A 56,838-nucleotide genomic window follows, 5' to 3' on the forward strand; every position below is an offset into this window, starting at 1 on the left:
CATCTCATTTATGGTTAATTTAATGGCTGGATTAATTGCCTATACCTTTCAGACTAAAAAGCCGAGTATAAAAGTGACTCGGCTTTAATACTTATGCAGATCTGAGGTTAGTTAAGTATGTAATTCGATGTTGCTAAGGCGAAGTTTTCTGATGAAGTGCTTCTAAATCGATAAATAATAACGTGATTAACAATCAAAAAAGCCCGCGTAAATGATTCGCTATTTAAGCGAGTCAGTATAAGTATGTCACATTTTTTCTATGCTATAACTGGACAAAGAAAAACCACAACCTACAATAGCGCGACTCGCACACTAGAGGTTAAAAAGCATATGCCTGTAATTCAAATAGATACTTCACAATACGACGAACAACTTGCTGAAAAAGAACAACGTATCAGCCAACAATTCGCGCAGTTTAACGCGCCAAAATTAGAAGTATTTGCGTCTAAAGCAAAAAATTACAGACAACGTGCAGAGTTTCGTGTGTGGCATGAAGGTGAAGATTTGTTTCACATTATGTTTGACCCTGAAACTAAAGAGAAAATCAGAGTTGATCAGTTTGATCCTGCAGCACCATTAATTTGTAAATTAATGCCACGTTTGTTAGATCTGCTAAAGCCGAATGAAATTTTACGTCGTAAACTCTTCCAAATTGATTATTTGTCGACACTAAGCGGACAAATTCTTGTTAGCTTGATATATCACAAGCAACTTGATGACGAATGGGTAAACGAGACTAATAAGCTAAAGGCGTTGCTAAAAGAAGAGTTTGATATCGATTTTATTGGCCGAGCTCGCAAGCAAAAAATTGTGCTTGGTGAAGAATATGTCATTGAAAAGCTGAATGTAGATAATCGTGAACTTGTTTATCAGCAAGTTGAAAATAGCTTTACTCAGCCAAACGCCAAGCTAAACGAGCAAATGCTCGAATGGGCAATTGATGTCTCAAAACCTCTAAATAATGATCTACTTGAACTTTATTGTGGTAACGGTAACTTTTCAATTGCGTTAGCGCCAAGCTTTAATCGCGTACTCGCCACCGAAATTTCCAAATCTTCGGTTAAGTCCGCACAATTTAATATTGCCGAAAACAAAATCGACAACCTCGATATAATCCGTATGTCGAGTGAAGAGTTCACTATGGCAATGAATGGTGAAAAAGAGTTTTCCCGCTTAAACGGTATCGACCTTAAAAGTTACAACTGTCAAAGTATTTTAGTCGATCCGCCACGTGCAGGTTTAGATAAAGACACCACTGATTTAGTGCAAGGGTATGACAACATTATCTATATTTCATGTAACCCAGATACGCTGGAAAGAGATCTACAACAACTAACTGAAACTCATAACATCGCGCGTTTTGCGATTTTTGATCAGTTCCCGTATACCCATCATATCGAGTCCGGCGTATTTCTAACGCGCAAGTAAAACATTCATCATAAAAAAGCAGCTATTTAGCTGCTTTTTTTTCTTTGGTATAGCTTGATGCCCCTTTAGCAATATAACGCAATTGCCAAATAATACGCTCGGTAAGTTGCTCACGCTGTGGCTTGGTGAGATCAAGCGCTTCAGCGCCTGCGTTAAATACTAACGTAACCATTGCTTCTGCTTGAATATACGCGTGATTAGTATCACAACCAGTCTCATTTTCTAAATAATGTGCGAGTTCAAGAATAAAGTGTTTAATTTCACGAGCAACTGCCGCCCTGAAAGCTTTTGATGTACCCGAACGCTCTCGCAATAATAAACGGAACTGGTTACTCGACTCATCAATAAACTCCATAAACGTCAACACAGATATATTGATAATACTGCCACCACTTTCAATACGACGACGAGCCTGACGCATCAATTGACGCAACATCAAGCCTGCTTCATCAACCAAGGTTAACCCAAGTTCATTCATATCTTTAAAGTGGCGATAAAAAGACGTAGGTGCTATTCCCGCTTCGCGTGCGACCTCACGTAAACTTAGATTAGAAAAGCTATGCTCAGCACTCAGCTGGTTAAAAGCCGCTGCAATTAAAGCCTGTCTTGTCTTTTCTTTTTGTTGTGCGCGAATACCCGACATACGTCCCCCATCTAATTTGCACGCAGTTTACCACAGAAAAAATATTTATGAATTTTGTCGAATTCACTTGATAAAAAGGCCATATAAAACTATTTTAGCGTACAAGTGTACGCTGAGATTTTTAAGAATGAAAAAACCACCTATTATTTGGCTTAATACCCTCTTTTTTACCATCACCTTTTTAGCTGCTGTCACCATCGTGCCTTGGTACGGTCTAGCATATGGCTACAGTAGCGCAAACTGGATCGCATTTATTGCATGTATGTTTTATTGCGGTTTATCAATTACTGCCGGTTATCACCGTTTATGGGCGCACAAAACTTATGAAACCCATCCCGTGATTGAGTTTATTTTTGCCATCGGCGGTGCGTTCTCAATTCAAAACAGCGCGTTACATTGGAGTTCAGATCACCGCTTACATCATGGCAAAGTTGATGACGCTGATCACGACCCTTATGCTGCGACTCGTGGATTTTGGTACAGCCACATCGGTTGGATGCTGCGCGAATATCAAGCACATAGATACAACGACTACTCAAACTGCCGAGATTTACAAAAAAATCGTATTGTGATGTGGCAACATAAACATTATTTGGCGCTTACCCTTATTACCAACGTTGGTATTCCACTAGTGCTTGGTCTGATGTTTGGCAATGTATGGGGAATGTTACTTCTTGCGGGTTTATTACGTTTAGTACTGAGCCAACACTTCACCTTTTTCATAAATTCGCTGGCACATATTTGGGGTTCTCGCCCGTATACTGAATCAAATACCGCCCGCGACAATGGTTTTTTAGCGTTATTCACATACGGTGAGGGATACCACAACTTCCATCATATTTTCGCATCTGATTACCGCAATGGTATCCGATGGTGGCATTACGATCCTACAAAATGGCTGATAAAATCACTGTCATTTTTGGGATTAGCCTCAAAGTTACGCAAAACACCGCAAGAGCGAATTGAACGTGCAAAAGCGGCAACTTTAATGGAAAAAACCAAACGTACCTTGCTTGAAAAGCAAGACAGTCATGTGCAATTAGATAAACTACAGCACGAATATGAGTTGTTATTAAGTAAAATACAGCACTATTATAAAGTAAGAAAACGCTTACTAGAGATGCGCAAAAACAAAGTGATACAGCAATGTGAGCAATCACAATTGAAAAAGCAGTATAATGACATTAAAGCGTCTTTAATAAACCAACAACAAAACTGGCTGGCGTTAAACAAAGCCTTAATTAAAGGGCTCGCAATAAACTAGTTAAAGGAACACTCTGTGACAAAAAAACAAGCGACTAAAAAACAGTATGATTATGATGCCATTATAATTGGTACTGGCCCTGGTGGTGAAGGTACTGCTATGAACCTTGCGAAAAGTGGCAAGCGCGTAGCGGTTGTTGAAAAACAACCGAAAGTGGGTGGTGGTTGTGCTCACTGGGGTACAATTCCATCGAAAGCACTGCGCCACTCGGTTAGTCGCTTGATTGAGTTTAATTCAAACCCGCTGTTTAATTCACAAGCTCACAGAGAGCGCATGACCTACCCAGATATTTTAGATCATGCGAGTAACGTAATTTCAAAGCAGGTTAATTTACGCACCAGCTTTTATGATCGCAACCGCATTACGCTAATTCATGGCGAAGCGAGCTTTGTTGATAAAAATACGATTTCAATTTTAAAAGACGACGGCTCGAGCGAGTCATTATCAGCGCAAACAATTGTGATCGCGACGGGCTCTCGCCCGTATCGCCCTGCTGAAATCGACTTTAATCATAAACGCGTTTACGACAGCGATACCATTTTAGGCCTCAAGCACGACCCTCGTCATATTATTATTTATGGTGCAGGTGTAATTGGCTGTGAGTATGCTTCTATTTTTCGCGGCCTAGGCGCTAAAGTAGATCTTATAAACACCCGTGATCGCCTACTCGCTTTCCTTGATGCAGAAACATCTGATTCATTAAGTTACCACTTTTGGAATAGCGGTATTCTAATTCGCCATAACGAAGAGTTTAAAAAAGTAGAAACCCGCGATGATTGCGTCATTATGCATATGCAATCAGGTAAAAAAATGCAAGCTGACTGCCTACTATTTGCCAACGGCCGAACAGGAAACACCGACAAGCTTAACTTATCAGCAATTGGTTTAAGTTCAGATAGCCGGGGTAATTTGAAAGTAAATGAAAACTATCAAACTGAAGTCGAAAATGTATATGCAGTTGGCGATGTAATTGGTTACCCCAGCCTTGCAAGTGCGGCATTTGATCAAGGTCGAATCGCAGCAGATGCCATCACCACAGGCGAGTGTAATAAAAAACTAGTTCGTGATATTCCAAGCGGTATTTATACTATTCCAGAAATTAGTTCCGTTGGCCGCTCTGAGCAAGAACTCACCGCAGCAAAAGTACCGTATGAGGTAGGTCGCGCGCAGTTTAAGCACTTAGCTCGCGCACAAATTGCCGGTACAGAAGTTGGCAGCCTAAAAATCCTATTCCATATTGAAACAAAAGAGATTCTAGGTATTCACGTGTTTGGTGAGCGTGCCGCTGAGATCATTCACATTGGGCAAGCAGTAATGGAACAAAAAAATGGTGGCAACACCATAGAATACTTTGTTAATACGACATTTAACTACCCAACCATGGCAGAAGCTTATCGAGTAGCTGCGCTTAACGGGTTGAATCGGTTAATTAAATAAAGCAAAAAGACACTTTATGTCAGGTTTATTACAAACATTCACATAAAGTGCCGCTTTTTTAAACTAATGCTTGAGATCGTGTAAAATTATTGTAAACTTAAAAGCCTAAAAAAATAATAATAGGCTGTTAAGTATGAAAACCCCCACTCTATTACTTGCCTCAGCACTATCTTTGTTTTCTGTAAGCAGTTTTGCGGACTATTCAACTGCAAAGTATTATGAAAAACAGGGAGATGTTGAAAAATATGTGAGCGAACTAACTAAGATTGCAAAACTTGGTCATGTTAATGCGCAATACGATCTCGCAACTGCCTATTTAAATGGCCAAGGCGTCGAAAAAGATATTACCAAAGCCTATGCTTGGTACTTATTAGCTAAAGATTTTGGCCACCCACAAGCGAAAGACAAATATCGCGAATTGCGTAAGCAAGTACCTTCGCGCCGTGAAGCAAAAGAAGCATATATCGACTTAAAAGATAGCTTTGGTAAAAAGCTTCATGATTCACGCTATGCGCCTATTTCAAAGCATACCAATTTCTTCCCTGAGCGCGCTAAATTATTAGAACGTGTAGAACCTGAAATTGATGGCAACACTCGTTCAGCGTCTAAAGCTTGGGTAACAATTGGCTATAATGTCAACGAAAGTGGGGTCGTTGAAGATAGCCGAATTCTAGCATCATTTCCAAAAGGCGTTATCGACGAAGCTGCTTTAGAAGCAGTGAAAAAATGGAAATTCGAGCCAGATGTAAGCCCAACAGGTGAACCACGTCGCGTATTTGATCTGGTTGCTTCATTTACTCTTGGTTCTGAAAATAGCAAAGTTAAACGTGAATTTGAGCGCGCACTTACTGAATACAAAACCAAGCTTGTCGAGCTTGCTGATAAAGGTAACAGTGTTGCACAAAATCGCTATGCATTAATGTTAGAACACGGTGTACTTGAAAAAGCATCAGAAAACGAACATATCGATTGGTATTACAAAGCCGCTATTAATGGCAATCATGATGCACAAATGCGCTTAATGCACTGTTTTGAAAATGGTGAAGGTTGCCAACCTGATGAAGAAAAAGCGTTTAACTGGTTACAACGTGCTTCCGAGTCTGGTAACGAACGCGCGCAATATCAACTAGCACGTATCATGTTAAATTACGGCAGCATTCATTATGATGTTGAAACCGCTGCTGAAATGCTAAAAACCGCAGCGCATAGCCAGTATTTACCAGCAATGATTGAATATTCTCGCTTACTCGCATTTTCTGACGTTGCTGAGTTACGTGACGCTCAAAGCGCAATAAAATATGCAGAGTTAGCACGTGCTGTTGATAATAATCACCCAGTACTATTATCAGTACTTGGTAGTGCGCACTCAGAACTTGGTCGTGTACAAGAAGGTCAGGTATTACTGCAACAAGCACTCAATGAAGCGAATAATCGCAGTTGGCCAGCACAAAACTACATTAAGTTAATTGAACTTAGTGAAGCCTCAATGATGGCTGACACTACATCTGACTCTTACTAAGCTTATCGGCGAGCCGAGTTGGCTCTGGTAAACGATATTTAGTGACACATTGAAGAGCAAGCTGCAAAGCTTGCTCTTTTGTTATTAAGTGACCAGGCGAAACAAAAAGCGGCTTCACCTTATCCCGTGAGCGTACGACATAACCACTCTTCTTATCATTGATCACCAGATCTGAAATCGACCCTTTAATTAACTCCGGCTCATCAAATTTACCAACCAAACAGCTTTTCGCAATACCTAGTGTCGCACATTTAAAATAACGCCTATATGACTCGCTACTCCGAGCCCTAACGGATGCGCAATACCCTGACCATCAAACATTAATACATCAGGTGAGATTTTAAGTTGCGCAAGCGCACTCAGTATTGCACCACCTTCTCGAAAGCTTAATACACCAGGAATATATGGAATTACGGTTGGGGCTTCATAAACAGTAAGCTCAACCATTTCTAGACTAGGAAAGCTGAGCACCACAATGGCAGCTCGTGTTGTTTTACCCTTGTTGGGAAATGCAACATCGATACCCGCAATGTATCACACAGGGTTTTGCATTGGTGTTAATTTAACTGTAGCAGCTAATTTTTGTTGAATTAACTTCGCGTTGGCAACGCTGCCAGGCCACGTAATAAAATCTGTAATCTCCATAAAGAAAAAAGCCTTGCTAGTGCAAGGCTCAATACATTATTTATTATGGTACTGTTTACTTAGTTCACCTACCGAGTTGATAAACACTCCAGCGTTTTCAGGGTCAACTTCTGGTGTAATACCATGGCCTAAGTTAAATACATGACCAGTTCCGTCACCATAGCCCTCTAGAATGCGCTGTACTTCTTGGCGAATACGCTCAGGCGTACCATGAAGCATTGCAGGGTCCATATTGCCCTGTAGCGCTACTTTATCCCCGATACGACGACGAGCGTCAGCAATATCAACAGTCCAATCAAGGCCAACTGCATCACAGCCTGTTGCTGCGATCGCTTCTAGGTTTAAACCGCCATTCTTAGTGAATAGAGTTACAGGTACTTTACGACCATCGTTTTCACGGATTAACCCATCTACAATTTTCTGCATGTAGGTTAATGAGAACTCTTTGTAATCACGCGGTGATAATACACCACCCCACGAATCAAAAATCATCAGCGATTGCGCACCGGCTTTAACTTGTGCGTTAAGGTAACTAATAACTGAATCAGCAAGCTTATCGAGTAGCATATGCAAAATCTCAGGCTCTGAGAAAGCCATTTTTTTAATTTTGCCAAATGTTTTACTGCTACCACCTTCAATCATATAAGTCGCAAGTGTCCAAGGCGAACCTGAGAAACCAATTAACGGTACTTCACCTTTTAATTCACGGCGAATTGTACGCACGGCATTCATCACATAGCCAAGTTCATCTTCTGGATCTGGAATAGGTAGATTAGCAACATCGGCCATTGACTGAATTGGACGTTCAAATTTAGGGCCTTCACCTGTTTCAAAGTATAAGCCTAAACCCATCGCATCAGGGATCGTCAGAATATCACTGAAAAGAATCGCTGCATCCAGTGGATAACGACGTAGTGGCTGAAGCGTTACTTCACACGCTAATTCAGCATTTTTACATAAGCTCATAAAGTCGCCAGCTTGCGCGCGTGTTGCACGGTATTCTGGTAAATAACGTCCAGCCTGACGCATCATCCATACTGGAGTTTGATCTACAGGTTGTTTAAGTAGCGCACGTAAATAGCGATCGTTCTTTAATTCACTCATGGTAGTGTAAAACCTAAAAAATAAAACTGCGCGAATTGTATCATTTAGAACGCTAACTAACTATGCGAAAGATCAAGCGCTAACGCTTTAAATGCGTAATTATTCATCTTTTTACCCTTATTTTGCTATTAAACGCCTATTTTTGAAATTTAACGTTGTTAAAATGAAAATAGTTTGTTATAAAATAGATACAAAAATAAGAGCTTGAATTAATCAAGTCAGAAAAAGTTTTATAACCACCCTATTGGGTGGTTTTTTCTTTTTATGCACATTGAAAATAAAGAACTTTTTCTAAGCACAAAATAGCATATTAAAAATCTTCTTAACTATCAGCTACTTAATCTAATTTAAATTAAATATGTTAAAAATCAGTTGACCTTTCATCAAGATTTCATTGTTATAGCTATTAGATTGAAGTAAAGGGACAAATATATGCTTACGAGATTAGAAAAAGCCAAAGAAGAATGGGGTGGAGCTCACTCGGCAATCGATAACTGGTTGCAAGAGCGTCAAGATTTACTCGTAATTTACTGTAAGCTTGCAGGTTTACCTCCCTATGAAAGAAGCGACCAAGCGCTACCGCAAAAGTCTGAAATTCTTGAGTTTTGTCAGATTCTGATGGACTATCTATCAGCAGGTCATTTTGAGATTTACGATAACTTAGTAAAAGCATGCGCTGAAAAAGGCCCAGAAAGCCTTAAACTTGCACAATCGCTTTATCCGCAAATTTCAGCATCAACTGATATAGCACTTAGCTTTAATGATGATTACGCTAACGCAAAAGAAAAAAGCTTAATGCCTAAGTTTGACGAAGACCTTTCAACATTAGGTCAAGTTCTTGAGCAACGCTTTGAACTTGAAGATGAGCTTATTGAGAATCTATACACTCATCACAGTGAATAAATGGCGCTTATTAACGCCATTTTAATTTCTGCAGATTAGCCCGAACAAACAAGTATTAAAGCTATTATCAATAAGCTTCTCAACATCCAAAATATTTGCCTGCTCGTGACTTAAATAAAGTATTGTATTAATAAGGCTTTGTTGAATATGCATTGCAATAAAGTCGGTTGGCAAAGCCACAAAGTTACCTTGCTGTTTTTGCAATTCAATATACTCAGTCAAAAAATAAAAGACACTATTCAAAACACCTTGTTTAAAGTCCACTTCAAGCCATGGACTGGCATAATAAATGGTAAAAAATGAAAACTTTTCAGGGTTATCAAGCCCCCATTTTATTGCGCTTCGCCACACACTTAATGCCTGTTCATTACTATTGATTGCATTATTTAACTGTAAACTTGCCACCAACTCCTGCTTCAGGCTTAAATACAGAGCTTCTACTAACACCTTCTTATTTTCAAAGTGATGAAATAAAGTTCCCGTCGCAACACCTGCATGTTTTGCAATGCTCGCGGTCGATGTTTCAGAGATACCTTGTGCAACAAATAGCGTTAATGCCGCGTCCAGTAAGGTTTGTTTTTTTGAGTTACCCATTTAACGTACAAACAACTTTGTGAGTAATGACTTTGCCAATCCCTTAAATTTTAAAATAAGCTTAACGCGCGGTAACCATAATGGTGTTTTTAATACTGTACGCTTATGGCAAAACGTTTCAAACCCTTCACGACCATGGTAATTACCAACGCCCGACTCGCCTATTCCACCAAATGGTGCATCATCAGCCCCCACATGCATTAAGGTATCATTAATACATACGCCGCCACTGTGTGTTTGCTGCAAAATCTGATTAATTACCAACTTGTCCTTAGACATAATATAAAGCGCCAATGGACGCGCTTTATTATTGATATAGTTTATCGCTTCGCTAAGTTCACTGTAGGTAATTACGGGCAACACAGGTCCAAATATTTCACTCTGACAGGCCAACATTTGCTCATTCACATCAATCAATAATTGTGGTGGCATAATGCGATTTTGCACGTCAATCTCATAGCCTTTAGGCGATAGCACGCGGGCACCTTTACTTTTTGCATCATCTAACAATGCTTGCAATCGTTCAAACTGCGCTAAATTGATAACGGCACCGTATTCATCATTAAACTTATCAACATCATATAAAGCAGCGAACCTTTCTAAATAAGTCTGACAAAATGCTAAATGCTGAGATTGCTCAACAAGCACGTAATCAGGCGCAACACAAATTTGACCCGCATTAACCGATTTACCAAGAAGAATCGCATCAGCCGCCTTTTCTAAATCAGAATCAGGCGTAATCACTACCGGAGATTTCCCGCCAAGCTCCAAGGTATTCGGTACTAATCGTTCGGCACACGACTTTGCCACTAAGCGCCCAACAGACGTCGAACCGGTAAAAAACACATGATCAAATGGAAGCTGAGTAAATTTTGTGGCGACCTCAGGCCCACCCTCAATAATCGTCACGCTCTCGCTTAGAGATGAAAAAATTTTACGTAATGCCTGATTAGTAAATGGCGTATACTCACTCAGTTTAACCATTACTTTGTTCCCAGCCGCCAACGCCGTTGCAATTGGCCCAATACTTAAAAATACAGGGAAATTCCAAGGCACAATTACCCCCACCACACCTTTAGGTTGTTTGTGAACATAAATAGATGATGGTGCGAGCAGCAAACCGGCACTGCGCCTTTCTGGTTTTAACCAAGTTTTTAAGTGCTTTAAAGTATAATTAAGATGCTGAACACTCGGTAATATATCCGCCATCAAACTATCAAAATCAGGACGCTTTCCATAATCTTGATTTAATGCAACTAGCAAGCTTTGCTGGTTTTCAATCAGGGCATTTTTCAAACTATTAAGCAGGGTTTTACGCTCAATTAAACTTGGCTGTTTATTCGTAAGGTATTGTTGCTTTAGTGTTGAAAATGATGCTTCAAGATCAATTGCATTTACATCTTGTTGTACTGATGCATCGACAGACTCAAGGTTAACGGGGTGTGAGGTGGATGAATTCATAAAACGTCTAAACCAAATAAAAACCGACTGATTAGTCAGTTTAATTTAGAGTAATAATTCAACAAAGGCAAATAAAAAAGCCACCCGACTTGGGTGGCTTTTTAAAACTGGTAATTAAAATTACTCAGAAGCAGCTTCTTTTTCAGCTTCAGGCTGAACTACTTTTAAAAGCTCAACTTCAAAAATTAGCGTTGAGTTTGCAGGGATCTTACCAAGGTCACGCTCGCCGTATGCAAGTTCAGAAGGGATAAAGAACTTGTACTTTGAACCTTCAGCCATAAGCTGAACACCTTCAGTCCAACCTTTAATAACGCGATTTAGTGGGAACGTAATTGGCTCACCGTGAGAGTAAGAGCTATCAAACTCAGTACCGTCAATTAGTGTACCTTTATAGTGAACTTCAACCGTATCTGTTGCTAACGGCTTCTTACCTTCACCTTCAGAAAGAACTTGATACTGAAGACCAGAATCAGTTGTTACAACGCCGTCTTTTTTGCCGTTTTCAGCTAAGAAAGCAACGCCTTGTGCTTTAACTTCTTCAGCTTTTGCTTGCGCCGCAGCTTGCTGCTTTTCAGCAACTTCAGTATTTAGTTTTGTTAGAAGCTCTTTAATTTCTTCTTCTGTTAGCTGTGATTTACCCGCTAGAGACTCTTCTAAACCAGCAATGATAAGTGCTTTATCTAGTTCAAAACCAACTTCAGTTTTACCTTCTAGATCTTTCTTAACAAACTCACCGATTGAAGCGCCAAGACCATATGCTTGTTTTTGTACTTCGGTCTCTAATTTTACTTCTGCTTTCGGTGCTTCTTTATTACATGCAGCAAGTGCAAGCACTGATGCAGCAACGAATGAAAGTTTAAATACTTTTTTCATCTTTTTCTCCGGCAAATAAAATGCCTTTTATCTACAATTATCTAAGTTAAAATTAAATGAGTTACATGATAGGCTGACAAACATCGATGTAAAACACAAATAATGACGACAAAGACGTTAACCTGAGACAACGCCGATAATTATTATCTGTAACTACCTTGTTCTCAAAACTCGTCCTAGTCTAACCTCTCACAGTCTAAGAGTTAAGGGAAATTAGATTAAAAATGAAGCCATTTAGTATAACTTTATTAATTTTTACCCTATTTACCTTAACGGCGTGCGATAACACTGATGTCGTACCGAACAATGCGCAAGAACATGCCGTGCAAGGCAGTTACGCCGCGGCCCTTAACTCCAATGGCAGCCTTGCAGTTGTCTCCTCTATCAATCATGGCATTTCAGTATGGAATTTGAATGACAATGCATTACTTTACCAATGGAGCCACCACCAAAGCGAAGACAACCTCGTTCTCGCTATAGACATTAGTGATGATAATAAGTTCGCGGTTACTGCCGATCGCACTAATTTTGCTGTCTGGAGCCTTGAAAATGGCGAGAATATCGGCTTTTGGAAAATCCAAGAATCGAGCATTCGCGATATCGCCATTAGCAATAACGGCCGTTACGTGCTTTATGGACGAGGTGACGGAAAAGTAATTCATATCGATCTAAATACCGGGCGCAGAATCGAATTTTTGGGTCACACCGAAAAAATCAACGCCGTCGATTTATCACCCAATGGCTATTACGCGCTAACAGGTGCAAATGATTACACCGCATATTTATGGGATACCCGCAGCGCACAGGTAGTTCACCGTTTTAATCATCCAAGTCGCGTCACCCAAGTAAGTTTAGATCGAGAAGGCCGCAGAGCCTTTACCGCCGACAGTAAAAAACAAGCAAGTGTATGGAACTTACAAACAGGCGAACAAATTAGTAACCTGCAATTCAGAGCACGACAAAAAGTATTTAGCGCAGTACGCTTTAGCTCTAATGCAAATCAACTACTCACAGGTTCGCCAGCACGCACCATTGCACTATGGGATGCAAACTCAGGAAAAGAGCTACAAACATGGCACGTAGCACCGCGCAAAGATTCGCGCCCAAAATCAGCAGTAGTATATGACATCGCTTTTAGCGATAATGGGCAGATTATCAGTGAAAGTTCTAACGGTTTATCTGAAACATGGCAAATGAACAAATAACCAATCTTGAAGCGCGTATTACCGAACTTGAAACAAAGGTAGCGTACCAAGATGAAACGATCGACATTTTAAACGACGAGCTAAAGCAGCATCAAATGGCGATGGCAAAAATGACCCGTCAAATTGAGTTGGTAGGTGAAAAGCTAAAAGAAATGAAGCCGTCTTCGGTCGTCGGTGAGGAGCATGAAACCCCGCCACCGCATTACTAAGTTTACATTAAGCCTGATCACTCAGGCTTAAAAACACCAATTACTTGTTCAAACTGGCGTGTTGACGCTTGAACTTGGCCTTCAGCCTGCGTCATAGTGTGGCCACATTCAACACACTCTACTTTTTCAACATCCATTTCTTTGTATAGCATCATAGTATCTTGCTTTTTACACTCTGGGCAGGTTGCGCCCGCGATAAAACGTTTTTTCTGTTTCATGGTTTTCAAATTAATCACAATGTTGATAAAGCGATTTTAACAAACAACACTGATTACTTGATATACTAGCGCAAGAAAAGTTTTCAAAAATGCTTACTAAATGATTCAAATCTCTAATCTAGAATTACTGCGTGGTGGCAAGCCACTATTAAAAAATACCAATGCAACATTATTTGCCGGCCATAAAGTAGGTCTTGTTGGCAATAATGGCTGTGGTAAATCAAGCCTGTTTGCACTTATTCGCAATGAGCTGTCACCAGATATGGGCGAATGTAGTATTCCTAAAGAGTGGCGTATTGCATCAGTAAAGCAAGAAACGCCCGGATTAGATATTTCAGCACTAGAGTATGTGCTGCAAGGTTACGAAGAGTATTACGCACTGCGAGAGCAACTTCATGTAGCCGAACACGCGAACGACGGTGCAAAACAAGCTGAACTTCACCTCGCTTTAGAAGAACTACAGGCCTATCATATTGAGGCCAAAGCAGGCGAGCTATTACATGGTTTAGGCTTTTCGCAGCAGCAAATATCTCTGCCGGTAAAATCATTTTCGGGTGGTTGGCGCATGCGCTTAAACCTTGCCCAAGCGTTATTACAAGAAGCAGATTTATTACTGCTGGATGAGCCAACCAACCACTTAGATTTAGATGCGGTTTACTGGCTAGAAAAGTTTTTGAAAACCTACCCAGGTACATTAGTGCTAATATCACACGACCGTGAATTCTTAGATGCCATTGTCGGCGAAATTTGGCACGTTTATCAGCAGCAAATTCACACTTACAAAGGTAACTACAGCCAGTTTGAGCGCATTAAGGCTGAAAAACTAGCTCAGCAGCAAAGTAACTTTGAAAAGCAACAAGAGCAAATAGCGCACTTAGAAAGCTTTATTCGCCGCTTTAAGGCCAAAGCCAGCAAAGCCAAACAAGCACAAAGTCGTGTTAAAGCACTCGAGCGAATGGAAAAACTGGCGCCAGCACATATCGACTCGCCATTTAACTTTAGTTTTAAAGAGCCACCTAGCTTACCAAACCCTCTTATTTCTTTAGAAAAAGTGAAAGCAGGCTATGGCGATGTCACCATTTTACAAGACATCAAACTAAACCTTGTTCCAGGTAGCCGCATTGCACTACTCGGTAAAAACGGCGCGGGTAAATCAACCTTAATCAAATTATTAGCAGGCGAGTTAAACGCGCAATCTGGCGAATTTGTACACCACCAAGGCTTGCGTATTGGTTACTTTGCGCAGCATCAGCTTGAATCGCTCGACCCAAGTGCATCGGCCATTTTGCATTTGCAACGTCTGGATAGCAAAGCAACAGAGCAAGAACTAAGAGACTTTCTTGGTTGCTTTGCGTTTCATGGCGACAAAGCGCTTGAGCCTGTAGCGCCATTCTCTGGTGGCGAGAAAGCGCGTTTAGTGCTGGCGTTATTGGTGTATCAAAAACCTAACATCTTGCTACTCGATGAACCAACTAACCACTTAGATCTAGAAATGCGCCATGCTCTCGTAATGGCACTGCAAGGGTTTGAAGGGGCAATGGTTACGGTATCGCACGATCGTCATTTATTAAAAAACACGTCAGATCAGTTTTATTTAGTGGATAGCCGTCAAGTAACTCAACTAGGTTACGAGATTGAAGATTACTACGCATGGCTTGCCAACAAAGACGTTGCTAAAACACCTGAAAGTGATACAGCGCCAGTTGAAAGCAAACCTAACAAGGTGCAAAACCGCAAAGAACAAAAACGCCTTGAAGCTAAATTTAGAAAACAAATGCAGCCATTAAAGCGTGAAATTGAAAAACTTGAAAAGCAGTTAGAAACAGTTAGTGATGCGCTGCAAAAAGCTGAAAGCGCGCTAGCGGACGCCAGCATCTATCAAGATGAAAATAAGACAGAACTTAATAAACAGCTAGCGGAACAGGCAAAACTTGCGCCACAGCTCAATGAGATTGAGGAAAGTCTGCTTGAAAAGCTAGAAACACTTGAACAAGAGGAAGCTGACTTTGCAGCACAATTTGCACAGTAGCAACCTCTGGCAATTTACTTTGCAGTATTACAGTAAAAGCGCGCGTAGCAACGCGCTTTTACAGCTGCAAGATAAATACGCTGCCAACATCAATTTGTGCTTACTGCTTAAATACCTCTCGCAACAAAACATAATGGTAAGCACCTCGACCATTGCCGTATTACATGCACACGTTACGGATTTTAGCCAAAACTACACACAACCGCTTCGCAAAATCCGAGCCAACTTCAAACAATCGTTGCAAACAATGAAAAATTATTCAGCATTGCGAGCCCATATGCTCAATGCCGAGCTAGAGCTTGAAAAACAAGAGCAGCAATTGCTAGTAGACGAATTTAACCGCGCAACAACAAGCGACTTATCGCCCAACTGTCCACTTAAATACTACCTAGAAAGCATTTTAGCAGTGCCAAAAACTGACCTAGATCAAACATTAACTCAACTTGCGTAACACGCGTAAATACGCGGGATAAATATTGATCTAGGTCATGATCACTATGCTCACCTTATTCTATTCTCTTTCGTGTTGACGTTAGAGGAGAAACACAATGAGCAATTTATTTAGAGACTTTTTCCAGGACCCTGTGCTCTTTTTATCATTTGGCATTTTAGGTGTTGTTATTGTTCTTTGCCTTTTCTACGTAGGCTTCTTTATTAATAAGATTAAGAACGATCAGCCTAGCGAGTCATAACCAGTTTTATAAAATTTGATAATGTGGGCTTGGGCCGGCATTTGAAAAACCCTGTTAGAATTAAGCACGACGCACTAAAGCATCAAACTAGGCAACTAGTTTGGTGCTTTATTTTTTCTAATACCAATTTGGATAATTAAGTGCTCTATTGTGAGGCAATAAAACCGCGCTGGTTGCAAGGCAATCATTTCGCTATAAAGCTGCTCTACATGAAAAACTTTAACGCGGTTAGCGATGGTTTAATGCCTCAAAATGAATAATTATAATTGAGAATTGGTATGATACACTGAGCCAATATTTTTCTTTTGTACACAGCCATGGATCAAAACTTTAAGCCAGCTTGGTGGATGACCAATCGGCACGCACAAACCATTTTACCGCGCTTTTTTCGCCCAAATCTTACTGTGGATTACAATATTGAAGAAATCACTACGCCCGATCACGACTTTCTGCAATTGATTTGGAGTTCTCAACATATTGCTGCCGACGAGAAACCGCTAGCAATTGTATTGCATGGCTTAGAAGGAAATATTGATAGCTTCTACGCTAAAGGCATGATGAAAGCACTAACGTTAGCCGGTTTTGATGTCGTGTTATTACACTTTAGAAACTGTGGACACAAAGCCAATTTGCAGGCACGCGCCTACCACTGCGGCGAAACCAGCGATCTACACTTTTTAGTTAATACACTCAAGCAACGCTTTCCAAATAAGCCGCTAATGGCTGTTGGCTTTTCACTCGGTGGCAATGTATTAACCAAATACCTAGGTGAGTATGAAGACGAATGTCAGCTAGATGCCGCAGCCGTTGTTTCTGCTCCGTTTGCCTTAGCCTCATCATGTAAAGTGATTCAAAAGAGTTGTTTTAAGCTGTATCAGAAGTACTTACTGGATAGGTTAAAAAAATCAACAGCAAGAAAACTGGATAACATTAAAGAATCAATTAATTTAACGGCAAAGCAACTAGAAAACATTTACGATTTATGGGAATTCGACAACAGAGTAACAGCGCCATTACACGGCTTTATTGATGCGGCCGATTACTACCTAAAATCAAGCGGAAAACAGTATTTAAAACGCATCACAACCCCCACTCTAGTGATTCATGCAAAAGATGACCCTATGTTGTCACAAGAAGCTATTCCGCAAAAAGAAGACGTAAGCAACGCGGTTAAACTACTGGTTTCCAAACAAGGTGGACATGTTGGCTTTATAAGCGGTAAAAACCCATTTAAGCCAATTTTTTGGCTAGAGCAGCAAGTTCCCCATTTTTTCCAGCAACAACTTTTAGGCAAATTAAAATGATCGTTCCGATTGAACAAATTGACCCAGATACTCTGACTAATTTAATTAAAGAATTTGTTCTGCGCGAAGGCACTGACTACGGTGAAGAAGAGGCAGCACTCAACTTAAAAATTGAGCAAGTGAGAGCACAGCTCAAAAGTGGCATAGCAGTGTTAGTATTTTCTGAATTACATGAAACGATTAATATTATGCCCGCTAGTGACTTTGAATCACACCCAGATTATGAATAGAAAAGGCAGCGCCTTTTCTATCTTTTAACTTTTCACTTTCTTACTCACAACTTTCGATTACCAACAGCTCACAACATTTCTATCGCGATTCTATTGCTTTACTCATCAAAGCAAGCACAATAAAGAAAACAACGACACAGAATCCACTATGAAATCTCTAATAAAAACAAGCTTAATCGCAAGTGCCATTATGGCAACGTTCACAGCAGGTGCAACCCAATACACAGCATCAGAAAAAGCAGTAAAACTCGCACAAGAGAACTTATTAATCGACACCCATATCGATGTACCTTACCGTATTTACCACAAGTGGGATGATGTCTCAAAAGCCACGGAAGGTGGTGATTTTGACTACCCAAGAGGTGTAAAAGGCGGTTTAAATGTGCCTTTCATGTCGATTTACATTCCAGCAAATCTCGAATTTGAAGGCAAAGGAAAAAGCTACCAACTAGCCAATCAATTAATTGATGGCATGGAAGCATTAGCACAACGTGCACCAGATAAATTTGCTATTGCAACTAGTACTGCCGACGTTGAGTCGCAGTTTAAGCAAGGATTAATGTCACTTGCTATGGGCATGGAAAACGGCTCGCCAATGGAAGGAGAAATGGCAAACCTTAAGCATTTCTTTGACCGTGGTGTGCGTTACATTACCCTTGCGCACTCACAAAGCAACCATATTTCTGACTCATCATATGATATTCGTCGTAAGTGGAAGGGGTTAAGCCCATTTGGTAAAGATCTAGTAAAAGAGATGAACAAAATCGGCATGCTGATTGATGTTTCGCATATTTCAGACGATGCGTTTTATCAGGTTATGGAATTATCGAAAGTGCCAGTGATTGCATCGCACTCATCACTGCGTAAATATACGCCGGGTTTTGAGCGCAATATGGATGACAAAATGCTGCTTGCTCTCAAAGAAAACGGCGGTGTTATTCAAATTAACTTTGGTTCAAGTTTTGTAACCTCTGCAGCGGGTGCTTGGGGTGATAAAATGAAAGCGGCACGTAAACAGGCCAAAGAGACTTTCGGCGAAAATAGTTCACAAGTAAAAGATTTCAGAAAAGCATACAGTGCTAAAAACCCATACCCGTTTGCAAGTTTAGAACAAGTACTGAATCATATTGACCATGTAGCAAAACTAATTGGCATTGATTATGTTGGTATTGGCTCTGACTACGACGGCGTTGGTGACTCACTACCTATCGGTTTAAAAGACGTCGCAAGCTACCCTAACCTAGTGCAAGGTTTATTAGATCGCGGCTACTCTGATAAAGATATTATTAAGTTATTAGGCGGTAATACAATGCGTGTTTGGCGCGAAGCCGAAAGCTACGCTAAAAAGCACTAAAGCTTATAAATGTTAGGCGGCAGTATGTCGCCTAACTTTCTCAGGAAGTGAACATTTTGAATAGCAACTTTGAAGCACTCTCATTAACACTGCAACAAGCTATTTTAGCAACGCTTTTGCAATGCCAGAATTGTAAACTCAACGCGCTTTTTAACCAATTGAAGCAACAAAAGCTACTGCACACCCTAGATTCAAACCCAGAGCAAAACCTGTTTAAGCAAAACTTTCTGGTAATGAATGCCCTATTCAACCTTCAACATGATGCAAAAGAGTTAGGGTATAGTTTAATTATTGAATCAATCAATATAAAGCTTGTTAAGTATCAAGAAAACCAAGTCACAAATCATAACTCTGCGCTTTCAGAGTATTATTTAAACTTTAACAATATCGCTATCTCAAACGATGAAATAAACCAGTTACTGGATAACTTTTGGCAGTACTACGCTGAACATAGCACAATAACATCAGATAATTTAACTACAGCATTTAACACGCTTGGCTTAGCTCGTGACGCTAATTTGAAACAGGTAAAGCGTGCTTGGTATAAAATCGCACTCGCATCACATCCAGATAGACAAGATAACCAGCATACTAGTGACTACATTACAGCAAACCATGCCTATCAGTTACTGGTAAAACATTTCACGCAAAGTAAGTAACTCTGATGCAGGTAATACCCATTGAGCCTGAAAAGCTTCCTTTAGCTCTTTTACTCGAAGCCGACCCAAACATTGAAAAAGTACAGGCATATTTAGCAAATGGCATCTGCTTTGCCGCAGTTATCGATAACAATGTAATTGCTGCTTGTGTCTTTCAACGACGCTCACACACCTCTTTCGAGCTTATGAATATTGCGGTGCAGCCAGCTTATCAAGCACAGGGAACAGGTTCTAAATTGCTGGCATATGCAATTGCCGAAATAAAATACAAAGGCGTTAAAATAATTGAATTAGGCACTGGAGCTTTTGGTCATCAACTTAGTTTTTACCAAAAATTAGGATTTCGTGTTGAAAGTGTGATTAAAAACCACTTCTTGGAAAACTACCCTAAACCAATTTTCGAAAATGGTATTCAACACAAAGATATGCTCAGACTAACGATTCACTTGAAAGATATTACATAGCAAATTAATAGTTTACGACTTAACGCGATATTAAGCGTTAATTGATAATTTGCCGGAAAAGCCAGAAGCTCTAAATATAAAGGAATAATTTCAAAAGTAGAAAAAGCTGTATATGAAAACTGAAAAATTGGGAGTATTAAAAAATGGTTGCGGGAGCCGGATGTGATGCGCGTTGGGCACCAACGACGACCGTAGGGCGAAATAAACTATTTATAAAAATTGGAGAATTTAAAGTACTAAGAAATGGTTGCGGGAGCCGGATTTGAACCGACGACCTTCGGGTTATGAGCCCGACGAGCTACCAGGCTGCTCCATCCCGCGTCAGAATGGTTCACGAACGTGAACAAGCCTTAGAAGTTTTAATTCATTCTAAAAGAATTGGCTACCAAAAATTGGTTGCGGGAGCCGGATTTGAACCGACGACCTTCGGGTTATGAGCCCGACGAGCTACCAGGCTGCTCCATCCCGCGCCTGTGTTCTTAAGCTTTGCTGCTTAAGTGAGGCGCTATAATAAGGATTTATGACAGTTATGCAAGTGTTTTCTTTTAAAAACTGTTTAACCGCTCAAATTAGCATCAACGCTTATGCGGTTTGATCATTTCTTGCCAAGGGTAACTTTGATCGCCCGTAATAATAAAGTCAGGGTTTTCAGTTGTTTCGCGCTGGTTATAGGTGATTGGATTGAATTCCGCATCAAAAAGCTTACCACCTGCCATTTCTACAATTATTTGTGATGCGCCAGTGTCCCATTCTCCAGTTGGCCCTATTCGCATAAAGGCATCAGCACGTCCTTCAGCGATTGCACACGCTTTTAATGAGCACGAACCTAATGGCAATGTATCAAACTCTGAGTCAATGTATTGACTTACCGTTGCAATATTTTGTCGCCTACTGACAGCTAACTTTAATTGAGATTGCTTTTGAACTTGCAGCTGAACATCTTCGCCATTTTCACGCTTAAATGAACCAACACCTTGCATCGCCCAATACGTAACCCCTTCGGTTGGCCAAAAAATAACGCCAAACACCGGCTTATTGTTTTCCACAAGCGCAATATTTACTGCAAAGTCACCACTTTTAAGCACAAACTCGCCTGTACCATCAAGCGGATCGAGCAGCCAGTATCGCTGCCACGACTCACGGTCAGAGAGTGCAGGAATTGGGGTTTCTTCAGACATAATCGGGATATCGGGTGCTAGCGCTTTTAAACCCGCTAATAGCACCTCATTTGCCGCTAAATCTGCTTTTGTCACAGGCGTGTTATCTGACTTTTCACATAGTTGAATGTCATCTTGATGGTATACATCTAAAATAGCGTCGCCTGCTTGTCGCGCTATTTCAATACAAGGCTCAATAAATTCTTTCATTCGGTACTACTGTAAATTAAATTAAGATAAATACTGTTTTGCTAATAATAGTGCAGCAACGCTGCGCGCTTCGGTAAAGTCGGTTTGCTGTAATAGTGTTTGCCAATCGCTTAACGGCCACTTAACAACTTCAAGTGGTTCAGGTTCATCCCCTTCTAATTTCTCGGGGTATAAATCTTGCGCCAACAATATATGCATTTTGGCGTTGAAATAACTTGGAGCTAACGATACTAACTTTAGCTCAGCAAGTTGCTTTGCACCAAATCCAGCCTCTTCTTTTAGCTCGCGATTACCAGCTTGCACCGCAGTTTCACCAGGATCAATTAGACCTTTTGGGAAGCCAAGTTGATAGTCGTGGGTACCGGCACAGTACTCTCGCACTAATATTAGATTATTTTCACTATCCACAGGCACTACAAGCACCGCACCTCGGCCACCGCCTTTCACCCTTTCATATTGTCTTTTAACACCATTTGAAAAAGTTAAGTCCATCGCCTCAACCGTAAATAGTTTACTGTGCGACACCTCAGTAACGTGTGTAATTTGGGGGAGTGTTAATCCTTTATTCTCGGCCATCTTGAAACTCTGTTAAACTACAGTCTAAATTTATAATAAAACTTTTAAACTAAAAAACCTATGTTAAATTGGCAGGAAATCGATACCGTTTTATTTGATATGGACGGCACATTATTAGACCTTCATTTCGATAACCATTATTGGCTTGAACTAATCCCACAAAAACTTGCAGAAAAACACGGTATCACTAAGCAACAAGCATTTGCACAACTGTCAGAAAAATACCAACAAGTGGAAGGACAAATACAGTGGTACTGCTTAGATTACTGGCAGCAGGAACTCGATTTGCCAATTGTCGAGCTAAAGCAAGAAATTAAGCACTTAATTAGCATTCGAGAAGACGTGCCTGAATTTTTAAAATCGCTTAAAGAGGCCGGAAAAACGCTTATTTTACTGACCAATGCGCATCCAGATAGCCTTTCATTAAAAATTGAACAAACAGCCTTTGATGTGCATTTAGATGCGCTTGTATCAACCCATGAATTTGGCGTGAGTAAAGAGTCACGACGCTTGTGGCAGCAGGTAGAACAAAAGCTAGGCTTTGATAAAGAAAGAACGTTATTTGTTGATGACAGCTTGCCAGTGCTTGATGCGGCAAAACAATTTGGAATTAAACACCTTCTTGCAGTTGCAAACCCAGATTCCACCAAAGCAACACGCACTATTGATAATTACTTATCTATTGAAGACTACCGCACTTTGCTGCCGATAACTTAACCCATAAAAAAAGGCCACATAAGTGGCCTTTTTGTACTGTTTAATTTGTTTTATAACTTACGCTGGGTAGCGGGCCTCTAAACCTTTGTATACCAGCTCAGCAAAGTTATCTTGATTAATGTCGAGTGACTTCACTACTTCAACTAAGTGTTCGTTATCTTCTTGACCGTTCCACACTTTAATGTAGCTGCCATCTTTATAGCCATGATCTTGGCGGAAAAAATTAAGCGTGTTTTTACCAACATAACCACGATATAAATCGTCGATATCCATACCAATTTGCGCCATACAACCAGCAAATGCTGCCGCATCAAATGTCTTGTTTGCCACGGCACTTGCAGCAAGTAGCTCAAGTGTTTGCTTAAAATCGTCAGCTTGAGTTGGCTTTTCTAGTTCAGCAGTTAACTGCTCTGCTAACTCTTGATAACTTGTTTCGCCATCGATGCGAAGCGATAAACCAAAATGGAAAATATCTACCAACTCAAGAATTACTTGTTCAGTGTCAGGTGTTTGTTTCTTCCACCACTTCCAACCGTAGTGGTCTAGCATTTCAGCACACTCAACCCAAATTGCACGATACCATTCAAATCCCTGATTAAACCACTCGGCATGGACTTTAGTATTCATCGCGTTTTGCATCTCTAGCATAGTGCAAATTTTGTTTACATTGGCAGACATAATCTTTCTCTAAAATTAAATTGGGCGTAGTGTATCAAAAAGCGATTACTGTCTCAGCTCAAAATCACACTGTGATTTCTTCACATAACGCGCATCAAAGGTTTCACCCGTATTAAATTCAAGGCGCATTGATGACAAATCAAAACGAGAGTGTGGGTAACGGTCAATCCACTGCATAGTGGCTTGACAAATTTCCTCTAACTTATAGATACGGAAGGTATCAACCACAACAACCGCCTGCTCAGGCTCAAGGTAACTGCGCACAATATTTTCACTCCACGCAGTTTGTGAGTAGTTTTGCGTTAAAAAATAAGTCAGATCAGAATTATCTAATCCCGAACCTAAAGTACTCACGTTATTGCTAGCTTTTTGAGCAAATTGCGTAAGTGATTGACCACTATTAACAATTTCTTCTCGCTCACCTGGGCCACAACGACGTGTTGTGAACTTAACGGTGCCATCAGAACTGTAACACTTTCGCTGAACTTTCCCTGCTTGGGCAAAAAAAGGTAATAAAAGAATGCTTATCGCTAGTAAAATCTTCATTGTTATTCTCAACTAGTACGAACTATGGGATTTTGCCAAATTTTTTAGGAACAAATCAAGTGTTAGCATGCTGTTTACATCAGTTTCACAAAGATAAAACCAAGCGAACTGATTAACTATTTGTTCTCAAAACGATTGTAATCAAAGATTCCGTATTCGATTTGTAAATTCTGTTTGGCTGTTTTATGCAGAATGTCGCTGTAACGCCAAAACTCGGGATGCGTACGCCTAATCGCGAACTGGGTTTTTAACTGAATGTAGTCTTGTTCCGTTTTCACCTTACCAAATTGCGCGACAAACTCATCCACCTGATGCTGCTCAAGATAAAACAGCACCGCTGGGTAATCACCAATAAAACCACTCACTAAGCTTACAGTATCTTCGCCCGGTGCTCGCTGCGCATATTCGTTAAGCAAACTGGAAATATTAAAGTGCGCATTATGATGTAACAGACTATAAGCTTTATGCTGGCCCTGCTGTTTAACTAAAATAAACGAAATTTGTGCGAGTTGCTGCACTGCATCATTTGGCAGCGAGTTAAGTTCTCCAAGTGCTTGGCTAATTGCATCGCTTGCCAGCTCATGGCGCGTATTTAACACCGTAGACAAATGCTGTTTAATATTGCTGTAAAGTTCCGTCTTTGGTGCATTAGTTTGATATTTAATGCCTGTTTCTTGGTTAAACTGCGCATTAGACTCCAAATGCTCAACTAAATTTTTTGGCGCTTTTCGATACCAATAATTGCGTAACCTTTTACGCTCTTCAATAGGTAAAAACGCTAAGAAGTTTTGTTCACCTTCCATGCGTAAAAAGTCCATGTATAGGCGTGTTACCAACTGATGCCCAACATTACCGTATACATCAAACCCTGCCACCAGCAAATAATGAATGCGTTCAAATAAGCTGTAATCAAGTACCCACATGGTTTTTGGTGCTTGCCCAACCAACCCTTTAACTACAGTGGCACTATCAAAATGGCGGAAAATAGTCAGTGCGGCATTATCATTATGCCCTTCACCTTGCCAAAGCAGCGACATATCAAGCCCTTTGCCACCAGCAAACGATTCATTCATTTTGGCTGTTTTGCGCGCTAAAAACTTAGCTTGTAGTCTGGCATATTTAACCCAGCTGCTAATTGGCAGCGCATTGCTTTGCTCCTCTGCCGGCATTGCCAATAAATCATCTACTTGATGAAAAAACTCATCCATATTGGCATTGGCAACACGTTTGGGTTCAACAAATGCTACCCAAAAGTGGTCATTAATTACATTCAGCGCCACTTGACCACGACAAACCGGCCCTTTAATAAAGCCCATAATAATGGTTTGTGAATGGTCGAGTAAAAACTGGTACTTCACCTCAGTTGGGATCTGAGCAAAGCTTTTAAACGGGTTGGAGGCAACATCTACTGCGTAGCTAGGCAATTCCGACACGGCATAATCGGTTGCAATAAACAGCTGATGTAGTCGCGCTAACTCTTTGTTATTAAGTGCTAATGGAATATGGTTTTTCGCCAATATGCTGGCTTGGTTGCGCTGCAAGCGATAATAAACTCGCGCCACATTTGGCTCATCAAATGGCCTACGCGTCGCAATTACATCAATCGGCTCGCCCGGTGGTGTTTTTGAACGCACCAGCTTATAAAAATGCTGCTCTTTAGCATTACTGAAGTAAATATTTGTTAAAAACCAGTGCTCATAAATATAGCGCGCCATCAGTTGATGCTTAGCAGGCGCTTGGTTTAAAAATGCTTCCCACTTTTCAACCTGCTGCGCAGTGAATTGGTCCACCGGCGCTAAATTGGTCATTTTTGCGCCCTGCATTAACCAATGCTGCAACACGTTAAATTCGCCATCATCAATGGCAGGAAAACCATAAGGCATACCCAGTGATGGTTGATGCTCGGCGACTTGCTGATAGCTTTCGATACTGGCACAGGTCGCCGTTCTATCTAGCGAAAAATCGTATTCTTCACCAAGCTGCGCCACGTGTGGCAGCGGGTTTGACTTTTTAACAAGTAATGTATTGTAGAGCAAACTTGCGGCAAGGTTGTTCGCTGATGACTCGGGGTATTCGTTTAAAACCGGTGAAAAACCAAGTTCCCGCCATTCAGATGTTGAATCGGCATCAATAAATAATCGGTGCGGCTTTGCTGCGACTAATCGCGTACCATCGTAAACGAGCTCTTTGCTAATGCCACGATCAATACCGGCTGCCGATGTTAACTTTAACTGGCAAGGCGCATCATAACAGCCATGACACACCACACAACGGCTTTCTAATACGGGTTTTACCGCACTCTGATAAAATTGCCCATCACTGCTATGATGTGCAACTATTCGTTGTTTTACTTCAGGTTTACCATATTTGTTATGCCAGTTATTGACCGCCAAAGCTGTACAGCCAGAAACCACAATTATGAAAAATAAAACAACGAACTTTTTCATTTACTCAACGTCCTCGTCATCAAGTCCTAAATCAAACTCAGGTGCAAATTCCAACCATGGTGAAATAAACTGTTGCTCGTTTTCGCTGCAAACCATCACCGCTAATTGCGGGCCTTTTTTAAGGTGCAATTGCACTGATTCAATATTTGTCACTGCACGCTGCCAATCTGCTGTTACGTCGTTAAACGCGTAATCAGTTAGAAATACCGTATGTGTTTCTTCATCGGTAATTTTTTGGCACATTTCAGCCATTACCATTTCGGTAAGTGCCACTGAAACAAAAAACGCAGGCTCTGCGTCTTGTGTAATAGGCATCTCAGGCGCCAAAAAAAACACTGGGATATCTATATTTTCTGTCGCTAGCGTGTCATCTGCCATATTGTTCTCGTATTAAATTTGGGTAATTGCCGATATGATAGCAAAATAGTTGAATTTTTTGGCGCTTTTAGCCATTGTGTTGACAATTTAGAGACATTTCTCAAGGAAATTTAATGACCAGTGTAATTGATAACTTCTTCTCAACTATTGGTATTTTATTACTTATCCTCGCGTTATTAGCAGTGTTTGTTATTGTGATATTTAATACACTCGTTAAGTATCGCAATTACGTGATTAACGCTTTTGCACAAATTGATGTGCAGCTACACCGACGTCATGACTTAATCCCAAATTTAGTCAACACCTGCCAAGCTTACTTAAAACATGAAAGCAGTACGCTAGAGCAAGTCACCAAAGCGCGAAATGCCGCGTTAAGTTGTTTAGAGCAGGCAAAACAAGCTCCAAACAATGGCGCACTGATTAAACAATTAGCTAACGCTGAAAACACCTTAACGCAGGCCCTGTCAGGTTTACAGATTACTATTGAGGATTACCCTGAATTAAAAGCCAACGAAACGGTAAAAGATTTACATGAAGAGCTGGTTTCAACAGAAAATAAAATAGCCTTTGCGCGCCAAGCCTATAACGATGAAGTTATGCAATATAACACCTACAAACAAAGCTTTCCAAACAACTTAGTTGCAGCTAAATTTGGCCACAAAAATGATGCCAGCGTGTTAGAGCTAGAAAAAACCAGTATACGACAAACCCCCTCTGTACAACTTTAATTAATGAAAAACTTTTTTCAGCAACAAGCTGCAAACCGGCGTGCCAGCGCTATGCTGGTTTGCTTATTTTGTATTGCCGTTGGCCTAATTGTGTTGCTTGCGCAATGGTTTTTTGGTCTTATTTTCGATGCTCGAATAGCCAGTAATCTAAACCTTATTTTGTACCAAGGTTGGGATGTGTTTCGTGCACAAAATCCATATCAATGGCATATTCCATCAGCACTCATTACTGCAATACTTATTTTTACTACGGGCATTTATAAATACCGCCAACTGCGTACGGGTGGCAGCAAAATTGCTGAGCAATTAGGTGCAACACGTATACAGCCCAACACCTTTCATCCGTTAGAAAAGCAATTACTCAATGTGGTTGAAGAAATGGCAATTGCGGCACGTACCACAGTACCTCGCGTTTACCTACAATTGCATCATAGCCAAGTAAACGCATTTGCGGCGGGTCATAACAGCCATAACGCGGTAATTACGGTAACCCGAGGTGCACTTGAAAAACTAACCCGTGACGAACTGCAAGCGGTTGTCGCCCATGAATTTAGCCATATTGTTAATGGCGATATAAAACTGAATAATCGACTAGTTGCAGCTACCTTTGCTATTAGCTTTATCGGTTTAGCAGGTGAATGGATACTCGAGCGTGCCGCCGCTGCGGGGCGTGGTAACGCTAAAGGCTCTGGTGGCTTGGAGTTGGTAATTGCACTTATGCTCATTTGTTACGGCTATATTGGTACATTAATGGCCGATTTTATTAAAGCTGCAATTTGCCGTCGCCGCGAATATCTAGCGGATGCCAGTGCCTGCCAGTTTAATCGTAATCCAGCAGCGCTCGCAGATGCGCTGAAAGTAGCTGCAGGACTTCGTATGCCACATCGCAATGCTCACTTTCATCAATACAGCCATTTATTTTTTAATCAAATAAGAACCCCTTGGATAAGTTCATTTTCGACTCATCCGCCAATTGTTAAGCGAATTGCTAAGCTAGACCCAAGTTGGCAACCGCCAAGTACTGGTTTTCGTGAAAGGCCTAGTGTTGCCAACTACCAAGCAATGCAATTAAGCGCAACACGCGAGTTTTTAACTGAAAACAGCACGCCTATAATCAATCAAACCATCACTGCCGATACCAGTCATTTATCAGACAAACTATCGCATTTAGTACACGACCCTTACGCGTGTTTTACACTTATTCCTCTTTTATTAATTAGTGACGAGTTTGAGTTACGAAGTTTACAACTAAATTGCTTATTAGCATCACACTACGTTGATGCATATACCCTTGATTGCGCCGAAAGCGAACTTGCTAAACTATCTGAAAACGAACGCTTTCAACTTATCGAGTTAGCATCGCCAAGTATTACCAGCCTAGGGGAAAAACAAAAACACGACTTCACTGAGTTGTGCTGGCAAATTGTTAAGCAAAAAAATCCAGCGCCTAAAACAAATACCAGGCAACGCAATCAGCATTTAATTACTTGGTTGTATTTAGAAATTATCTTAATGCAAGTCACTAAAGCGAAACGTACCCTTGCCGTTACCACTCGTAATAGCAAAAAACTGATTCTCGCATGGCGATACTTTGTGAGTTTAATTGCAGCGATTGGTCACGAATCAGAACATGAGCAACAGCAAGCGTTTAAAGCAACATGTAAGCAGTTTAATATGAAAGATTTGGAGGTAATTGAGTTTAATCTGTTTAATATTGAGCACGCACACCAGTTTTTTGCTGTACTCACTCGTTTACCACTGAAAAATCGCAATGCGTTTTTACAAGCTATCGAGTTTACAGCTAAGTGGGATAATCAATTAACGGAGGCGGAGCAAACCATGCTTTACAGCTTTGCGCTGTTACTTGATTTACCCAGCCCTGTAGAGCGTTAAATTACCAAGGCAACACTTCGCCATTCGAGTGCCAAAAAGTGCCTGTGTTATTTAAATTTAACTCATCAATACGCGTAATTAAACGACTAGCGGCAAGCTCAGGTGTGATATCGCCAGCAAAGCCTACCATTGCGGTTTGTACAAAACCTGGATGTAAAATTGCTAGGCTAATATCACGTGATGCGAGTTCAATCGCCATACTTTTACTCGCGGCATTAAGCGCGGCTTTTGACATGCGATAACCTATATATGCACCTGAGCCATTATCTTCAATTGACCCCATACGGCTTGTGATCATTGCCACTTTGCTGCCAGCACGCAAGTTTTTTTGCAGTGCATGCGTCACACGGACCGGCGCAACTGCATTTATATTAATTTGCTGCTCTAGGTTCGCAAAATCCATATTGCTTAGGCTTTCATTATGAAACACCCCCGCATTGTTTATTGCAATATCAATTGCCTGTTCACCAAGTTGCGTTGTTAGTTTGGCAATATCATCTGCATTTGCCACATCGACTCCCTCAATAACATTTGCACCACTTGCATTAAGTTTTTCACTTGCAGTGCGCACCACAGCAGTAACATTAAAACCTTGTGCAATATATTGCTCAACAAACGCAAGCCCGATACCACGGTTTGCGCCCGTAATAACCACATGTTGTGTCATAATTTTTTCCCAATAAAAAAGATACCAATAGACATTGGTATCTTTTATTTAAAATACAAGCCCTTGATAAACAGGTTGCTACATTTCAATCACAGATAAAAATCCGCCTTGTGGATCGTTGATCACACTAAAACGACCCACATTAGGCACGTCGGTTGCAGGTACGCATACGGTACCACCCAGCTCCTCTACTTTTGCTAAGGTTTCATCACAATTGGTTACTTGGAAGTAAGTCATCCAGTGTGCTGGCATATCGCCCCACTCTTCATTCATTTCCAGCATGCCCGCAATTTCTTCATCACCTAACGTAAAAATGGTGTATGGCATACCATCCATATCTTCAACCTTGTATTGCCAGCCGAATACAGATGAATAAAACTGTCGGCTTGCCTCGGCGTCTTTTGATGCAAGCTCGTTCCAACATACACTGCGCGCTTCGTTTTTGATTTGTGAACCACAATGCTGATTACCTTGCCATATCGCAAACATCGCTCCGTTAGGCTCAAAGAACATTGCCATGCGCCCTGCATCCATAACATCATGGGGACCAGCAATGACACGTGCACCTGCTTGCTTAGCTTTCTCAACCGTTTCATCAACATTATCTACCGCAATATAATTTAGCCAATGACTTGGGACTTTCTGCTCTAAACGCTCTGTTTCCATTTGGTACATGGCACCTATATCTTTGCCATTAAGTTGCAGCATGGTGTAATACAAATCATCACCTATCGGCTGATCATCATGTTGCCAGTCAAATAGTTGAGTATAAAATGCTTTCGCTGACGCCCAATCGCGAGAACATAATTCCGTCCAGCAAAATGTGCCTGCTTGGTGCTTTGTGTAACTTGCCATGTCTTTTTCCTTATTGTTTGTGAGCACTGTATTAAAGTTAACCAAGATATTCTAAAAAGCAATAAAAAAACGAGGCTATTACTAACCTCGCTTTTACTCTAACCATTTAATTTTTTTAGTTAAATTTTGAACCACTTTATTGCATTATCGAGCTCATCAGCTTGATGTGAAACCTGATTTGAGGCTTCAGAGTTAGCCAGTGAGCTATTTGCTAGTTCATCTGCATAGTCGCTAATTTGTACAATATTTTGGTTTATTTCTTGTGCCACGGTAGATTGCTGCTCAACCGCAACCGCAATGGTTGACGTCATCTCTGAGATTTCCTGAATATCAGCAATAATTTCCGCGAATGCTTTACCCGCTTTATCTGTTTGCTCAGCCGTTTCTAAACCCTGCGATTTACACAATCCAATACTGTCTACAATGTTCGCAGTGCTTGATTGCAAGTCGGTAATGATCTGCGTAATTTCTTGCGTTGACTCTTGGGTTTTCACCGCAAGTGAGCGAACTTCATCCGCAACAACCGCGAAACCTCGACCTTGCTCGCCCGCACGCGCGGCTTCAATCGCGGCATTTAACGCAAGCAAGTTAGTTTGCTCTGCGATACCACGAATAACCTCCATCACAGCGTTAATTGCATTGCTCTTTTCACGCAGTAAATTAACCTGCTCAGCAGATTCAACCAATTGATTACTCAATAAGGTCATTTGATCAACGGTTGTTTCTATTTGCTTCTGTCCAATCGTCGCATTTTGTGAAACTGTATCAACGCGGTTGGAGGTTGTTTCAGCATTAATCGCAATATCGTGCGCTACCGCGCCCATTTCAGTTACCGCACTTGCAACCGTTTCAACTTCCGATTTTTGCTGAACCAGTTGTTGACCACTCGATTCCACTACCTGCGCTACTCGAGTCGATTCAGTATTTACAATTTCAACCGAGTGATGAATGGTTTGTAGAACGGATAAAAACTTCGCCATTAATTCATTCACACTATCGGCCAACATCGCCAATTCATCATTACCGTGTTTGCGAACCTTAATCGACAAGTCACCCGAATGCGCAATGCGGTCAATATCGTTAATAACACTATCAATTGATGTTGTAACTGAGCGTGTGATGGTAAATAAAAAGCCAACTAATGCGAATGCCAGAATTAAACTCAATGCAATTTGCTGCACTTTAGCATCAGCGTAGATATCTTCTTGAATGGCCTCTAATTCAACCCCTAGCGCTTCAAGTGATATTTTTAGCTTATCTTCGGTTTCTGCAACTTGACTCTTTAGGCCTGTTGTTTGGTTAAAGCCAATTGCAAGATAACGCTCAGACGCTTTTAAAAAGGCATTTTGATACTGCTTTAATAAGCTGATTAAGTTTCTATCATTGCTGATAAGTAGCAACTTTTCTAACTCAGCAACCGTGCTGTTAATACGCGCAATGTATTTTTTGTCACCTCGCATAATGAAATCTTTTTCACTACGGCGTAGTTGTAGCACTAAAACACTGATATCTAGGCGATTAGTCGCTTTTGCTTGTTCTTCTAATTTATGAACGGCGCCGCGTAGTTCTTTACGCAAACCCACATTTTGGTTGTAACCATACTCAATATACAGTTCATCTAAACTGACAAAATCACGCTCTAATGTTGATAGCATTTCTTTTGTATCAGCAAGCGCACGTGGAGTTACATCAAATTCAGATAGTTTTTGTTGTAGTTTAGTTAAGGCTGAATCAGCCTCACCAACTCGATTAACTAATTCTTGACGGAAACCTGACGCGGGCTTCTCCAAAAATTTAACTTCAATACGCAATGTATCTGCGACAGCGCGCTCAGTAGCAATTAAATCTTCTGTAGCATCCACTAATACTTGCTTCTTCCCTGCAATATAAACATTTAATAACGTGAGAGCAGCCATTGAAACTACCGCGACCCCTGAAAGGATTTGCAACTTAGTTTTAATTTTTATGGCTTGAAACATTTTTACCTCTAAACTTCAGTGACGGTGGGGGAAATTGTATAAGGCTTGATTAAACAATTTATTGTTCTAACGCATATATGTTGTCGACTAAAAACAGCATAGCTTTAGAATATTTGTAACATTTATTTAATCGAGGCCATTTAATACCTAAATTAGACACAACACAACCCGTTTTTAAAAAACTTATTTCTGAATCAAACACCTATATTGCAAATGCAACAAACATAAATAACTTTAACTAATGCTAAATTGTTATTTTGTGAACTTCATCACAACGAGCGTTATTAACCTCATCTCAACGCTCTTTTGTTATGCTAAATGAATGTTATGCTAGAGCCTGTTGATTTTTGCTGCGCTATGCACACATGTGCTTTTTTAAGGCGTTACGAAAGATCACCTCATAACTTAATTTACAGCTCCCCCTGGGCTACCAAATAGAAATATGGAATTACACGATGAAATATAAATTTGCTTTGGCTGCACTCATTAGCAGCTTATTACCTGCTTCAGCACTTGCGGCGAGCAGCGCAAAAAATCTCGGCCCAGCGGTAGTTAAACCTGCACCACAAGTTAGCATTGCTAGCCACGACGCTTTTTTCGCTAAATTACGCGCTCATTGCGGTAAGGCATACCAAGGGAAAGTAACGGTTGATAACCAAGACAACGGTTCTTTCAGCGGTAAAAAATTAGTAATGCATGTGCGTAAATGCAGTGACACTGAACTACAAATTCCATTTCATGTTGGTGACGATGCATCACGCACATGGATTATTACCAAAACTGGTTCAGGTTTAAGTTTGAAGCACGACCACCGCATGAGTAACGGTGAATACGATGTATCAACCATGTATGGCGGCCATACAGTTGATGGTGGCTGGCAACACGCACAATCTTTTCCTGCCGATCAATACTCAAAAGAGTTATTTGTAAAACAAGGAATTCCACAATCAAATGGAAATACATGGCAAATTTTCATTTATCCAGAGACATATACCTATCGCTTAGTACGTGAAGGGCGCGAGTTTAGAGTAGACTTTGATTTAACTAACCCCATTACACCACCTGCTGCACCATGGGGCTATCAAGATTAACAGCGATACCCATTTTGCTAATTACGTAACCGGAAATAACGCGGGATGATGAAAAGCTAACAAAGTAGAATTTCCGCATGTAGTTAATCTACATCGAAAATTTTAACGCTGTTAGCATATTCTTTATTTCACTTGCATGATTAGTTACAGGTTAACTCAGCAACTAATGGGCCTGGATTTGCTCTAGGCTCTGTTGGGAACTTTTCAAACGCTTGAATTCCCGACACAAACTTAAGATTAAATTTATCGCTTTTACACAGCGCTGCGCTGTGGCGCAACATAAATACAGATTGTTTAGCAAACTCTTGATAACTGCCTTCTCGAATAGACAGCTTGTATTTGTTATCAGCCAACTGTGTTTGGCGATAATGCACTTTATGGTCAAAGTCATACAGCGCTTGTACTTTTCCTTGGTCTTTTGCATGTAATGCCAATGATGCAAACAATACAGCTAATCCAACTAAAACCCTTGTCATACCGTTTCCTTTAATCATATTCCTGAACTCAAAAACACATTACGTTTTAATTTACGTACTACTCATTATGCTGGTTCGCAATGAATCCCAAATTAATTCACACAAAAGGCAATATCAAAAAGCATTAGACAAGCGCGCTTTCACACTTTTTATTATAATATATCAGTAAGTTATGACTGTTTTTTAACTATAAGTTCAAGTTATCAACTTACGAATTCACTATACCAACTTCCAAATTATCAAACCACTCTAGAAACTCTTGTACTGCCTCACCTTTAAAGATCCGTCCGTGCTGTGGCGCCATCATGTCTATATCAAGTTCGCGTACGCGCGCAATCCAATTCTTTTTCGCACTATTAGATGGCATCCAGCGCTGGTGAAAGTAACGCATTTTATCGGCGTGTTTGGCAAAATCTTCAACAAACATGGGAGCATCGGGCTCTTCAAGCGCAGCGCCAATATCACCGCTCATCAGTATTTTGGCGTCAGCATCATAAACATGAAAGTTACCCGAGGAATGTAAAAAATGGGCTGGAATAAAACGAAACGTCACACCATCTAAGCGCAATTCTTGTCCTTCATCGGGAATCGACTTGTATTCAATATTATCCATACCAAAGTGGCGAATAAACCCTTCCCACAGCCAAGGCGCGTATAGCTTGGCATTTGGAATAGTTTTATCCCATAAACCCAGTGAAGAAATGATATCTGGGTCTTGGTGTGATGCAAATAAGGTGGTCACTTTCTCGAGTTCAGTATGACTTAATATGCCAGCTAACATCGCAGAAAATAGCTCTATGCCGCCTGGATCTAACAACATGGTTTGCTGGTTAGTCACAATCATATATTGGTTGGTATCAATTATTTTTTCTGATTTTCCCTGATCGCGGCCAAACACAATCCATTTGTGATGTTTACCTTGGTATAAATCGGTCGATTTCATTTAAATACCCTTTCTAACTCATCGAGTGTGCGGAGGTTAGTCTCTATCGCGCCTTTAATACGCATTGCAGCAGAGCTTATATAGTCTGAAACAGATTCCAAACTGGCACAAAACTCACCTGCCTGTGATGCTTCTACGCGCGACGTCACTGCTATGTATTCGGCTGCGCGCATTTGTTGTTCTATTTCTTCAAATTGCCACTGTAAGTTTTGCAGTTCATGTTTAAGCGCTGTCATGGCATCTTTCACTTGCCCTGTCGCCTTGTGATGTAATGCGCGACTTTGCGGATGCTCAAACAATGAAAGGCTATTAGCGAGGTGCTGCTCAAATTGACTAGCGCGCAAATGATGTAACGCGAGCCGAAATAACTGGCTGGCGTGTAAATTAATATGTTCTGTTGTTTGAATGGTGCGCCCGGAAAATTCGTTGATAAAATTGGTGATCGATTTGAAGCCTAAAGCAGCCTCTCCCGCCCTAATTGCGACAACTCTGGCGTTTTTGGAGGTAAGCGATAAGCTTTTTGCTTCAGTCAAAATCACTTCTAGCTGTGCCACAATTGTCGCCACGGTAACAAAGCACTTTATTTCCGGATGTTTTTTGATGCTATCCATAGAGATATTTAAAGCTCAAGTAAGTACTTTCAAATATAGGAAATAAAAAAGAATTTTGCCGAGAAAAATGTAAATTTAGATTAATTACAGGCATAAAAAAGGCTCACAGGGATGTGAGCCGAAAGTGCATCATCAACAACTAATGCTTCAGGGAAATATCTAAACAAGAAATCTCTTTCTTGTATTTCAATAGACACAGCCGTTTTGGGGAAGTTCAAAAAAATTTAAATTATTTTTATAAAATGATCTGTGTTACTCAGTTACAAAGCTAAATATTAATACTGAAAAGATAATAATCACGCCGTATATATACTGATATGGTTTCAGTTTTTCTCGCAAAAAAACGCTTCCTACAACCATCGCAGCCACAATGCCAATCGCACGCTTTACAGCCTCAACAATACTGGCATCTAAATATCTGAGCGCACTAAATTGCAGTAGTACCGCAGCTGCAAAACCACATAAGCCAATCGCCCAATAGATTTTACGCCCCCTTGGCAACAGCGCACTTTTTCGCCTAGTAACAAGCGAACAAAAAAGCACTAGCACCATAATTAAGTTAACCCACAATGCATGAAAACTCACCGATGTATGTGGTAATACAAATTGATCGAGGCAAATACAACCCGCCCAAGAAAATGCCGCGAGTAACATAAACCCGGCGCCTGGCTCTGTAATAGCAAACCCTTCACCAAGCAGCCGATACGTGGCGTAGGCGCAAATACCAATAATCGTATACGCCTGCCAACTAAGAATATTTGAAAACACGACTGCATTTAGTAGCGCTGCAATCAAAGGGGTCAGCGCGAGCATGGGCAGCAAAATAGAAAAACGACCACGCCCAAGCGCCGAAATAAAGGATACCGCACCAAGCGCTGCCAACAAGCCACTTAGACTGGCAAACACATAATAAACCATTACTTGAGGCAACTGGGAAGAACCAGTGGCGAGCCAAAAAGCCAAGTAAACCGGTAACGTGAACAAGCTAAAAACAAAACTTACTAGTAAAGGGCTGTTATTTTCAACCAGACGTTTTCGGCAAAAATCAAATAGTACCCACGCCAAACTTGCCAACAACAAAAACAACCAAGGCAAAGTAATCTCCTTGTAGATGGATCTTTTTTAGCAACAATACGTATAAGCATATTATGTTGTTCAAAATAAGCTACTTATGAATCTACCAGTATTTCCATTGCCAATATTTTTGTTGCCCGAAGGTGTAACTCGACTTCGTATTTTTGAGCCTCGCTATCTCAAAATGGTGTCGATTGCCTGCCAACAAAATGGTTTTGTGTTGTGTTTGTACGATCATCAAGCTGAGCTAAACGTGCCTAAACTCGGCGCCTGGGTCGATATTATTAACTTCTCCCAAGAAGGCGAATTGCTACATATTGATATCAAGGCGAAAAGCCTTGTGACCATCAAAAATGTAACGATGGATCAAGACAACTTGCGTTTCGCTGATTGCAGCGAAGTGCCTCACTGGCCTCAGCAAAGCGAACAACATCACCATTCAGTGCTCGCCGCTAAGCTACATCATGTGTTTGAAGAATTTCCTGAGCAGGCATCTTTATATCCTGAACCAAAGTTTGACGATATTAACTGGGTTTGTGCGCGGTTTTTAGAAATTTTGCCGCTGTCTTTCGAGAAAAAACAACTCTTTACTAACGCAGATAGTTTTACTCAAGCCGATGATTTTTTAAAAACTATTATTTTAGGTCAAGAAAACTGATCGCTTTTGTGATTACAGCGTATTGTCTACTATGATTTTATTGTCAGAGCGCTATGATGATATCAACAACAACCAATAATCACCGATCTTCGATGAAGCAAAACGCAAATTTAGATGGGCAAGAAATTGACAGCAAAACGCTATCTAGCTGGTTAAATGACATAGCTGAGAGGCGAGACAAGCAATCCTTCGCGTCTCTGTTTAAATGGTTTTCTCCAAAAATTTTAGGTTTTGGTAGAAAGCAATTTAACAACCCTGTTATGGCTTCAGAATTACTGCAAGAAACAATGACTAACGTTTGGCGTAAGGCTCATCTTTATAATCCAGAGAAAGGCGCTGCGACAACGTGGGTTTACACAGTAATGCGAAATATTAGTTTTGATATGTTGCGCAAAGTTCAAGCTAATCACGAAGACACACTAAGCGATGATATTTGGCCATTAGCAGAAGCGCAAAATTCAGATGAGCACGTGTTTGCCGACCACTTAATGGATAAGCAAATCGCGCAATATTTAAACCGCCTTCCTGATAATCAAAGACAAATTATTCAAGGCGTATATTTTCAAGATTTATCGCAAGAGCAATTAGCAAAAAATTTAAGCATTCCGTTAGGAACCGTTAAATCGCGACTGCGTTTAGCCCTAACAAAATTGAGACAGCACATAGGAGCAGACAATGATTAAGCACCATCCACAACTTTCACTGCTCAAAACCTATTGTGCGGGTGAATTACCAGCCTCTATTTCTGTCGTTATAGCTGCACATATTGAATTGTGCCCGCATTGCCAACAGCAAGTAGAAGCACTGACTGCTGAGGCAGCAAAAGGCGCGTTTACGTACACTAGTAACGACACTGACAACAGTGATTATTTGTCAGATATCGATTTAGATGCGTTAATCAACGATATTACGCTTGATGACAGCCTAGATCATGTTGTTGCAGCGCAACCGATTGAGTTATCACTGAAAGAAAATAGCTATTACTTGCCTCAAGTGTTGAAAAATTTAGAGCTAAGTAGCTGGGCTAATTTAGGCAAGCTATCACGTTCGCGCATTGGGTTAGAAGACGCCAATTTACATACTAGCTTGTTGCACATCGACAGCGGCGGTTCAGTACCCGAACATACTCACAATGGTTTTGAAATTACACTATTATTAGATGGTAGTTTTAAAGACGATATGGGTGAGTATCATAGAGGCGACTTTATTTGGTTAGACGGAAAACATACACATAATCCAATTACAGAACATGGTTGCCTGTGCTTAACTGTTTCAAGTGATTCGCTGCACTTTACACAAGGCCTAAGCAAGTTACTTAATCCAATCGGTAAATTTATTTACTAGGAGGGAGCATGGTTACAGATAAGGATAAAATTATACTTGGTATTAGCGCCTGCTTAACAGGTGACCAAGTACGCTTTGACAAAAGTCATAAAAAATCTGATTTTTGCGTTAACCAGCTAGGAAAGTTTGTCGAGTACCAAAAGTTTTGCCCTGAGGTTGCGGTTGGGTTGCCTGTGCCGCGCCCTACTATTAGGCAAATTAAGCGCGACGATATGATCCATGTTTCACGTCCCGATGGCAGCATGGACGTTACACTAAAAATGAACGAATACGCTGAAAGATCCGCGAGTAAAATGTCGCATTTAAGTGGTTTTGTGTTTATGAAGGGCAGCCCAAGTTGCGGTATGGAACGTGTCAAAGTTTATTATGAGCACGGAAAAGGTTGTGAACACGATGGCGTTGGTTTATTTGCTAAGCAAGTAATGGCACTTAACCCAAATCTACCCTGTGAAGAAAATGGCCGCCTTAACGACCCGCACCTACGCGAAAATTTTGTACTGCGCGTGTTTACCTACAAAAAATGGCAAAACCTTGTGGCATCGGGACTTACGATACACAAGTTGACGACGTTTCATGGTCAACAAAAGTATTTAGTTATGAGCCATAATGTAGCAGCGTATAAAGCCCTCGGCAGATTGCTTGGTGAAGAAAACGATTTACCAGTGGAACAATTAGCCGATAAATACATTACGATGTTAATGCAGGCTCTTAAAAAGCCCGCATCCCGAAAAAATCACACGAATACCTTGCAACACCTTCAAGGTTATTTTAAAAAGCATCTAACTAAGCAGAATAAACAAGAACTTAGTGAAAACATTATCGCTTATCACGATGGTTTAGTGCCGTTAATGGTGCCACTCACTTTGATCAACCATCATTTGCAAACTTACCCAAATGATTATTTGGCAAATCAAGCTTATTTAGACCCTTATCCAAAGGATTTAAGGCTCAGATACGGATTATAAATGAGTACTCTTTACTGGATTAGACGGGATTTTCGTTTAGACGATAATCCCGCTTTATTTTATGCGTTACAACAAAATTGCCAGCATGCGGTTTTTATTACTGCCTATGAAACTTGGCAAACTCACAATCATTCAGGCATTCAAATTGATTTTATAGAGCGTCATTTAAATTGGTTTAGCGACCAGCTTACCAAGCTCGGAATTAAAGTGAGCTTTATTGAGTGCGATACGTTTGAGCAACAAATTGCCCAACTATCAGAGTTTTGCCAAGAAAATGACATTACTTCGGTGGTAGCTAATAGCGAACCGGAATTACGCGAAAAAATACGTGACAACAAAGCTGCGCAGCGACTAGAGCTAACGCTATACGATGCTGACACCATTTTGCCTTATGGCGCAGTGCTTAATAAACAAAATGAAATGTTCAAAGTTTTTACGCCATACAAAAAAGCATGGGTAAAAACGCTGCAGCAGCATGGCTTTAACCAAAATTATCTTGCAGCAATTAAACAAAGTGAAGAAAGCCCTCATCAAGCCAGTAACATTACATTTAATTATGCCAAGCAAGATTCAAGTAAATGGCCTTTGGCACACGAGTTTATGCAACACGTGTTACCTCGCTTTTTAAATGATAAAGTTATCGACTACGCGCGCGATCGGGATTTCCCAGCAATTAAAGGTACAAGTGGTATTTCACCTTACTTAACCATTGGCGCAATTAGCCCTAAAAGGGTTTTATACGATCTATTGTCCTATTACCCGCACATACTTGAAGATGTAAAAGCGCCTATTTTTACTTGGCTAAACGAGCTAATTTGGCGTGAGTTTTATCGCAACTTGCTGCTGTCATTTCCAAATCTAAACAAATTGCACGACTTTCAAGGCAAATTTAAAGGCTTCGACTGGCCGAATGATCACGCTAAATTTACCGCTTGGTGTGAGGCAAAAACCGGATTTCCGATCGTTGATGCCGCTATGCGCCAGTTAAAGCAAACAGGTTGGATGCATAACCGCCTGCGTATGATTGTAGCAAGCTTTTTAACCAAACATTTATTGGTTGATTGGCGCTTAGGTGAAGCTTTTTTTATGCAGCACCTTATTGATGGCGACCTTGCCGCCAATAGCGGTGGCTGGCAATGGGCAGCAGGCACCGGCTGCGATGCACAACCCTATTTCAGAATTTTTAACCCAATAACGCAAAGTGAAAAGTTTGATCCTGACGGCAGCTTTATTCGTAAGTATTTACCAGAACTTGAGAATGTACCGCTTAAGTATATTCATCAACCACAAACCTATTTAAATTCGGTTGGCAATCACAGCTACTGGCCACAACTGGTAGATTTAAAAGAAGCCCGCTTACAGGCACTTGATTATTATCAGAAAGAGTTAAATAACGATGAGTAACACACAGCATATTGATGACTTTTTAACTATGTACAACAAGTTGGACCGCGCCAGCTTGTCGCTACTGGCTAATATTTATCATCAAGATGTTGTGTTTATTGACCCACTACACCGCATTGATGGCCTATCTGCACTTACCAAGTATTTTTCTAATCTGTACGAAAACTTAGACGCTGGGCGTTTTGAAATGAAAAAGGTACTGCAACAAGATAATGCCGTTAGCCTCTACTGGACCATGTACTTCTCGCATAGCAAAATTAAAGCAGGCAAAGAAGTGTCATTTGACGGCAACAGTTACCTTGAGTATCAAGACGACAAAGTCATTTTTCACCGCGATTATTTCAACGCTGCCGATATGCTTTATCAACATATTCCTGTGCTTGGCGGGTTAATAAATCTCGTTAAAAAGCGTGCCACCGCATGAATACGATACTAATTACAGGTGCATCATCAGGCATTGGTGAATCACTTGCTAAATACTACGCGACTCAAGGTTTTACTGTATACGCGTGTGGACGCAACCAAGAAAAACTCGATAAGCTCACAAGTAAATTTAACAGCATCATACCGCTGGTTTTTGATCTAAATGACAAGCAAGCAATATTTAGCGCGTTAGACAAAAACATCAAACTCGATCAAATCATATTAAATGCGGGTACCTGTGAATATATAGATAACGCAAAACAATTTGATGGTGATTTGTTTGCCCGCGTGATCAACACCAACCTTATTTCTGTTGGTTATTGTTTAGAGGCGTGGTTACCGCAGTTAAATACGGGCGGGCAACTTGGTTTAATGAGTTCAAGTGCTGTTTATGTGCCGCTTACCCGCTCACAAGCCTACGGTGCGTCAAAAGCTGGCGTAAGCTATTTAGCGAAAACTCTAAGCATTGATTTGGCACGCCATAAGATTGGGGTCAGTACAATTCACCCAGGATTTGTTGCGACACCTTTAACCGATAAAAATGATTTCCCGATGCCAAGCCGTATTACCAGTGAACAAGCAGCGCAGGCAATCTATCGAGGTATGAAAAAAAAACACTACGATATTCATTTTCCCAAACGCTTTACCTTAGTACTTAAAACACTCGCACTGTTACCGTTTTTTATCTGGCGCAAACTTGCTATTAGGATGACAAAATAATGAAAAGAATAGCCATTATTGGCAGTGGTATCTCAGGCTTAACCTGCGCTTATTTACTATCAAAGAAGTACGATATTACTCTATTTGAAAAAAACGACTACATTGGCGGACACACAGCCACTGTTGATATTGAACATAACGGCGAAAAGCACGCGATTGATACCGGCTTTATTGTTTGTAATAACAAAACATACCCTAATTTTTTAAAGCTATTATCGCAGATTGGGGTTGCTTACAAAGATACTGAAATGAGCTTTAGCGTGCACAATGTGCAAAGCCAAATGGAATATAATGGCCACGGCCTTAATTCATTATTTGCACAGCGCTCAAATATTTTTAAACCTCGTTTTTGGTTGCTAATCAAAGATATTCTACGCTTCAATAAACTCTGTAAGCAGCTACATCAAACCGATATAGATCCAGCGCTCACGCTCGGCGACTTTTTAGACCAACACGCCTTTAGCGATTTCTTTTGCCAGCATTATATTTTGCCGATGGGTGCAGCTATTTGGTCCACCAGCTTACAAGAAATGCGAGACTTCGAGCTGAAATTCTTTGTTCGCTTTTTTTATAACCACGGCTTATTAAATATCAGCGATAGACCGCAATGGCATGTTATAAAAGGCGGCTCGCGAGAATACATTAAGCCATTAACGCGCCGCTTTGCCGATAAAATTCGCCTCAACAGCGATATTAAGCAAGTTACGCGCGGTAATAACGGTATTTCTTTAGAATTTGCAGATGGTACAACTCAAATATTCGATGACGTTGTATTTGCCTGTCATTCCGATCAAGCATTAAAACTGCTAGGCAATGCGAGCGAGCAAGAAAAATCAGTACTCGGTAATATTCCTTACAGCAAGAATGAAGTAGTACTGCATACCGACATAAACATGTTGCCCAAACGTCAACTTGCGTGGGCAAGCTGGAATTACCGTTTAGACAATAATAATCCAAGACCCGCTGCAGTAACCTATAATATGAACATATTACAGGGACTTAAAACGGATACGACTTACTGTGTTACGCTCAATCAAACTGAACAAATTGATAAAAGCAAAATTTTACGCAGCTTTGTTTACCATCACCCAGTGTTTAATAAACAAAGTATGGCGGCACAGCAGCAACGAGACACAATCTGCGGCACTAATCACACACACTTTTGCGGTGCGTACTGGTATAACGGATTTCATGAAGATGGCGTTCGCAGTGCGCTCGACGTATGTAAACGCTTTGATTGCGAACTATAACTATGAATAGCGGCATATACTGCGGACAAGTAAGGCATAGACGCTTTTCTCCTAAGCAACATGCCTTTAGCTATAGCATGTATATGCTGGCACTTGATTTAGACGAACTAGACTTAGTCGCCACAACTAGCCGTTTATTTAGCCTTAAAAAATTCGCACCAATTAGCTTTTTTCAAGACGATTATATTAAAGGTGAACCGGGCAACTTAAAGCAACGTATTGCCAGTAAAGTTACACAGTTAGGTGGTAACTGGGATGGCACAAAAGTAACGTTTATGGGGCAATGCCGAAATTTCGGTATCTATTTTAGCCCTGCAAATTTTTTCTTTTGTTACGACCAAGATAATGTGTGTACAACCATGTTAGTTGAAGTTTCGAATACGCCTTGGTTAGAGCGACACTACTATGTAGTGGATATTTCTAAACAACAACGCATGGATAAAACATTTCATGTGTCGCCGTTTATGGATTTGGATATGCAATATGTATGGCGCGTAAAAGCGCCACAAGAAAAAGTACTTATTCATATCGAAAACCATAAATCAGAGAAAGTGTTTGACGCCACAGTAGCATTATCACGCTGCGAATTTTCGCGCAGAAATATGCTTAAAACATGGCTTAGTACGCCAGCAATGACACTAAAAGTAGTCGCTGGCATTTACTGGCAAGCACTTAAGCTTTTTGCCAAACGCATCCCATTTATTGCGCACCCAAACGCGAGAGGATAATTATGGAGCAGCAAAGTACCAGCTCAACCAATCTAACGCAGGAAAACGAGTTATCGTGGTTTACATCACGCTGTCGTTCACTCGTTTTAAACGCACTGAATCAAATTGAAAATGCCGGCGTAGAAATTGAAGAAAACGGTCAGATTACTTTTCTAGGTAACCAAGACAGTGAACTACGAGGCAAGTTAATAGTGCTTGATCCAAGCCTATATATCGATTTTATTAAAGGCGGTAGCATTGCAGCAGCAGAAGGCTACCTCAACAAGAAATGGACATCGCCTAACTTAACCGAGTTAATTCGTGTTTTTGCCCGTAGTAGCAGTACGCTTGACCAGGTAGAATCTAAAAAATCGCTGTTAACTAAAATTAAAAACTTTTTGTTTCACTGGGGCAATGCCAATACACAATCTGGCTCAAAGAAAAACATTCTCGCCCATTATGATTTAGGTAACGAGCTCTACACCCGCTTTTTAGATAGCACTATGATGTACTCAAGCGCCATCTATTCAAATGAAGCGACTGACTTACATTCAGCACAACTTAATAAATTAAAAACTATTTGTGACAAGCTTAAACTTTCTGAAAGTGACCATTTGATTGAAATCGGTACCGGCTGGGGCGGATTCGCTATTTTTGCCGCTAAGAATTATGGCTGTAAGGTTACTACAACCACAATCTCTGATGCGCAATACGAGTACGCCGTCGAAAAAGTAAAAGCCGAAGGGTTAGAAGATAAAATCACATTACTGAAAAAAGATTATCGCTTACTGGAAGGTAAATACGATAAGCTGGTTTCAATCGAAATGATTGAAGCAGTTGGTCATAAGTTTATGGCGGAGTTTTTTGCTAAATGTAACAGCCTGCTGAAAGACTCAGGCCTAATGCTCATCCAAGCAATTACCATTTTAGATGCCCGTTACGAACACTACCGTAATAATGTTGATTTTATTCAACGTTATATTTTTCCGGGCGGCTGTTTACCGTCTAATGCGGTGATGAATCAGCACATTGCCGAACAAACTAATATGATGATCGATAACGTGGAAGACATTGGCTTACATTATGCGCGAACACTTTACGACTGGCGCATGAAATTTGATAACGCTTGGTCAGAGTTAACTCAATTTGGTTTTGATGAGCAATTTAAGCGCCTGTGGCATTTCTACTTATGTTATTGCGAAGGCGCATTCATTGAGCGCGTGATCAGTACCCACCAGCTTGTTATGCGAAAGCCTCAGTATCGCGATAATTATGACCAACAAATTTTGGCTTACTAACCTTGTTTTATTTCAGCTAGCTTGGTTTTGCTGTGCGCTACTCACAGCAAATGCCAGCTGGCTGACTCCATTAATCGTTACCCTTCACTTTGCGTTATCGCCAACAAAACGAAGCGACGTAAAGCTATTACCCTTTGCCCTCTTTGGTTGTGTGATTGATTACATACTGTTTCAACTAAATGTGATTAGTTTTGCCGCCGCTCAATTCCCACTTTGGCTGCTATGCCTATGGGTTATGTTTGTACTTTCAATTAATCATTCATTAAGTTGGTTAGGTAATTGTAAGCTATGGCTAGTTGCCATCATTGGCGCATCTGGCGGTGCACTGAGTTACCTTGGTGCACTTAATTTTTCTGCCATCACCACATCTTTAAGCCGACTGTCACTCTTTACTGTGTACGCAATTATTTGGGCACTACTGCTGCCCGCATTGATCGTTTTTAAACAAAGGCTCGTAGAATCTAAACACAACTAACTGGATGTTAGCCATGTTTAAAACATTACTATTTGCGACCTTTTTATTCGCCCCAAGCCTGTTTGCGATACAAACAAACCAACTCACTAAATACGGTGAAGGTGAGATGAAAGTGCTATTTTGGCACTTATACAAAGCCGAACTATTTGGCAGTAAAACGCGTTACTCATTTGACGACGCTAAACTCGCGCTGAAAATCACTTATTACCGAGATATAGACAAAGAGGACTTAATAGAAGCAACTGCAGACCAATGGCAACACATTGGCGTGACCCATCAAAATATACCCAAGTGGCTAGTTCAACTCGCTACTATTTGGCCTAACATTAAAGAGAATGACATGTTGATTGTGACGCGCAATGAAGACAACAGCGCAAGCTTTTTCAATCATCAAGGGCTTTTAGGCACAGTTAACGATCCAGACTTTGGCGATGCCTTCTTAAATATTTGGTTATCAGAAAAAACCACTCGCCCAAAGTTGCGGGCAAAACTTGTTGGAGATAAAAAATGAAACACTTGCTAATTATGGCACTAACCATATTAATTTCAGCATGTTCAAGCCCAGATATTAACGATTACACAGGCACATCTCCCGAACTTAAATTAGAGCGATTCTTTAACGGTAAATTAACTGCTCACGGTGTAGTGCTTGACCGCTCAGGGGCGTTAACACGACGCTTTAGTGTTGATTTACTGGGTACGTGGCAAGAAGATAAAGGCAAACTCGAAGAATGGTTTGTCTATGACGACGGGGAAAAACAAACACGCACTTGGTATTTAGAAAATTTAGGCGACGGCAATTACAAAGGCACCGCCAATGATGTGGTAGGCACAGCGATGGGCATGGCAAAAGGCTCAGCACTTTATTGGCGTTATCAATTAGTAATTGACTACCAAGGCGAACCGCTCGAAGTCACACTAGACGATTGGATGTTTTTGATTAATGAAAAACGTCTGATCAATCGCACCGAAATTATTAAGTTTGGTATCAAAGTAGGTGAAGTCATTCTTACTATCGAAAAAGAGTAGTAAGTAGGTGTTAGATGCTTCAGCCCAAGCTAAAGCATCTACAAACTCAAGCATCAAAACAAGTTTAAGCTGCCTGCTCGCTGTGCTTCTGACTTAAATCGACCACTTTCAAGCTGGTTTGAATATCAGACCAATGCAACAACTCAATTCGGCCTGATTCGTCCTCAACCAACACAGTGCAATTTTCTATCCAATCACCGTCATTACAATACAAAATGCCATCAATTTTCTTGATATCAGGTTGATGAATATGACCGCAAATAATGCCATCAACACCTTGCTTTTTTGCTTCGTGCACGGCTGCCTTTTCAAACGCAGCGATTGCTTGGCGTGCTTTATGAATCCGGTTTTTAATCCACGACGCAAGCGACCAATAATGACTGCCGAATAAGTGCCGCGCACGATTGTGCCAACGATTTAAAAACAGTAGAAAGTCGTATGCGCTATCGCCGATTATACTGATCAGTTTGCTATACCGTGTTGCAGAATCAAAGTCATCGCCATGCACAAGCAAAAAACGCTTACCGGTTTTGGCTGTGTGAATAAAACTGCGATGCACTTCAACATTCATAAATGCTTCGCCAACATAAGCGCGAAAGGTTTCATCATGGTTGCCGGGAATATAAATAACGCGCGTGCCAGAGTTAGCTTTGTTGCGAATACACTCTAGCACTTGATAGTGGCTTGGTTGCCAGTAAAATTGTCGCTTCATCGACCATAAGTCAATGATATCGCCAACTAAGTAAAGCACATCGCATTCTGTATTGGTGAGAAAATCCAGTAAGAATTCAGCCTTACAGTCTTTGTAGCCCAAATGCACATCTGAGATCCAAATACAGGAATAATATTTCTTTGCCATATTCGCGCTTCCTTATGTGTAATAAGTCTTACGCTAAAAACATCCGATGACAAATTGGCGGCACTTATAAAAAAGCTTTATGACAACAAATCAATTTGCTCGAGCTTTTCGTTTTCTTCTTAAAGGCATATTTTGAAACAACAGCATCATTCCTGAAATACAAAACAATACAGTAACAGCAGCAAAACTAATTAATAATGGATTATTAAAGTCTTCACGCTCGTCATAATCCATTATGTGCAGCATCCAAAAGAAATCAAAAATACGCCAAATAGTGCTACGTACAGTAATTACCTGACCCGAATTAGCTTGTATATACAATGTAGTGTTAACATTATCCGCAAAGTCTACACGCCAAATGTTGTTTCTGTAACCGACCTCTCTCGGTCCCTCTTTTAACAGTGATGCGGTCGCGTCTATGTTTTGGCTATCCGCCAAGTAATGGGCTTTTGCCTGCCTGATAACTTGCTGTTTATTAGGTGCCTCGAGTTTCTCTCCCGTTTCGCCATGCAAGTAAACTCGCTCTTTATGGCCGACTAATTCAATTACAGGAGTCTCTAAGAAGTGTATGAAATTGACATTTTTCAATCCGATATTATATTGCTTAAAGTTATCAAAATTACTTGTATATACATCTTGCGAGAAAGGATTTTCTAACTGTCGTTTGGCAAGGTGTTTACCGTGTACATATTCCAGTGGAATCGCACTCATAACTAAACCACCCAATAACCATGCGAATACTTGTAACGCGAGTAAATAACCTAACCATTTGTGGCACTTACGCGCCCATTTAAACCACGATTTTTTCATTATTATTTTCTTTATTGAGTTTTACAGTATGGAATATGATCTTTGCGAAACTAGAGATAAAAGCCAATCTAATGTAAAGTTAGCGATTAAGCAATTACAGAGAAAACATCAATGTCAGATATTCAGTTTCTTAATGTCGACCTAGAAATCGAGTCAAAACAAGATATTGCCCAACTAGTTTCAGACTTGGGTAAGTCGGCTATGGTACTTCACTACGACAAAGATGAAACTCGTCAGTTAGCGCGTATAGAGGCAAACATTGACGTAACTTCTCCTGATAGTGCTATTAATCACTTATGTGAGTTGATTGAGTCCTGCTCTCGCAACGCATTAAAGCAATGGCTTAGTTGTACAAAACGTACGTTCGATATTGGCTTTCAAAGCGGTAAAAATCCAAAGTGCTTTAATCAAGCACTACATGCCGATACCTTGCTTAGAATTTCAGCCATAGGCGCAGGCATTGAAATGACAATTTATCCGGTTGAGTAATTCGCTTACAAACACCATCCGAGAGATTAATCACAGTGAATTACGACCTACTCACTGTGATTAAAACCACTAAAAGTAGTCACTTTCGTCTACCTTCATTAAATATTATCCAATCGCAATAACGCAACTTGCCACAACTAATTTCAGGCACAACAATCAATTAACGCGTCCACTCTCAATAAAAATTATAAATAACACCTCATACATTCCTTTTTGGAATAACAAAGCACTTTCTATTATTTTTTTCTTTGTCATGACATCGTTATATTTCACCATCAGAGAAGCTTAAAAAGGTGTGTTGTTATTAGATGTATAACAAGCACCGTTAAGAAATGTATAAACCATTTGGTGGTCGAGGAAAAAATTCCATGTTGTTAAGTCAACTTTCTGCGCAAGCGAGTCCGCTTACGCCAGAGCAAGTACAGAAGTTACAAGCGCTTACTGCTGAACTGAACCCAATTCAACAAGCTTGGGTGAGTGGTTACTTAGCAGCAAATGCCAATACAGCAGCATTATCAGGTCAGGTTGCGGGCGCAACAGCACAAGCTGCTGAAGCTGCGGCATTAACCATTATTTATGGTTCACAAACAGGCAATGCAAAAGGCGTTGCGAACCAGTTAAAAGCGGCTGCAGAGGCGAAAGGCTTAGCGGTTAAGCTTGTAAACATGGCTGACTACAAACCTGCTCAACTTAAGAAAGAAAAGTTTATTGCTGTTGCTGTTTCTACTTATGGTGAGGGTGAGCCACCAGAAGACGCTGAAAACCTACATGCGTTCTTAGCATCGAAAAAAGCACCTAAACTAGATGGTGTTAAGGTAGCGGTTATCGGTTTAGGTGATTCAAGCTATGAATTCTTCTGCCAGACAGCGATTGATTTTGAAGAGCGCTTTAAAGCACTAGGCGCAGAAACAGTGGTTGCGCGTGCTGATTTAGACGTTGATTATGAAGACCAAGCAGCAGCTTGGATCGGTGGTGCAGTTGATGCATTCGAGCCTGAGCTAAAAGCACAGTCGCAAGGTTCAGCACAGGTTATTCCTATGACTGGATTCGGTGCAGCACCAGCGCAAAGCCAATACACTAAGCAAAACCCATTTGCGGCTGAGCTAAGTGTGGTACAAAAGATCACAGGTCGCGACTCAACGAAAGACGTACGTCACATTGAGATCTCACTAGAAGGCTCTGACATCACGTATCTTCCAGGTGATTCATTAGGTGTTTACTTCTTAAATGACGAAGCACTGGTTGATGAAACGCTAGCACTATTAAATATTGATGGCGCGACTGAAATCACGTTAGGTGAAGAAACATTATCAATTCGCACGGCGTTAATTGAAAAACTAGAGCTAACTCAGTCTTACCCTGGTTTTGTTGAAAAATATGCACATGCGACAAACAACGCTGAGCTATTAAAGCTAGTTGAAGACAAAGCGGCAATGCGTGAGTACATTGAAGCACGTCAAATCTTCGATATTATCAAGCAAAACCCGAGCGACATTAGCGCACAAGATTTAGTTAACTGCCTACGTAAGCTACAAGCACGTTTATACTCAATTGCTTCAAGTCAAGCAGAAGTGGAAGAAGAAGTGCACTTAACGGTTGGTTTAGTAGAGTTTGATGCCTTTGGTGAAAAACACTTTGGTGGTTGTTCTGGTTACCTTGCAAATCGCGCTGAGGAAGGTGCACAGGTTAAAGTATTTAGCGAGCATAACGACAACTTCCGTTTACCAAATGACGATAACACACCTGTTATCATGGTAGGCCCTGGTACAGGTATCGCGCCATTCCGTGCATTTTTACAAGAACGTGATACACGTGAAGCAGAAGGTGAAAACTGGTTATTCTTCGGTAACCCACACTTCACCCAAGATTTCTTATACCAAGTAGAGATCCAAGGTTATGTGAAGTCAGGCCTACTAAACAAAGTAGATCTTGCGTTTAGCCGCGACCAAGCAGAAAAAGTATACGTGCAAGACCGTCTTCGCGAGAAAGGCGAAGAAGTATTTGCATGGTTAGAAAAAGGTGCACACTTCTACATTTGTGGTGATGCTAATCGCATGGCGAAAGACGTTCACCAAGCACTTATCGATATTATTAAAGCCCATGGTGGCAAAGATGACGAGCAAGCTGAAAGCTACCTAAAAGAGCTGCGTAGCAACAACCGTTATCAAAAAGATGTGTACTAATTTATCAGTACACCACACTGACCGTCACAGTAGAATTTTAGGATAAGCCATGAGCACAGATTACAAACCTAACAGCAAGCTAGACCCAAATGCCAAGTTTGCTGATAACGAAAGACTTAAAACACAAAGTAACTTTTTACGCGGTACCATTGAAGCGGATTTAAAAGATCAGCTTACAGGTGGCTTTACAGCGGATAACTTCCAGTTGATCCGTTTCCACGGTATGTACCAACAAGACGACCGTGATATTCGTCCAGAGCGCACCAAGCAAAAGCTAGAGCCAATGCACAACGTAATGCTTCGCGCACGTATGCCGGGCGGTATTATTACCCCTAAGCAATGGCTTGCGATTGATGAGTTTGCTGGCGATAAAACTATTTATGGCAGTATTCGTTTAACAACGCGTCAAACATTCCAGTTCCACGGTGTGTTAAAGCCGGGCATTAAAGAAATGCACCAAATGCTAAACAGCGTTGGCATTGACTCAATTGCAACTGCCGGTGACGTTAACCGTAACGTACTATGTACCACTAACCCTGTTGAGTCTGAGTTACACCAAGAAGCTTACGAGTGGGCTGCAAAAATTTCTGAGCACTTACTACCACACACCAAAGCGTATGCTGAAATCTGGTTAAACGGTGAGAAGACTGAAACAACAGAAGAGCCAATTTTAGGGTCTACTTACTTACCTCGTAAGTTTAAAACGACAGTTACCATTCCACCAAACAATGAAGTAGACGTTCACGCGAATGACTTGAACTTTGTTGCCATTGCAGAAGACGGCAAGCTAGTTGGCTTTAACGTACTAGTTGGTGGTGGTCTTGCAATGACCCACGGTGATGTAAACACTTACCCGCGTAAAGCGGATGATTTTGGTTTTATCCCACTTGAGCACACGCTAAAAATTGCCGAGCATGTTGTTTCTGTTCAACGTGACTGGGGTAACCGTGTTAACCGTAAGAATGCAAAAACTAAGTACACGTTAGATACATTTGGTAGTGATGCATTTAAAGCTGAAGTAGAAAACCGTGCTGGCGTTAAATTTGAAGACAGCCGCCCGTATGAGTTCACTCACCGTGGCGACCGTATCGGTTGGGTAGAAGGTATTGATGGTAAGCACCACTTAACGCTATTTATCCAAAGTGGTCGTATTCTTGATTACCCAGATCAGCCGCTGAAAACAGGTTGTCGTAAGATTGCTGAAATTCACCAAGGTGATTTCCGCATGACGGCAAACCAAAACTTAATTGTTGCCGGTGTTCCTGCGGATCAAAAAGACATCATTGAGAAAATCGCTCGTGAGCACGGCTTAATTGACGACTCACACTCAGAGCAACGCTTTAACTCAATGGCATGTGTGGCATTACCAACATGCCCGCTTGCGATGGCTGAAGCAGAGCGTTACCTGCCAGAGCTTATCGAGAAATCAGAAGCAATTTTAGCGAAGCACGAAATTCCAAACGACGACATCATTATGCGTGTCGTAGGTTGCCCGAATGGTTGTGGTCGCGCCATGTTAGCTGAAATTGGTTTTGTTGGTAAAGGCCCAGGTAAATACAACGTTTACCTAGGTGGTAACCGTGAAGGTACGCGTGTACCTAAGCTTTACCTAGAAAACGTGGGTGAAGATGTATATCTACCAGCATTAGATGAATTAATTGGCCAATGGGCCAAGGAGCGTAACGAAGGCGAGTGTTTTGGTGACTTCGCTATCCGCAAGGAAATCGTTGCCGAAGTGAAAGTTTCTAAAACAGACTTCCACGCTTAATATTTTAAGGGCGGTTAGCCGCCCTCATTTGGAATTTATGCATGAGTGAATTTAAGCAAATATTAACGCTAGATAAAGACGTTCAGAATGCCATGCTTGCCGATGCAAATGGCATGCTAGCAGAGCTTTCGACTGAAGAACGTGTTTTATGGGCGTTAGAAAATTTACCAAGCACACACTTTTTATCGTCTAGCTTTGGCATTCAAGCGGCTGTGATGTTGCACCTAGTAACATCACATAAAGCAGATATTCCAGTGGTTTTAACAGATACTGGTTATCTTTTCCCAGAAACTTATCAGTTTATTGATGAGCTTACTGAGCGATTGAAACTCAATCTGAAAGTGTATAAATCAGAGCTAAGCCCTGCGTGGCAAGAAGCTAAGTTTGGTAAATTGTGGGAACAAGGCGAACAAGGTATTAAACAATACAATACCTTAAATAAAGTTGAACCAATGACACGTGCATTAAAAGAACTCGATGCAGGTACTTGGTTTAGCGGTTTACGTCGCCAACAATCATCGACTCGTGCAGATAAGCAAGTGCTTGAGATCAGCCGCGGTACGGTGAAGGTTTATCCAATTATTGATTGGCATAGCCGTGATGTGTATCAGTATTTAACCAAACACGATTTACCTTACCACCCGTTATGGGAGCAAGGCTATGTGTCGATGGGTGATGTGCATACCACACGTAAACTAGAGCCAGGCATGACCGAAGAAGAAACACGTTTCTTTGGTTTAAATCGTGAGTGTGGCCTTCACACAGACGGCGGCGGTATTTAAGGTCGTTTAGCTAAAAAACGATGTGATACCTTAGGTAAATTATTTTTTGCCAACCATGTTAGGGTGAGCTTATCTAGCTCACCACTAACATACATTTGCGTTATTGCAGTATCAAATGCATCGCGTACTTTCTCATCTCTAAAGATAATCTGCGAACCAGCATTTGTGATAATATCTAACGGCACAAACTTATCTACTAAGCCCAAAGGTTTAACAAAGCGATAAAACTTAAGCCAATCAGCAATTAACACATCAATTTTATTCGCCACCAGCATTTTATTTACGGCAAGCTGATCACCACTTTCAAAATAACGTGTATTTACGTCATTTATCAAAATTTGAAAATCATGACCAAAGTTTAAACTTGCACCTGAGAAACTTGCTAGCCTTGCACCTTTTAAATCAAGCACATGTTCGGCCTTAATCCATCGATTGTCTTTACTTAAAATTGCGCGATTGTAGAAAAACAAACGGTACTGAGACGGATAACCTTCGCCAGTAAATGTACCAGTCCAATTCACTGCAATATCAACCCGTTGCTTTTCGTAGTAGCGTTTTATGGCATCGTTTGAAACATTGATGTAGGTCGGGTTAAACCCTGCTCTATTTAGCCCTACAGACAAGAGTTGTTCGTATAAGCCAACATGGCGTTGATACGTACTTGCTTTGAAGTACGGAGTAAAGTTACCTGCAGCGACTTTAATATCGCGGGCATACACATGAGCGTTAATACACAACAATAATAAACAAAAAAACCTAATCACAAGTGCTACTAATAATGAATGATAAATCATAGTATGGCTGATTATTTAATAATCTGCTGAGCTAACCTGTTAACCACTCTTTTTTCTTTGTTCCGCGGTAACCCAAATAAAAGTAAGGTACATTTTGGTTGGCAAAGATAAAATTAATCCAAGCGCATAACACCCTCCGCCAATCATCATGCCGGAGATACCCATGCTTTGCTCAATGTGCGCGACATTTATCAAATAATAACCAAGCCCTATTAAGCATAATCCAAGCACAATAACTACTTTAAGCAGCGTAATTAACGATTTTTCACTCATTTGCATATACCTCTGGCTAAGGTATATGCCAGCGGTAGATAAAATACCAGCGCTAAAACGCGGTAACTAGATGTAGATCAACTATCGTCGCTCAACCACCGCTGCGGTCATTCTTGAAATACAGGTAAGCTCACCGGCTTGGTTGGTAATTTTAACTTCCCACACAGAGGTACGCTTACCTAAGTGAACAGCTTTTGCTGTGGCATACACCATACCTTTGCGCGCTGCTTTAATATGATTCGCATTGATTTCTTGGCCTACGCAGTAATACTTATCGGTATCTACAACAAAGTTTGCCGCATAGCTTGCTACAGTTTCAGCTAGCACAACATTCGCGCCCCCATGCAGCATACCAATAGGGTTGTGGTGATCAGGTGTAACTGACATGCTAGCAACAAGATAATCGTCGCCAACTTCACATATTTCAATCCCTAACGTTTTCATTAGGCTGCCTTTGCCATGCAAACCTTCATCTAGCTTATCGCATAACGCTTTATCTATTTCTTTATACCAAATCATTTGCTGTCCTCTCGTATACAAAGCTAGGTGCTTTTACAATCTCTAACAATTTCAAACAGGTCTGAACTTATCAATAGGTAGTTATTTCATTATCCTACTGTCAAAAAGGAATTAACATGAAAAAACTACTGCCTTTAGCCCTTTTATTTGCCTGCAATAGTGGCTTAGCCAGCGACACGATTCAACATCAAATCGATTTTGGTGTGTCTGACCTTTATGACTTTGATGATAATTTTGTTGGGATTGCTTACACCTACGCCTTTGAAGATCTGGCATCGGCAAGTGGTCCTCACAATATTAAAACCTATCTAAATAGAATCAATACCCTCTCGACGCGAGCACTCGTACTGGATGATTTTTATGATATTGACGTCGAATACACACATTATTTAGACAATGCGTTGGTTGTTCGCTCTAACGTAGAGTATGCAAAAGATAACGATTTTAATAACGAATATTTAATGCTTAACGGCGAACTCGGTAACAATATCACCACTAATTTGCAGCTAGGTGTTGGCGTAACTTACTTATATCGTAACGAATCCGATGTTTTTGGTGTGCAAGATTCAAGTAATAACTGGCGATTAACCCCATATGTACGCTACACCAAAATTGAACAAGGGCAAGGCTGGGATTTTGTATTTAAACAAATATCGGGGAAAGAAGATTATTATCAAGGACGTGCCGACTATTATATCAATGAGAACTGGTTTATTGGTATTCAAGCGTTGGCGCAAACCAATGAACTCGATAATAACAATTTTGAAGTGCAAACTCAGTATTGGTTTAATGAACACTTTTCATTTAACTTTGGTTTGGGTGCTGGA

General features: G+C 40.8%; 61 protein-coding genes, 2 tRNA genes and 1 pseudogene (1 of these 64 only partly in view). 37 read left to right on the forward strand and 27 right to left on the reverse strand.

The annotated features are described in order from the left end of the window. Positions 1 to 330: 330 nt before the first annotated feature. Positions 331 to 1,428, forward strand: coding sequence for a tRNA (uridine(54)-C5)-methyltransferase TrmA (gene trmA, locus AN214_RS14930; protein ID WP_054980512.1), 1,098 nt, complete (start codon positions 331 to 333; stop codon positions 1,426 to 1,428). Between the two features lie 22 nt (positions 1,429 to 1,450). On the opposite strand, the gene fabR is transcribed toward trmA, so the two are convergent. Continuing rightward, positions 1,451 to 2,071: an HTH-type transcriptional repressor FabR gene (fabR, locus tag AN214_RS14935; protein ID WP_054980456.1), complete on the reverse strand. Its 621-nt coding sequence runs from the start codon at positions 2,069 to 2,071 to the stop codon at positions 1,451 to 1,453. A 127-nt stretch (positions 2,072 to 2,198) separates the two neighbouring features. On the opposite strand from fabR, the gene AN214_RS14940 reads away from it, so the two are divergent. The 3 genes from AN214_RS14940 to AN214_RS14950 all read left to right on the forward strand — a co-directional run bounded on the left by AN214_RS14940 (position 2,199) and on the right by AN214_RS14950 (position 6,291). After that, a complete protein-coding gene (locus tag AN214_RS14940; RefSeq protein ID WP_054980457.1) occupies positions 2,199 to 3,335 on the forward strand; it encodes a fatty acid desaturase in 1,137 nt (378 codons plus the stop codon). A 15-nt stretch (positions 3,336 to 3,350) separates the two neighbouring features. Beyond that, on the forward strand, positions 3,351 to 4,772 hold the full coding sequence (sthA, locus tag AN214_RS14945; protein WP_054980458.1) for a Si-specific NAD(P)(+) transhydrogenase: 1,422 nt from the start codon (positions 3,351 to 3,353) through the stop codon (positions 4,770 to 4,772). A gap of 133 nt (positions 4,773 to 4,905) precedes the next feature. Beyond that, the gene (locus tag AN214_RS14950; RefSeq protein WP_054980459.1) at positions 4,906 to 6,291 is read left to right on the forward strand and encodes a TonB family protein; all 1,386 of its coding nucleotides are present in this window, start codon (positions 4,906 to 4,908) and stop codon (positions 6,289 to 6,291) included. Here the strand turns inward: AN214_RS14950 and AN214_RS23335 are convergent. Further along, positions 6,272 to 6,765: pseudogene (locus tag AN214_RS23335) on the reverse strand (endonuclease V). The gene AN214_RS14950 and the pseudogene AN214_RS23335 overlap by 20 nt on opposite strands. Positions 6,766 to 6,972: 207 nt before the next feature. Further along, on the reverse strand, positions 6,973 to 8,040 hold the full coding sequence (gene hemE / locus AN214_RS14960) for a uroporphyrinogen decarboxylase (protein WP_010562174.1): 1,068 nt from the start codon (positions 8,038 to 8,040) through the stop codon (positions 6,973 to 6,975). A gap of 432 nt (positions 8,041 to 8,472) precedes the next feature. Between hemE and AN214_RS14965 the strand changes: the two genes are divergently transcribed. After that, positions 8,473 to 8,943, forward strand: coding sequence for an Rsd/AlgQ family anti-sigma factor (locus AN214_RS14965; protein WP_010562175.1), 471 nt, complete (start codon positions 8,473 to 8,475; stop codon positions 8,941 to 8,943). A 21-nt stretch (positions 8,944 to 8,964) separates the two neighbouring features. Here AN214_RS14965 and AN214_RS14970 read toward each other — a convergent pair whose 3' ends face one another. The 3 genes from AN214_RS14970 to fkpA all read right to left on the reverse strand — a co-directional run bounded on the left by AN214_RS14970 (position 8,965) and on the right by fkpA (position 11,871). Further along, positions 8,965 to 9,537 (reverse strand): TetR/AcrR family transcriptional regulator, encoded by a 573-nt coding sequence (locus AN214_RS14970; RefSeq protein ID WP_054980460.1) that lies wholly within the window; start codon positions 9,535 to 9,537, stop codon positions 8,965 to 8,967. Then, positions 9,538 to 10,998 carry a coniferyl aldehyde dehydrogenase gene (locus AN214_RS14975; protein WP_082428594.1) on the reverse strand — a complete coding sequence of 487 codons (1,461 nt, stop codon included), beginning with the start codon at positions 10,996 to 10,998 and terminating at the stop codon, positions 9,538 to 9,540. A 120-nt stretch (positions 10,999 to 11,118) separates the two neighbouring features. Then, positions 11,119 to 11,871: an FKBP-type peptidyl-prolyl cis-trans isomerase gene (gene fkpA, locus AN214_RS14980; protein WP_054980461.1), complete on the reverse strand. Its 753-nt coding sequence runs from the start codon at positions 11,869 to 11,871 to the stop codon at positions 11,119 to 11,121. Between the two features lie 224 nt (positions 11,872 to 12,095). On the opposite strand from fkpA, the gene AN214_RS14985 reads away from it, so the two are divergent. Beyond that, positions 12,096 to 13,076, forward strand: coding sequence for a WD40 repeat domain-containing protein (locus AN214_RS14985; RefSeq protein WP_054980462.1), 981 nt, complete (start codon positions 12,096 to 12,098; stop codon positions 13,074 to 13,076). Further along, positions 13,073 to 13,285, forward strand: coding sequence for a SlyX family protein (locus AN214_RS14990; protein ID WP_152960782.1), 213 nt, complete (start codon positions 13,073 to 13,075; stop codon positions 13,283 to 13,285). Before AN214_RS14985 ends, AN214_RS14990 begins: the two co-directional genes overlap by 4 nt. A gap of 17 nt (positions 13,286 to 13,302) precedes the next feature. On the opposite strand, the gene AN214_RS14995 is transcribed toward AN214_RS14990, so the two are convergent. Beyond that, positions 13,303 to 13,503 (reverse strand): YheV family putative zinc ribbon protein, encoded by a 201-nt coding sequence (locus AN214_RS14995; protein WP_010562181.1) that lies wholly within the window; start codon positions 13,501 to 13,503, stop codon positions 13,303 to 13,305. Positions 13,504 to 13,603: 100 nt separating this feature from the next. Here AN214_RS14995 and AN214_RS15000 point away from each other — a divergent pair, with 100 nt between their 5' ends. From AN214_RS15000 to AN214_RS15030, 8 genes are all read left to right on the forward strand, one after another. Beyond that, entirely contained in the window at positions 13,604 to 15,532 is a 1,929-nt protein-coding gene (locus tag AN214_RS15000; RefSeq protein ID WP_054980464.1) for an ATP-binding cassette domain-containing protein, read from the forward strand. Next, positions 15,510 to 15,983: a TIGR02444 family protein gene (locus AN214_RS15005; RefSeq protein ID WP_054980465.1), complete on the forward strand. Its 474-nt coding sequence runs from the start codon at positions 15,510 to 15,512 to the stop codon at positions 15,981 to 15,983. The genes AN214_RS15000 and AN214_RS15005 overlap by 23 nt, the downstream gene beginning before the upstream one ends. 97 nt (positions 15,984 to 16,080) lie before the next feature. Next, on the forward strand, positions 16,081 to 16,224 hold the full coding sequence (locus AN214_RS23045; protein ID WP_010562184.1) for a DUF3149 domain-containing protein: 144 nt from the start codon (positions 16,081 to 16,083) through the stop codon (positions 16,222 to 16,224). A 317-nt stretch (positions 16,225 to 16,541) separates the two neighbouring features. Further along, positions 16,542 to 17,528 carry a hydrolase gene (locus AN214_RS15010; protein ID WP_054980466.1) on the forward strand — a complete coding sequence of 329 codons (987 nt, stop codon included), beginning with the start codon at positions 16,542 to 16,544 and terminating at the stop codon, positions 17,526 to 17,528. Then, complete coding sequence (locus AN214_RS15015; protein WP_054980467.1) at positions 17,525 to 17,758, forward strand: YheU family protein; 234 nt, start codon at positions 17,525 to 17,527, stop codon at positions 17,756 to 17,758. Before AN214_RS15010 ends, AN214_RS15015 begins: the two co-directional genes overlap by 4 nt. A gap of 148 nt (positions 17,759 to 17,906) precedes the next feature. Next, entirely contained in the window at positions 17,907 to 19,112 is a 1,206-nt protein-coding gene (locus tag AN214_RS15020) for a dipeptidase (protein WP_054980468.1), read from the forward strand. A 56-nt stretch (positions 19,113 to 19,168) separates the two neighbouring features. After that, positions 19,169 to 19,771, forward strand: a complete 603-nt coding sequence (locus tag AN214_RS15025; protein WP_161805694.1) for a DNA-J related domain-containing protein — start codon at positions 19,169 to 19,171, stop codon at positions 19,769 to 19,771. Between the two features lie 5 nt (positions 19,772 to 19,776). Further along, entirely contained in the window at positions 19,777 to 20,235 is a 459-nt protein-coding gene (locus AN214_RS15030) for a GNAT family N-acetyltransferase (protein ID WP_054980470.1), read from the forward strand. Between the two features lie 244 nt (positions 20,236 to 20,479). Here AN214_RS15030 and AN214_RS15035 read toward each other — a convergent pair. The 4 genes from AN214_RS15035 to nudE form a co-directional block, all read right to left on the reverse strand. Beyond that, positions 20,480 to 20,556: transfer RNA gene (locus AN214_RS15035), tRNA-Met, on the reverse strand. 72 nt (positions 20,557 to 20,628) lie between these two features. Beyond that, positions 20,629 to 20,705, reverse strand: a tRNA-Met gene (locus tag AN214_RS15040). A gap of 105 nt (positions 20,706 to 20,810) precedes the next feature. Further along, positions 20,811 to 21,602, reverse strand: coding sequence for a 3'(2'),5'-bisphosphate nucleotidase CysQ (gene cysQ, locus AN214_RS15045; RefSeq protein WP_054980471.1), 792 nt, complete (start codon positions 21,600 to 21,602; stop codon positions 20,811 to 20,813). A 21-nt stretch (positions 21,603 to 21,623) separates the two neighbouring features. Continuing rightward, positions 21,624 to 22,178 (reverse strand): ADP compounds hydrolase NudE, encoded by a 555-nt coding sequence (gene nudE, locus AN214_RS15050; protein WP_054980472.1) that lies wholly within the window; start codon positions 22,176 to 22,178, stop codon positions 21,624 to 21,626. A gap of 60 nt (positions 22,179 to 22,238) precedes the next feature. On the opposite strand from nudE, the gene yrfG reads away from it, so the two are divergent. After that, positions 22,239 to 22,895 carry a GMP/IMP nucleotidase gene (yrfG, locus tag AN214_RS15055; protein ID WP_054980473.1) on the forward strand — a complete coding sequence of 219 codons (657 nt, stop codon included), beginning with the start codon at positions 22,239 to 22,241 and terminating at the stop codon, positions 22,893 to 22,895. Positions 22,896 to 22,952: 57 nt separating this feature from the next. Here the strand turns inward: yrfG and AN214_RS15060 are convergent, their stop codons facing one another. The 4 genes from AN214_RS15060 to AN214_RS15075 all read right to left on the reverse strand — a co-directional run bounded on the left by AN214_RS15060 (position 22,953) and on the right by AN214_RS15075 (position 26,944). Further along, a complete protein-coding gene (locus AN214_RS15060) occupies positions 22,953 to 23,573 on the reverse strand; it encodes a dUTP diphosphatase (RefSeq protein ID WP_054980474.1) in 621 nt (206 codons plus the stop codon). A 45-nt stretch (positions 23,574 to 23,618) separates the two neighbouring features. After that, positions 23,619 to 24,119 carry a hypothetical protein gene (locus AN214_RS15065; protein ID WP_010562194.1) on the reverse strand — a complete coding sequence of 167 codons (501 nt, stop codon included), beginning with the start codon at positions 24,117 to 24,119 and terminating at the stop codon, positions 23,619 to 23,621. Positions 24,120 to 24,235: 116 nt separating this feature from the next. Then, entirely contained in the window at positions 24,236 to 26,566 is a 2,331-nt protein-coding gene (locus AN214_RS15070) for a fatty acid cis/trans isomerase (protein ID WP_054980475.1), read from the reverse strand. Beyond that, a complete protein-coding gene (locus tag AN214_RS15075; RefSeq protein WP_010562196.1) occupies positions 26,567 to 26,944 on the reverse strand; it encodes a hypothetical protein in 378 nt (125 codons plus the stop codon). 113 nt (positions 26,945 to 27,057) lie between these two features. On the opposite strand from AN214_RS15075, the gene AN214_RS15080 reads away from it, so the two are divergent. Both AN214_RS15080 and AN214_RS15085 read left to right on the forward strand, forming a co-directional pair. After that, entirely contained in the window at positions 27,058 to 27,672 is a 615-nt protein-coding gene (locus AN214_RS15080) for a LemA family protein (RefSeq protein WP_054980476.1), read from the forward strand. A 3-nt stretch (positions 27,673 to 27,675) separates the two neighbouring features. Further along, positions 27,676 to 29,565, forward strand: coding sequence for a M48 family metallopeptidase (locus AN214_RS15085; protein ID WP_054980477.1), 1,890 nt, complete (start codon positions 27,676 to 27,678; stop codon positions 29,563 to 29,565). Between the two features lies 1 nt (position 29,566). On the opposite strand, the gene AN214_RS15090 is transcribed toward AN214_RS15085, so the two are convergent. The 3 genes from AN214_RS15090 to AN214_RS15100 all read right to left on the reverse strand — a co-directional run bounded on the left by AN214_RS15090 (position 29,567) and on the right by AN214_RS15100 (position 33,003). Beyond that, positions 29,567 to 30,232 (reverse strand): SDR family oxidoreductase, encoded by a 666-nt coding sequence (locus AN214_RS15090; RefSeq protein WP_054980478.1) that lies wholly within the window; start codon positions 30,230 to 30,232, stop codon positions 29,567 to 29,569. A gap of 78 nt (positions 30,233 to 30,310) precedes the next feature. Then, on the reverse strand, positions 30,311 to 31,087 hold the full coding sequence (locus AN214_RS15095) for a VOC family protein (RefSeq protein WP_054980479.1): 777 nt from the start codon (positions 31,085 to 31,087) through the stop codon (positions 30,311 to 30,313). 119 nt (positions 31,088 to 31,206) lie between these two features. Beyond that, complete coding sequence (locus AN214_RS15100) at positions 31,207 to 33,003, reverse strand: methyl-accepting chemotaxis protein (RefSeq protein ID WP_235576766.1); 1,797 nt, start codon at positions 33,001 to 33,003, stop codon at positions 31,207 to 31,209. A 518-nt stretch (positions 33,004 to 33,521) separates the two neighbouring features. Here AN214_RS15100 and AN214_RS15105 point away from each other — a divergent pair. Next, positions 33,522 to 34,157, forward strand: coding sequence for a hypothetical protein (locus tag AN214_RS15105; RefSeq protein ID WP_054980481.1), 636 nt, complete (start codon positions 33,522 to 33,524; stop codon positions 34,155 to 34,157). Positions 34,158 to 34,297: 140 nt separating this feature from the next. Here the strand turns inward: AN214_RS15105 and AN214_RS15110 are convergent, their stop codons facing one another. The 4 genes from AN214_RS15110 to AN214_RS15125 all read right to left on the reverse strand — a co-directional run bounded on the left by AN214_RS15110 (position 34,298) and on the right by AN214_RS15125 (position 37,282). Beyond that, on the reverse strand, positions 34,298 to 34,633 hold the full coding sequence (locus AN214_RS15110) for a hypothetical protein (RefSeq protein WP_054980482.1): 336 nt from the start codon (positions 34,631 to 34,633) through the stop codon (positions 34,298 to 34,300). Positions 34,634 to 34,841: 208 nt separating this feature from the next. Further along, positions 34,842 to 35,576: an MBL fold metallo-hydrolase gene (locus tag AN214_RS15115; RefSeq protein WP_054980483.1), complete on the reverse strand. Its 735-nt coding sequence runs from the start codon at positions 35,574 to 35,576 to the stop codon at positions 34,842 to 34,844. Beyond that, positions 35,573 to 36,130: a chemotaxis protein gene (locus AN214_RS15120; protein WP_235576767.1), complete on the reverse strand. Its 558-nt coding sequence runs from the start codon at positions 36,128 to 36,130 to the stop codon at positions 35,573 to 35,575. The genes AN214_RS15115 and AN214_RS15120 overlap by 4 nt, the downstream gene beginning before the upstream one ends. A 309-nt stretch (positions 36,131 to 36,439) precedes the next feature. Further along, a complete protein-coding gene (locus AN214_RS15125; protein ID WP_054980485.1) occupies positions 36,440 to 37,282 on the reverse strand; it encodes a DMT family transporter in 843 nt (280 codons plus the stop codon). 76 nt (positions 37,283 to 37,358) lie between these two features. Between AN214_RS15125 and AN214_RS15130 the strand changes: the two genes are divergently transcribed. The 13 genes from AN214_RS15130 (at position 37,359) to AN214_RS15190 (ending at position 47,534) form a co-directional block, all read left to right on the forward strand. Further along, positions 37,359 to 37,919: an LON peptidase substrate-binding domain-containing protein gene (locus tag AN214_RS15130; RefSeq protein ID WP_054980486.1), complete on the forward strand. Its 561-nt coding sequence runs from the start codon at positions 37,359 to 37,361 to the stop codon at positions 37,917 to 37,919. A 92-nt stretch (positions 37,920 to 38,011) separates the two neighbouring features. Continuing rightward, positions 38,012 to 38,602 (forward strand): sigma-70 family RNA polymerase sigma factor, encoded by a 591-nt coding sequence (locus tag AN214_RS15135; protein ID WP_021033051.1) that lies wholly within the window; start codon positions 38,012 to 38,014, stop codon positions 38,600 to 38,602. Next, entirely contained in the window at positions 38,595 to 39,263 is a 669-nt protein-coding gene (locus tag AN214_RS15140; protein WP_054980487.1) for a ChrR family anti-sigma-E factor, read from the forward strand. Before AN214_RS15135 ends, AN214_RS15140 begins: the two co-directional genes overlap by 8 nt. An 8-nt stretch (positions 39,264 to 39,271) precedes the next feature. Next, positions 39,272 to 40,228 (forward strand): DUF1722 domain-containing protein, encoded by a 957-nt coding sequence (locus tag AN214_RS15145; RefSeq protein WP_054980488.1) that lies wholly within the window; start codon positions 39,272 to 39,274, stop codon positions 40,226 to 40,228. Next, entirely contained in the window at positions 40,229 to 41,632 is a 1,404-nt protein-coding gene (phrB, locus tag AN214_RS15150; protein WP_054980489.1) for a deoxyribodipyrimidine photo-lyase, read from the forward strand. After that, positions 41,625 to 42,056: a nuclear transport factor 2 family protein gene (locus AN214_RS15155; RefSeq protein WP_054980490.1), complete on the forward strand. Its 432-nt coding sequence runs from the start codon at positions 41,625 to 41,627 to the stop codon at positions 42,054 to 42,056. The genes phrB and AN214_RS15155 overlap by 8 nt, the downstream gene beginning before the upstream one ends. Then, entirely contained in the window at positions 42,053 to 42,775 is a 723-nt protein-coding gene (locus AN214_RS15160) for an SDR family NAD(P)-dependent oxidoreductase (RefSeq protein WP_054980491.1), read from the forward strand. The genes AN214_RS15155 and AN214_RS15160 overlap by 4 nt, the downstream gene beginning before the upstream one ends. Next, positions 42,775 to 44,025 carry an NAD(P)/FAD-dependent oxidoreductase gene (locus AN214_RS15165; protein WP_054980492.1) on the forward strand — a complete coding sequence of 417 codons (1,251 nt, stop codon included), beginning with the start codon at positions 42,775 to 42,777 and terminating at the stop codon, positions 44,023 to 44,025. The genes AN214_RS15160 and AN214_RS15165 overlap by 1 nt, the downstream gene beginning before the upstream one ends. A 2-nt stretch (positions 44,026 to 44,027) precedes the next feature. After that, positions 44,028 to 44,753, forward strand: coding sequence for a DUF1365 domain-containing protein (locus AN214_RS15170; RefSeq protein ID WP_171043772.1), 726 nt, complete (start codon positions 44,028 to 44,030; stop codon positions 44,751 to 44,753). A 2-nt stretch (positions 44,754 to 44,755) separates the two neighbouring features. Beyond that, positions 44,756 to 46,030, forward strand: a complete 1,275-nt coding sequence (locus tag AN214_RS15175; RefSeq protein ID WP_054980493.1) for a cyclopropane-fatty-acyl-phospholipid synthase family protein — start codon at positions 44,756 to 44,758, stop codon at positions 46,028 to 46,030. After that, positions 46,005 to 46,505 carry a DUF2878 domain-containing protein gene (locus tag AN214_RS15180; RefSeq protein ID WP_054980494.1) on the forward strand — a complete coding sequence of 167 codons (501 nt, stop codon included), beginning with the start codon at positions 46,005 to 46,007 and terminating at the stop codon, positions 46,503 to 46,505. Before AN214_RS15175 ends, AN214_RS15180 begins: the two co-directional genes overlap by 26 nt. A gap of 13 nt (positions 46,506 to 46,518) precedes the next feature. Further along, on the forward strand, positions 46,519 to 47,016 hold the full coding sequence (locus AN214_RS15185) for a chalcone isomerase family protein (protein ID WP_054980515.1): 498 nt from the start codon (positions 46,519 to 46,521) through the stop codon (positions 47,014 to 47,016). Then, positions 47,013 to 47,534 carry a DUF3833 domain-containing protein gene (locus AN214_RS15190; RefSeq protein WP_054980495.1) on the forward strand — a complete coding sequence of 174 codons (522 nt, stop codon included), beginning with the start codon at positions 47,013 to 47,015 and terminating at the stop codon, positions 47,532 to 47,534. The genes AN214_RS15185 and AN214_RS15190 overlap by 4 nt, the downstream gene beginning before the upstream one ends. A 64-nt stretch (positions 47,535 to 47,598) precedes the next feature. Here AN214_RS15190 and AN214_RS15195 read toward each other — a convergent pair whose 3' ends face one another. Continuing rightward, positions 47,599 to 48,393 (reverse strand): UDP-2,3-diacylglucosamine diphosphatase, encoded by a 795-nt coding sequence (locus AN214_RS15195; protein ID WP_054980496.1) that lies wholly within the window; start codon positions 48,391 to 48,393, stop codon positions 47,599 to 47,601. Positions 48,394 to 48,483: 90 nt separating this feature from the next. Next, on the reverse strand, positions 48,484 to 49,203 hold the full coding sequence (locus AN214_RS15200; protein ID WP_054980497.1) for a hypothetical protein: 720 nt from the start codon (positions 49,201 to 49,203) through the stop codon (positions 48,484 to 48,486). A gap of 111 nt (positions 49,204 to 49,314) precedes the next feature. On the opposite strand from AN214_RS15200, the gene AN214_RS15205 reads away from it, so the two are divergent. The 4 genes from AN214_RS15205 to AN214_RS15220 all read left to right on the forward strand — a co-directional run bounded on the left by AN214_RS15205 (position 49,315) and on the right by AN214_RS15220 (position 54,425). Next, positions 49,315 to 49,692 carry a hypothetical protein gene (locus AN214_RS15205; RefSeq protein ID WP_054980498.1) on the forward strand — a complete coding sequence of 126 codons (378 nt, stop codon included), beginning with the start codon at positions 49,315 to 49,317 and terminating at the stop codon, positions 49,690 to 49,692. 368 nt (positions 49,693 to 50,060) lie between these two features. Then, the gene (locus AN214_RS15210; RefSeq protein ID WP_054980499.1) at positions 50,061 to 51,875 is read left to right on the forward strand and encodes an assimilatory sulfite reductase (NADPH) flavoprotein subunit; all 1,815 of its coding nucleotides are present in this window, start codon (positions 50,061 to 50,063) and stop codon (positions 51,873 to 51,875) included. Between the two features lie 49 nt (positions 51,876 to 51,924). Then, positions 51,925 to 53,643: an assimilatory sulfite reductase (NADPH) hemoprotein subunit gene (gene cysI / locus AN214_RS15215; RefSeq protein WP_054980500.1), complete on the forward strand. Its 1,719-nt coding sequence runs from the start codon at positions 51,925 to 51,927 to the stop codon at positions 53,641 to 53,643. Between the two features lie 41 nt (positions 53,644 to 53,684). Continuing rightward, the gene (locus AN214_RS15220) at positions 53,685 to 54,425 is read left to right on the forward strand and encodes a phosphoadenylyl-sulfate reductase (RefSeq protein WP_054980501.1); all 741 of its coding nucleotides are present in this window, start codon (positions 53,685 to 53,687) and stop codon (positions 54,423 to 54,425) included. Here AN214_RS15220 and AN214_RS15225 read toward each other — a convergent pair. The 3 genes from AN214_RS15225 to AN214_RS15235 all read right to left on the reverse strand — a co-directional run bounded on the left by AN214_RS15225 (position 54,422) and on the right by AN214_RS15235 (position 56,011). Further along, positions 54,422 to 55,189, reverse strand: a complete 768-nt coding sequence (locus tag AN214_RS15225; RefSeq protein ID WP_152960780.1) for an ABC transporter substrate-binding protein — start codon at positions 55,187 to 55,189, stop codon at positions 54,422 to 54,424. The genes AN214_RS15220 and AN214_RS15225 overlap by 4 nt on opposite strands. A gap of 69 nt (positions 55,190 to 55,258) precedes the next feature. Next, positions 55,259 to 55,492, reverse strand: coding sequence for a hypothetical protein (locus AN214_RS15230; protein WP_010562230.1), 234 nt, complete (start codon positions 55,490 to 55,492; stop codon positions 55,259 to 55,261). Positions 55,493 to 55,573: 81 nt separating this feature from the next. Further along, entirely contained in the window at positions 55,574 to 56,011 is a 438-nt protein-coding gene (locus tag AN214_RS15235) for a PaaI family thioesterase (protein ID WP_054980503.1), read from the reverse strand. A 116-nt stretch (positions 56,012 to 56,127) separates the two neighbouring features. On the opposite strand from AN214_RS15235, the gene AN214_RS15240 reads away from it, so the two are divergent. Continuing rightward, positions 56,128 to 56,838: the 5' portion of a hypothetical protein gene (locus AN214_RS15240; RefSeq protein ID WP_054980504.1), read on the forward strand. Its footprint extends 60 nt past the window's final position; 711 of the gene's 771 nt are visible here — the first part of the coding sequence; the start codon lies at positions 56,128 to 56,130; its stop codon lies beyond the right edge, outside the window.

The organism is Pseudoalteromonas sp. P1-9, from assembly GCF_001399975.1.
GTDB lineage: Bacteria > Pseudomonadota > Gammaproteobacteria > Enterobacterales > Alteromonadaceae > Pseudoalteromonas.

Bases quoted from the DNA above. Each gene is read 5' to 3' on its own strand.
- trmA (WP_054980512.1), top strand. From the start codon at position 331: ATGCCTGTAATTCAAATAGATACTTCACAATACGACGAACAACTTGCT.
- fabR (WP_054980456.1), bottom strand. From the start codon at position 2,071: ATGTCGGGTATTCGCGCACAACAAAAAGAAAAGACAAGACAGGCTTTA.
- AN214_RS14940 (WP_054980457.1), top strand. From the start codon at position 2,199: ATGAAAAAACCACCTATTATTTGGCTTAATACCCTCTTTTTTACCATC.
- AN214_RS14950 (WP_054980459.1), top strand. From the start codon at position 4,906: ATGAAAACCCCCACTCTATTACTTGCCTCAGCACTATCTTTGTTTTCT.
- hemE (WP_010562174.1), bottom strand. From the start codon at position 8,040: ATGAGTGAATTAAAGAACGATCGCTATTTACGTGCGCTACTTAAACAA.
- AN214_RS14965 (WP_010562175.1), top strand. From the start codon at position 8,473: ATGCTTACGAGATTAGAAAAAGCCAAAGAAGAATGGGGTGGAGCTCAC.
- AN214_RS14970 (WP_054980460.1), bottom strand. From the start codon at position 9,537: ATGGGTAACTCAAAAAAACAAACCTTACTGGACGCGGCATTAACGCTA.
- AN214_RS14975 (WP_082428594.1), bottom strand. From the start codon at position 10,998: ATGAATTCATCCACCTCACACCCCGTTAACCTTGAGTCTGTCGATGCA.
- fkpA (WP_054980461.1), bottom strand. From the start codon at position 11,871: ATGAAAAAAGTATTTAAACTTTCATTCGTTGCTGCATCAGTGCTTGCA.
- AN214_RS14985 (WP_054980462.1), top strand. From the start codon at position 12,096: ATGAAGCCATTTAGTATAACTTTATTAATTTTTACCCTATTTACCTTA.
- AN214_RS14995 (WP_010562181.1), bottom strand. From the start codon at position 13,503: ATGAAACAGAAAAAACGTTTTATCGCGGGCGCAACCTGCCCAGAGTGT.
- AN214_RS15000 (WP_054980464.1), top strand. From the start codon at position 13,604: ATGATTCAAATCTCTAATCTAGAATTACTGCGTGGTGGCAAGCCACTA.
- AN214_RS23045 (WP_010562184.1), top strand. From the start codon at position 16,081: ATGAGCAATTTATTTAGAGACTTTTTCCAGGACCCTGTGCTCTTTTTA.
- AN214_RS15010 (WP_054980466.1), top strand. From the start codon at position 16,542: ATGGATCAAAACTTTAAGCCAGCTTGGTGGATGACCAATCGGCACGCA.
- AN214_RS15015 (WP_054980467.1), top strand. From the start codon at position 17,525: ATGATCGTTCCGATTGAACAAATTGACCCAGATACTCTGACTAATTTA.
- AN214_RS15020 (WP_054980468.1), top strand. From the start codon at position 17,907: ATGAAATCTCTAATAAAAACAAGCTTAATCGCAAGTGCCATTATGGCA.
- AN214_RS15030 (WP_054980470.1), top strand. From the start codon at position 19,777: ATGCAGGTAATACCCATTGAGCCTGAAAAGCTTCCTTTAGCTCTTTTA.
- cysQ (WP_054980471.1), bottom strand. From the start codon at position 21,602: ATGAAAGAATTTATTGAGCCTTGTATTGAAATAGCGCGACAAGCAGGC.
- nudE (WP_054980472.1), bottom strand. From the start codon at position 22,178: ATGGCCGAGAATAAAGGATTAACACTCCCCCAAATTACACACGTTACT.
- yrfG (WP_054980473.1), top strand. From the start codon at position 22,239: ATGTTAAATTGGCAGGAAATCGATACCGTTTTATTTGATATGGACGGC.
- AN214_RS15060 (WP_054980474.1), bottom strand. From the start codon at position 23,573: ATGTCTGCCAATGTAAACAAAATTTGCACTATGCTAGAGATGCAAAAC.
- AN214_RS15065 (WP_010562194.1), bottom strand. From the start codon at position 24,119: ATGAAGATTTTACTAGCGATAAGCATTCTTTTATTACCTTTTTTTGCC.
- AN214_RS15070 (WP_054980475.1), bottom strand. From the start codon at position 26,566: ATGAAAAAGTTCGTTGTTTTATTTTTCATAATTGTGGTTTCTGGCTGT.
- AN214_RS15075 (WP_010562196.1), bottom strand. From the start codon at position 26,944: ATGGCAGATGACACGCTAGCGACAGAAAATATAGATATCCCAGTGTTT.
- AN214_RS15080 (WP_054980476.1), top strand. From the start codon at position 27,058: ATGACCAGTGTAATTGATAACTTCTTCTCAACTATTGGTATTTTATTA.
- AN214_RS15085 (WP_054980477.1), top strand. From the start codon at position 27,676: ATGAAAAACTTTTTTCAGCAACAAGCTGCAAACCGGCGTGCCAGCGCT.
- AN214_RS15090 (WP_054980478.1), bottom strand. From the start codon at position 30,232: ATGACACAACATGTGGTTATTACGGGCGCAAACCGTGGTATCGGGCTT.
- AN214_RS15095 (WP_054980479.1), bottom strand. From the start codon at position 31,087: ATGGCAAGTTACACAAAGCACCAAGCAGGCACATTTTGCTGGACGGAA.
- AN214_RS15100 (WP_235576766.1), bottom strand. From the start codon at position 33,003: ATGGCTGCTCTCACGTTATTAAATGTTTATATTGCAGGGAAGAAGCAA.
- AN214_RS15105 (WP_054980481.1), top strand. From the start codon at position 33,522: ATGAAATATAAATTTGCTTTGGCTGCACTCATTAGCAGCTTATTACCT.
- AN214_RS15110 (WP_054980482.1), bottom strand. From the start codon at position 34,633: ATGACAAGGGTTTTAGTTGGATTAGCTGTATTGTTTGCATCATTGGCA.
- AN214_RS15115 (WP_054980483.1), bottom strand. From the start codon at position 35,576: ATGAAATCGACCGATTTATACCAAGGTAAACATCACAAATGGATTGTG.
- AN214_RS15130 (WP_054980486.1), top strand. From the start codon at position 37,359: ATGAATCTACCAGTATTTCCATTGCCAATATTTTTGTTGCCCGAAGGT.
- AN214_RS15135 (WP_021033051.1), top strand. From the start codon at position 38,012: ATGAAGCAAAACGCAAATTTAGATGGGCAAGAAATTGACAGCAAAACG.
- AN214_RS15140 (WP_054980487.1), top strand. From the start codon at position 38,595: ATGATTAAGCACCATCCACAACTTTCACTGCTCAAAACCTATTGTGCG.
- AN214_RS15145 (WP_054980488.1), top strand. From the start codon at position 39,272: ATGGTTACAGATAAGGATAAAATTATACTTGGTATTAGCGCCTGCTTA.
- phrB (WP_054980489.1), top strand. From the start codon at position 40,229: ATGAGTACTCTTTACTGGATTAGACGGGATTTTCGTTTAGACGATAAT.
- AN214_RS15155 (WP_054980490.1), top strand. From the start codon at position 41,625: ATGAGTAACACACAGCATATTGATGACTTTTTAACTATGTACAACAAG.
- AN214_RS15160 (WP_054980491.1), top strand. From the start codon at position 42,053: ATGAATACGATACTAATTACAGGTGCATCATCAGGCATTGGTGAATCA.
- AN214_RS15165 (WP_054980492.1), top strand. From the start codon at position 42,775: ATGAAAAGAATAGCCATTATTGGCAGTGGTATCTCAGGCTTAACCTGC.
- AN214_RS15170 (WP_171043772.1), top strand. From the start codon at position 44,028: ATGAATAGCGGCATATACTGCGGACAAGTAAGGCATAGACGCTTTTCT.
- AN214_RS15175 (WP_054980493.1), top strand. From the start codon at position 44,756: ATGGAGCAGCAAAGTACCAGCTCAACCAATCTAACGCAGGAAAACGAG.
- AN214_RS15180 (WP_054980494.1), top strand. From the start codon at position 46,005: ATGACCAACAAATTTTGGCTTACTAACCTTGTTTTATTTCAGCTAGCT.
- AN214_RS15185 (WP_054980515.1), top strand. From the start codon at position 46,519: ATGTTTAAAACATTACTATTTGCGACCTTTTTATTCGCCCCAAGCCTG.
- AN214_RS15190 (WP_054980495.1), top strand. From the start codon at position 47,013: ATGAAACACTTGCTAATTATGGCACTAACCATATTAATTTCAGCATGT.
- AN214_RS15195 (WP_054980496.1), bottom strand. From the start codon at position 48,393: ATGGCAAAGAAATATTATTCCTGTATTTGGATCTCAGATGTGCATTTG.
- AN214_RS15200 (WP_054980497.1), bottom strand. From the start codon at position 49,203: ATGAAAAAATCGTGGTTTAAATGGGCGCGTAAGTGCCACAAATGGTTA.
- AN214_RS15205 (WP_054980498.1), top strand. From the start codon at position 49,315: ATGTCAGATATTCAGTTTCTTAATGTCGACCTAGAAATCGAGTCAAAA.
- AN214_RS15210 (WP_054980499.1), top strand. From the start codon at position 50,061: ATGTTGTTAAGTCAACTTTCTGCGCAAGCGAGTCCGCTTACGCCAGAG.
- cysI (WP_054980500.1), top strand. From the start codon at position 51,925: ATGAGCACAGATTACAAACCTAACAGCAAGCTAGACCCAAATGCCAAG.
- AN214_RS15220 (WP_054980501.1), top strand. From the start codon at position 53,685: ATGAGTGAATTTAAGCAAATATTAACGCTAGATAAAGACGTTCAGAAT.
- AN214_RS15230 (WP_010562230.1), bottom strand. From the start codon at position 55,492: ATGAGTGAAAAATCGTTAATTACGCTGCTTAAAGTAGTTATTGTGCTT.
- AN214_RS15235 (WP_054980503.1), bottom strand. From the start codon at position 56,011: ATGATTTGGTATAAAGAAATAGATAAAGCGTTATGCGATAAGCTAGAT.